This is a genomic window from Bacillus sp. D386 (assembly GCF_006346415.1).
In genome coordinates this window covers 1-57,671 of record NZ_VEMV01000005.1, presented here as the reverse complement: position 1 = coordinate 57,671, position 57,671 = coordinate 1, and the positions used below count along the sequence as shown (strand labels likewise).

Annotated in this window: 42 protein-coding genes and 1 pseudogene (1 of these 43 running past the window's edge); 30 read left to right on the top strand and 13 right to left on the bottom strand. The window is 34.1% G+C overall.

Features of this window, described 5'->3' with window-relative positions:
• Window positions 1-143 carry the end of a GNAT family N-acetyltransferase gene (locus FHY45_RS15225; RefSeq protein WP_257469132.1) on the top strand. 226 nt of this gene lie to the left of the window's left edge, so the window shows 143 of its 369 coding nt (coding positions 227-369); its start codon lies off the left edge, out of view; its stop codon occupies window positions 141-143.
• Between the two features lie 27 nt (window positions 144-170).
• Here FHY45_RS15225 and FHY45_RS20620 read toward each other — a convergent pair whose 3' ends face one another.
• Window positions 171-329: a hypothetical protein gene (locus FHY45_RS20620; protein WP_180349994.1), complete on the bottom strand. Its 159-nt coding sequence runs from the start codon at window positions 327-329 to the stop codon at window positions 171-173.
• A 258-nt stretch (window positions 330-587) separates the two neighbouring features.
• Here FHY45_RS20620 and FHY45_RS15220 point away from each other — a divergent pair, with 258 nt between their 5' ends.
• Together FHY45_RS15220 and FHY45_RS15215 are read left to right on the top strand one after the other, a co-directional pair.
• Window positions 588-986 carry a DUF5412 domain-containing protein gene (locus FHY45_RS15220; RefSeq protein ID WP_139892391.1) on the top strand — a complete coding sequence of 133 codons (399 nt, stop codon included), beginning with the start codon at window positions 588-590 and terminating at the stop codon, window positions 984-986.
• Between the two features lie 175 nt (window positions 987-1,161).
• Window positions 1,162-1,518: a DUF4181 domain-containing protein gene (locus FHY45_RS15215; RefSeq protein ID WP_180349993.1), complete on the top strand. Its 357-nt coding sequence runs from the start codon at window positions 1,162-1,164 to the stop codon at window positions 1,516-1,518.
• A gap of 90 nt (window positions 1,519-1,608) precedes the next feature.
• Here the strand turns inward: FHY45_RS15215 and FHY45_RS15210 are convergent, their stop codons facing one another.
• Window positions 1,609-1,974: a VOC family protein gene (locus FHY45_RS15210; protein WP_139892639.1), complete on the bottom strand. Its 366-nt coding sequence runs from the start codon at window positions 1,972-1,974 to the stop codon at window positions 1,609-1,611.
• A 245-nt stretch (window positions 1,975-2,219) separates the two neighbouring features.
• Here FHY45_RS15210 and FHY45_RS15205 point away from each other — a divergent pair, with 245 nt between their 5' ends.
• Window positions 2,220-2,453: a hypothetical protein gene (locus tag FHY45_RS15205; RefSeq protein ID WP_139892389.1), complete on the top strand. Its 234-nt coding sequence runs from the start codon at window positions 2,220-2,222 to the stop codon at window positions 2,451-2,453.
• A gap of 130 nt (window positions 2,454-2,583) precedes the next feature.
• On the top strand, window positions 2,584-3,045 hold the full coding sequence (locus FHY45_RS15200) for a GNAT family N-acetyltransferase (RefSeq protein ID WP_139892388.1): 462 nt from the start codon (window positions 2,584-2,586) through the stop codon (window positions 3,043-3,045).
• A gap of 283 nt (window positions 3,046-3,328) precedes the next feature.
• Here the strand turns inward: FHY45_RS15200 and FHY45_RS15195 are convergent, their stop codons facing one another.
• A complete protein-coding gene (locus FHY45_RS15195; protein ID WP_180349992.1) occupies window positions 3,329-3,568 on the bottom strand; it encodes a DUF6429 family protein in 240 nt (79 codons plus the stop codon).
• A gap of 326 nt (window positions 3,569-3,894) precedes the next feature.
• Between FHY45_RS15195 and FHY45_RS15190 the strand changes: the two genes are divergently transcribed.
• The 12 genes from FHY45_RS15190 to FHY45_RS15135 all read left to right on the top strand — a co-directional run bounded on the left by FHY45_RS15190 (window position 3,895) and on the right by FHY45_RS15135 (window position 15,547).
• Window positions 3,895-4,092, top strand: coding sequence for a helix-turn-helix transcriptional regulator (locus tag FHY45_RS15190; RefSeq protein ID WP_066104464.1), 198 nt, complete (start codon window positions 3,895-3,897; stop codon window positions 4,090-4,092).
• Window positions 4,089-4,547 (top strand): DUF3278 domain-containing protein, encoded by a 459-nt coding sequence (locus FHY45_RS15185; RefSeq protein ID WP_139892387.1) that lies wholly within the window; start codon window positions 4,089-4,091, stop codon window positions 4,545-4,547. Before FHY45_RS15190 ends, FHY45_RS15185 begins: the two co-directional genes overlap by 4 nt.
• A gap of 209 nt (window positions 4,548-4,756) precedes the next feature.
• Entirely contained in the window at window positions 4,757-5,641 is an 885-nt protein-coding gene (locus FHY45_RS15180; RefSeq protein ID WP_257469131.1) for a M23 family metallopeptidase, read from the top strand.
• Window positions 5,642-5,738: 97 nt separating this feature from the next.
• Window positions 5,739-6,929, top strand: a complete 1,191-nt coding sequence (locus tag FHY45_RS15175; RefSeq protein ID WP_139892386.1) for a leucine-rich repeat domain-containing protein — start codon at window positions 5,739-5,741, stop codon at window positions 6,927-6,929.
• 143 nt (window positions 6,930-7,072) lie between these two features.
• Entirely contained in the window at window positions 7,073-7,702 is a 630-nt protein-coding gene (locus FHY45_RS15170) for a DUF4304 domain-containing protein (protein WP_139892385.1), read from the top strand.
• A gap of 271 nt (window positions 7,703-7,973) precedes the next feature.
• Window positions 7,974-8,336, top strand: a complete 363-nt coding sequence (locus tag FHY45_RS15165; RefSeq protein ID WP_139892384.1) for a YciI family protein — start codon at window positions 7,974-7,976, stop codon at window positions 8,334-8,336.
• Window positions 8,337-8,748: 412 nt separating this feature from the next.
• Window positions 8,749-9,450 carry an MBL fold metallo-hydrolase gene (locus tag FHY45_RS15160; protein WP_139892383.1) on the top strand — a complete coding sequence of 234 codons (702 nt, stop codon included), beginning with the start codon at window positions 8,749-8,751 and terminating at the stop codon, window positions 9,448-9,450.
• Between the two features lie 582 nt (window positions 9,451-10,032).
• The gene (locus FHY45_RS15155; RefSeq protein WP_306821558.1) at window positions 10,033-11,142 is read left to right on the top strand and encodes an amidohydrolase; all 1,110 of its coding nucleotides are present in this window, start codon (window positions 10,033-10,035) and stop codon (window positions 11,140-11,142) included.
• A 39-nt stretch (window positions 11,143-11,181) separates the two neighbouring features.
• Window positions 11,182-12,615 (top strand): Na+/H+ antiporter NhaC, encoded by a 1,434-nt coding sequence (nhaC, locus tag FHY45_RS15150; protein ID WP_139892382.1) that lies wholly within the window; start codon window positions 11,182-11,184, stop codon window positions 12,613-12,615.
• A 12-nt stretch (window positions 12,616-12,627) separates the two neighbouring features.
• On the top strand, window positions 12,628-13,734 hold the full coding sequence (locus tag FHY45_RS15145; RefSeq protein ID WP_139892381.1) for a mandelate racemase/muconate lactonizing enzyme family protein: 1,107 nt from the start codon (window positions 12,628-12,630) through the stop codon (window positions 13,732-13,734).
• A gap of 15 nt (window positions 13,735-13,749) precedes the next feature.
• Window positions 13,750-14,430 carry a GNAT family N-acetyltransferase gene (locus FHY45_RS15140; protein WP_139892380.1) on the top strand — a complete coding sequence of 227 codons (681 nt, stop codon included), beginning with the start codon at window positions 13,750-13,752 and terminating at the stop codon, window positions 14,428-14,430.
• 592 nt (window positions 14,431-15,022) lie between these two features.
• Window positions 15,023-15,547, top strand: coding sequence for an FmdE family protein (locus tag FHY45_RS15135; protein ID WP_139892379.1), 525 nt, complete (start codon window positions 15,023-15,025; stop codon window positions 15,545-15,547).
• Window positions 15,548-15,723: 176 nt separating this feature from the next.
• Here the strand turns inward: FHY45_RS15135 and melA are convergent, their stop codons facing one another.
• The 5 genes from melA to FHY45_RS15110 form a co-directional block, all read right to left on the bottom strand.
• Window positions 15,724-17,049, bottom strand: a complete 1,326-nt coding sequence (melA, locus tag FHY45_RS15130; RefSeq protein WP_139892378.1) for an alpha-glucosidase/alpha-galactosidase — start codon at window positions 17,047-17,049, stop codon at window positions 15,724-15,726.
• Window positions 17,050-17,076: 27 nt separating this feature from the next.
• A complete protein-coding gene (locus FHY45_RS15125; RefSeq protein ID WP_139892377.1) occupies window positions 17,077-17,907 on the bottom strand; it encodes a carbohydrate ABC transporter permease in 831 nt (276 codons plus the stop codon).
• Entirely contained in the window at window positions 17,907-18,788 is an 882-nt protein-coding gene (locus FHY45_RS15120; RefSeq protein ID WP_139892636.1) for a carbohydrate ABC transporter permease, read from the bottom strand. The genes FHY45_RS15125 and FHY45_RS15120 overlap by 1 nt, the downstream gene beginning before the upstream one ends.
• Before the next feature lie 93 nt (window positions 18,789-18,881).
• On the bottom strand, window positions 18,882-20,138 hold the full coding sequence (locus tag FHY45_RS15115; RefSeq protein WP_139892376.1) for an ABC transporter substrate-binding protein: 1,257 nt from the start codon (window positions 20,136-20,138) through the stop codon (window positions 18,882-18,884).
• Window positions 20,139-20,227: 89 nt separating this feature from the next.
• Window positions 20,228-21,235: a LacI family DNA-binding transcriptional regulator gene (locus tag FHY45_RS15110; protein WP_139892375.1), complete on the bottom strand. Its 1,008-nt coding sequence runs from the start codon at window positions 21,233-21,235 to the stop codon at window positions 20,228-20,230.
• A gap of 456 nt (window positions 21,236-21,691) precedes the next feature.
• Between FHY45_RS15110 and FHY45_RS15105 the strand changes: the two are divergent.
• The 10 genes and pseudogenes from FHY45_RS15105 (at window position 21,692) to FHY45_RS15060 (ending at window position 46,449) form a co-directional block, all read left to right on the top strand.
• Window positions 21,692-22,014: pseudogene (locus tag FHY45_RS15105) on the top strand (pyrophosphohydrolase domain-containing protein).
• A gap of 1,142 nt (window positions 22,015-23,156) precedes the next feature.
• Complete coding sequence (locus tag FHY45_RS15100) at window positions 23,157-24,914, top strand: hypothetical protein (protein ID WP_139892374.1); 1,758 nt, start codon at window positions 23,157-23,159, stop codon at window positions 24,912-24,914.
• Between the two features lie 13 nt (window positions 24,915-24,927).
• A complete protein-coding gene (locus FHY45_RS15095) occupies window positions 24,928-26,436 on the top strand; it encodes a hypothetical protein (RefSeq protein ID WP_139892373.1) in 1,509 nt (502 codons plus the stop codon).
• A gap of 5 nt (window positions 26,437-26,441) precedes the next feature.
• On the top strand, window positions 26,442-31,664 hold the full coding sequence (locus tag FHY45_RS15090) for an ATP-binding protein (protein WP_139892372.1): 5,223 nt from the start codon (window positions 26,442-26,444) through the stop codon (window positions 31,662-31,664).
• A complete protein-coding gene (locus FHY45_RS15085; protein ID WP_139892371.1) occupies window positions 31,661-32,497 on the top strand; it encodes a DUF4007 family protein in 837 nt (278 codons plus the stop codon). Before FHY45_RS15090 ends, FHY45_RS15085 begins: the two co-directional genes overlap by 4 nt.
• Window positions 32,498-32,528: 31 nt before the next feature.
• Window positions 32,529-36,764 carry a hypothetical protein gene (locus FHY45_RS15080; RefSeq protein ID WP_139892370.1) on the top strand — a complete coding sequence of 1,412 codons (4,236 nt, stop codon included), beginning with the start codon at window positions 32,529-32,531 and terminating at the stop codon, window positions 36,762-36,764.
• 416 nt (window positions 36,765-37,180) lie between these two features.
• Complete coding sequence (locus FHY45_RS15075; protein WP_257469129.1) at window positions 37,181-38,041, top strand: DUF4007 family protein; 861 nt, start codon at window positions 37,181-37,183, stop codon at window positions 38,039-38,041.
• Between the two features lie 18 nt (window positions 38,042-38,059).
• Window positions 38,060-41,515: a DUF6079 family protein gene (locus FHY45_RS15070; RefSeq protein ID WP_139892369.1), complete on the top strand. Its 3,456-nt coding sequence runs from the start codon at window positions 38,060-38,062 to the stop codon at window positions 41,513-41,515.
• A gap of 12 nt (window positions 41,516-41,527) precedes the next feature.
• Window positions 41,528-43,003 (top strand): hypothetical protein, encoded by a 1,476-nt coding sequence (locus tag FHY45_RS21005; protein ID WP_257469128.1) that lies wholly within the window; start codon window positions 41,528-41,530, stop codon window positions 43,001-43,003.
• A 635-nt stretch (window positions 43,004-43,638) separates the two neighbouring features.
• Window positions 43,639-46,449, top strand: a complete 2,811-nt coding sequence (locus tag FHY45_RS15060; protein WP_139892368.1) for a DEAD/DEAH box helicase — start codon at window positions 43,639-43,641, stop codon at window positions 46,447-46,449.
• 41 nt (window positions 46,450-46,490) lie between these two features.
• Here the strand turns inward: FHY45_RS15060 and FHY45_RS15055 are convergent, their stop codons facing one another.
• A complete protein-coding gene (locus tag FHY45_RS15055) occupies window positions 46,491-46,880 on the bottom strand; it encodes a (deoxy)nucleoside triphosphate pyrophosphohydrolase (RefSeq protein WP_139892367.1) in 390 nt (129 codons plus the stop codon).
• 618 nt (window positions 46,881-47,498) lie between these two features.
• Here FHY45_RS15055 and FHY45_RS15050 point away from each other — a divergent pair.
• Entirely contained in the window at window positions 47,499-50,042 is a 2,544-nt protein-coding gene (locus FHY45_RS15050; RefSeq protein WP_257469168.1) for an immunoglobulin-like domain-containing protein, read from the top strand.
• A 470-nt stretch (window positions 50,043-50,512) separates the two neighbouring features.
• On the opposite strand, the gene FHY45_RS15045 is transcribed toward FHY45_RS15050, so the two are convergent.
• The 4 genes from FHY45_RS15045 to FHY45_RS15030 are packed head-to-tail and all read right to left on the bottom strand — an operon-like array spanning window position 50,513 to window position 52,571.
• Window positions 50,513-51,253 carry an STAS domain-containing protein gene (locus FHY45_RS15045; protein ID WP_139892365.1) on the bottom strand — a complete coding sequence of 247 codons (741 nt, stop codon included), beginning with the start codon at window positions 51,251-51,253 and terminating at the stop codon, window positions 50,513-50,515.
• Window positions 51,240-51,893, bottom strand: a complete 654-nt coding sequence (locus tag FHY45_RS15040; RefSeq protein WP_139892364.1) for a cobalamin B12-binding domain-containing protein — start codon at window positions 51,891-51,893, stop codon at window positions 51,240-51,242. The genes FHY45_RS15045 and FHY45_RS15040 overlap by 14 nt, the downstream gene beginning before the upstream one ends.
• 4 nt (window positions 51,894-51,897) lie before the next feature.
• Window positions 51,898-52,266: a hypothetical protein gene (locus FHY45_RS15035; RefSeq protein WP_139892363.1), complete on the bottom strand. Its 369-nt coding sequence runs from the start codon at window positions 52,264-52,266 to the stop codon at window positions 51,898-51,900.
• Window positions 52,266-52,571, bottom strand: a complete 306-nt coding sequence (locus FHY45_RS15030) for an antibiotic biosynthesis monooxygenase family protein (RefSeq protein ID WP_139892633.1) — start codon at window positions 52,569-52,571, stop codon at window positions 52,266-52,268. The genes FHY45_RS15035 and FHY45_RS15030 overlap by 1 nt, the downstream gene beginning before the upstream one ends.
• Before the next feature lie 971 nt (window positions 52,572-53,542).
• Between FHY45_RS15030 and FHY45_RS15025 the strand changes: the two genes are divergently transcribed.
• Both FHY45_RS15025 and FHY45_RS15020 read left to right on the top strand, forming a co-directional pair.
• Window positions 53,543-54,298: an aminoglycoside adenylyltransferase domain-containing protein gene (locus tag FHY45_RS15025; protein WP_139892362.1), complete on the top strand. Its 756-nt coding sequence runs from the start codon at window positions 53,543-53,545 to the stop codon at window positions 54,296-54,298.
• A 533-nt stretch (window positions 54,299-54,831) separates the two neighbouring features.
• The coding region (locus FHY45_RS15020) for a Cna B-type domain-containing protein (protein WP_180349991.1) at window positions 54,832-57,671 on the top strand (2,840 nt) is incomplete at its 3' end.

Here is a 57,671-nt window from a genome sequence, read left to right as displayed (position 1 = left end):
AAGAACTTCATAGCAGCAATATAAGTAACATTACACTTCTCACAGATAGAGGTATACCTGCCGAAGAATTTTATAAGAAAAATGGTTTTGAAGAAATAGAAAGAATCATTTTCTTGCATAAGAACATCAAACTATCATTATAGAGGTGGATGAATATCCAAACCGTTAGTTTAATTGCCACTCTCTACGTCTTTCTGAGTATCGTTTATAAGCTCATTTAAGAGTTTCTCAGCTGTCTCATAATCTTTTACCTTAAGAGCCTCTTTTACGTCTTTTAAATCTCTTAATAACAGCCTAGAATAGCTCTTAAAAATTAGTTCATCTTCCACATTGTCAGCTCCTTAATTAAAATCATAAGGTGTTAATTATATCTTATTTTCTGGCTTTTGTCTGAAAAATAAGTAAAACATAAAAGGCGATCAGTTAATGTAACAGGTTTGGTTCAGGGGCATTACTTCAATATCAAGGGCTGAGATCAGCTCTTTTTTTGTAATTCAGCTAACGGGACAGGTTAGCTGAAAAAGGATTTTTATTATACATAGGAGAATTAATATATTATTAACCGTTACTGAGAGAGGTTTAACTGTATGACAACTTACTTGAAGAAAGAGGAAAATAAAGCTCCTAAAAAAGCACTTAGAGTATTCCTTGTTATCTGTCTTTTATTTACTGGGGTTATTGCTTATGGAGTATATTGGGCTTTTTTCGATATGAACAGACTACCAAAAGGAGAATATCTTATTGAAAAAACATCACCTGGCGGCCATTACACACTAAAAGCATATCTCACTAACGGAGGTGCTACAACGTCATATGCTGTTCGTGGCGAGTTAGTCTTTAATGAAGGCAATAAGAAAGCCAAAAATATTTATTGGAATGAACGAGAAGAAACTGCCAGTATTACCTGGACAGACAATGATACAGTTGAGATCAATGGGCATACATTAGATGTACCTAGTGATAAATTTGATTTTAGACATCAATGATTCATTACTAAACATACTGTTGAATTGAATCAAGATAGATTCAAAACTTTTAATTCTTTATTGGACAAACGGGGCAGGTTAGTTGAGGAAGGATTTGCATTTGCTACCATACATACCGAATTATATGGTTATAGCTTTGAGCTGTGACTCATAAAGATAGATGGAGAGGTTAATTATGTTTACAATTCTTGTTATTTTATTTTTAGTAGTATTTTTAATAGAAAAAATGACAGAAAAATTTCTGGGGGTAAAGAGAAAAAAAATTTCCGAAACCCCTGGCAAAAGCGTTGATCGATGGGGAAGAACGATAATAGTCGTTATTTTTTTGGTCGGCTATTTCTTTGCTCTAACAAAGGAGTCATTCGACATTCTAAAATGGCATTGGGTTTTATTTTTCACAGCAATAGCAGGGTTTCAAGTTATATTGGAATGGAAGTATCTAAAAGAATCAAAACAATATATCTCAACACTTATAAGCTCGACAATAAGTTTTATTTTCTTAATATTCTTTGTTATTCGCTTTTACAACTAAAATTAGCATTAGAGAAATGAGAGTATTTATTTTTTTACTAAAGGGGCAGGTTAGCTCAATAAGAAGTTAAAATTGAACTTTTAATGTTTGTTACTTATTTTCAAATTGGAGATATTCTAAAATATTTCCGAAGGGGTCTCTAAAACTAATATATTTTCCTGGAGGACAATTAGTTGGTTCATCTACAATAAAATCTACTTCTTTTTCTTTTAAGAATTTAACCGTTTCATAAATATCTTCAGTTTGTAATCCTAATACAACTCCTGTAATTTTATTATCTTGATTATACGGCGTATTAACGTTCTCCTCTAGAATAATTGGTAACTCTCCGTGTACAAGTGATGCAATATTAGGACCATACTGCTTATTTATTTCAAAACCTAAAGTATTGGTATAAAAGTCAATTGCAGTGTTTAAATTTGGAACGTAAATGCTTATAACACAAACCTGATTCACCAATTTATTCCTCCTATTTTTAGTGTTATGGTAAAGATTCAACACACATTAATAAAAACCTTTTTTAATTCCACTCAATTTCTTATTAAAATAAACAGCTAATAATTATGAATATCAAGGCATTGATACAAGAAGGATTAATGCCTTTTTCTGTAGAACTTCTTTATTGTAGAAACGGGGCAGGTTAGCAGAAGAAGGAATACGCTCTAATCTAATCGTATAATTTTAACAAAGAGGTGATTAGAGTGGAAATCATTCCAAAGGTAATTGAAAGATTGCTTGAAAAGGAAATAGATGAACAGGAGTTTGTTGATATAATCAATGATATTTATAAGCAGGAATGTTATATTTATGCGATTATTCCTGATTGGGAAGAAGAATTGTTAAACCAACTGTCAGATGACTTTATTTTAATAAATACGATTAAATTTCCTTTATGGAGGCTATATTTAACCACTGAGCATCAGGTATTCTACTAACTGCTAAACAATTAGGGGAGATTTCTTCAAGGTAGTAGATTGATTTAGAATTCTATTTTATGTTTTCCCTATGATTTATTTCGAAACAATCTTTGAGACAACAGCCAAAATTATAAAAAAGGAGAAAGAGATGAATTTGCAGACACAGCGGCTCAAAATTATCCCTTGTACAGAACAATTATTATCACAATTTCCAAGGGAAGAATACGAATTTGGTCCTCATATCACTCAGTATTTGGAGAAACTAAAAGAAGATCCAACCATTTCTGGTTGGGGTGTATGGCTGGTTATCAATAAAGAAACAAACACAATTATTGGTGACATTGGATTTAAAGGTAAACCTAATTCAGATAACACAGTTGAAGTGGGATATGGAATTATACCTTCAGCACAAAATAAAGGATACGCAACAGAGGCAGTAAAAGAAATTATTGAATGGGCGTTTTCATTTAAGAATGTTGACAAGGTAATTGCTGAATGCTTGGTTGATAATTTCTCGTCAATTAGAGTGTTAGAGAAGTTAAAGATGAAAAAACTTGGTGTAGTAGATGATATGTTAAAATGGCAATTAGAAAAAGACATAATCGTGTAAGTAACCAAAGACGTACTAATTATAGTACGTCTTTTCAATTTATAAGCTTACTTTTAAAATTAATCTGCAAAAACTCTATAAATAAACGTTACATCCTTAGTCAATCAGTATAGCAACAATCTTTGCGAAAACAGCCTAATTTAAAGAGAAAATGGATTAAATTTAAATTATATAATAATTGAAGGAAGTGGAGTTCTTACGCTGGGCATTCGATATACAAGGTACTTTGTCATATACATAGCTATTTTCTGTGATTAAGAAATTCTCAGTTTAGAGAATTTCCTCAGTTGTCTTTTATATGATATTTCTCTATTAGTTTCTTAGCTTCCTCGATACCATCATCTGTTAGATAAACAGATTTTGAACGTTTACTATCGATAATGAAACATTTCTCCGATAATTCATTTAGAGATTCAAAGGGATATCCCTTCCAACTTCTTTGAGCTTCACCTAATCCATAGTCATCTTTAAAAGAGGTTAAATACAACAATAATAAAGTTAATTCATCGATTTGATTTTTCATATGATTGATTCCTTTCGTTTTTCTTTAGTCTATCTTCATTTATGAAATATTCCAAACCAAATCTATACCTTACGTAAATATCAATGATTCCATGTGGTCTTTGAAATATCAGCTATAGAAAGTTCTATATTTTTTGAAATTAACCAATTAATATAGTCGTGAATACTTATATTTAAACAAACAAGGGCCTTGATCCAGGATGGATTAATGCCTTTTTAAGTTAAACTCCTTATGATTAGAGTCGGTTTCTTTGTTTTATATATAAATCTAATGTAAGATATAAATTGCATATGTAAACTATATCTTACATGAGTAAGGTGGAATATATGAAAAATAATGTAAAAATAACACGAATGAAAATTTCAATGACCCAAGAACAATTAGCAAGAAAAGTAGGGGTGACTAGGCAGACTATTGGATTGATTGAGAAGGGGGAATATAATCCGACTCTTCATCTTTGTGTTGCAATAGCAAAAGAACTTAATAAAACATTAGATGAATTATTTTGGGAGGTAGAGAGTTGATGAAATCTTGGATATCTTTTTTAATACCTGATGATGAATATAAGGAAAAAAGGATGCTATATTTCTTCGCGGAAGGTGGGATACTTCTTTTCCTTTTCCTTGTTTTAATAATGTTCATAAACAAATATGCTTCTATCGACTTAGAGATAATTTTACTGTTGGCCATATCCATATTCGTTCTATATATATTTACAAGGTATATTGTAGCTGGGATTGAATATACGGAGGTTGCAACAAAAGTAGCTTATAGGAAAGAGTTAAGAGTTATTTTTACTAAAACAGTTACATTTTTTGTTATTTTTACTCTACTGTATTTACTATTGGTTGATACGCCTTCAAGTATTAGCAGTTGGAGTGAACTAATAGGATTTACATTATTCGGAGGTGTAGTGATGTTCCTCATCAATTATATTTCATTAAAACGTTCTTATAATAAAAATAAGGAACTGTTATAAAGGAACGACACGGGTGTTACTCTATTTCAAGGGCTGTAAACAGCTCTTTTTTTATGCAGCTATTGGGCAGTTTAGCGGAGGAAGGATTTTTCTAATGAATGAAGAATATTGTAAAAGTACATACTGTCAGACAGTCTAGAATTATTAAAGGAAATCTCCAGCTTAAGAATAATTTTAGATAGGTTTATAAAGAATTGGAGGAGTTTAGTTTGAAGGAGAATCAAGCAGAAATATCTAAAATTTCACCCGAGGATTTCGGAGAATCTTTTCTGAATGGAATGTATTCAACCTTATATCAACAAACAACAATTGATTTTAAAAATATTGTACCTTTACAACAATTCATTGAATATGGAACAGATTTTAATGCTGGAGTCGAAAAGTATACATTAGAAATGGTTACTAATTTAATAGAAGGTATTAAACAATATATCTGGTTAGACAATGCCAGAGAAAAAGTTATAAGTGTATCCTTCGGAGAAAATAATACAATTTACAGCCTATCTCTTGCTCCTTTTATCACTCATCCTGAAAGTGATCAGAAATATACAATGAATAAATATATTATGCCGATAAAAGATGAATGGTATGTTTTCTGGGGTGGAACTAATCAGTTTATCAATTATCACTATGTATATGAGGATCAAAGATACGCGTATGATTTACTTATTTTGAAAAACGGTAAATCTTATAGCGATGACCCAAAGAAAAATGAAAACTATTATGCTTATGACAAGGAAATATTAGCCCCGGCAGATGGTGTAGTGATAAAAGTGATAGATGGAATCGAGGATAATGTGCCAGGGGAAATGAATCCTGAACTTCCTGAAGGAAATTGCATTACAATAGAACATCAAAATAACGAGTATAGTATGCTAGCTCATTTAAAAAATCATTCTATCCTTGTTCAAGAAGGAGAAAGAGTCCAGAAAGGACAGGTTCTTGGTACTTGCGGAAATTCTGGTAACTCAAGTGAAACTCACCTGCATTTTCAAGTGATGAATTCAGCTGATTATTTAAAGGGAAAATCAATCCGTATTCAATTTGAAGACGGAAAAGAACCCATTCAAGGTGATTTTATTAATTCTCTGTGAACTTCAAAATCAGTAACTAATTTATCAATTAACAACCTTATTCAGTACAAGAGCTGTATGATTAGCTGTTTTTATGCAGCTATGTCTTGGAGGAACTATGAAAGCATATAAAATTGGTAACATCGAAATAGTTAGATATGGAGATGAGACAGAAGACACGCTTAATGTATCTTCCGAATACTTATCCGAGAGCCTGGAGCTTATTAAAGGACATAATTACAAAAGAATCTCAGTCATGGGGGATTATAATCTTCCGGATATTGATTTTTTGAAGGAATGTCCTCATATTGAAATATTAAATCTGAGTGGTGGAAATATAAAAGATTTCGAGGGTTTATCCTTCCTTGAAAACTTGAAAACTCTATCTATGAATCATTTAAATAAAAAGGTGAAAGTAGATTTAGCGAAATTGACCTCTCTTAAGGAACTGTATGGAGAACTACCGACTAGAGCAACAGGACTGTCTAATTTAAAGAATCTAAAACGGATGCAGATATGGGATTATAAACCACATTCCAAGACATTTGCTGAACTTGGTCAAATTGAAAATCTGGAAGTGTTGCATCTGATACAAGCAAAAATTGAATCATTCGAAGGTATTGGTCAATTTAGAGCATTACAAGAGTTGAATTTGTATGGATTAAATAAATTGACAGATATAACCGATATAGGGCTTTTAAGAAATACCTTAAGAGAATTAATTATGGAGAACTGCAAAAATATACAAGATTTTTCTCCTATCGGGGAGATGAAAAATTTAGAAAACCTAACTTTATCATCTTGCTTGAGGATGAAATCAATTGCTTTTGCAAAAGAATTACCTAAATTGAATTTTTTTAACTTCGAAAAGACAGATGTTGAAGATGGTGATTTGAGTTACTGCCAAATGATACCGACAGTATATTTTACACAGAAAAAGCATTTTTCGCATAAACGTAAAGATTTAATTAATACAAGAATGGAAAACATATTATATCCGACCCTATTTTGGCGAGAACGAATGGAAGAGGGGGATGATATGTTTACACTCGAAAATATTTTGGCTACAGAAAAAGCATTGAATGATTATTTAGAAACAATTAAAGATTTGAAAGAAAAAACATCTCCAAAAACCCTTTTGACCTGTGTAAAGGAAGTTGTTTTAAAAATTAACGTGCTTAATGAAAAGTATAACTATTTCATTGAGACTGCAGAAAGGGAGGAATTACTTGAATACATATTGTCTGTATCTGAGTTAGCAGGCTTAGAAACTAAGAGTGACATAACCGATGAGTGGAGAGATTGGTAACAGATAAAATTCTTATTAAACTAACTGGGCGTTGATTCAGAAGGATTAATGCCTTTTTGTGTTGAATTTCTTAATGTAGAAAAGGGGCGGATTAGCTCAAGAGAAATAGATGTAAGTTAGTGAGAATAAGGGTGTGAATAATAATGATAGGTTCTCCTGAAATCAATAAAGTAATTCGAAAATCACTGTCTCCTATATTAAAAGAAAATGACTTCAATAAAGTGAATACAAGAAATAATTGGCGTTGGATTGACCAATGCATTTGGGTATTAAAAATCAGTACTGTTGGAAACTATTTTTCTGATGTTTCAGGTTGGCCACCTATATCAATTCATGTAGATCTTGGAATATATTATGTCTTTATACCAAGTGAAGAGGAAATTAAAAAAGGTACCAACGGTGAGTTACTTCCTAAAGAGTACCAATGTCATATTCGAGAACAACTAAATTGTAATCTTGACCAATCCAATTACATTCGTCATTTAGATAACCCAGCTGAGAGAAATCGATCTGACATATGGTGGGTTGAGCCAGATGGATCTAATATTGAAGAAGTGATGGAGGATATTAGGAAATCTTTTTCTGAAAATGGACTAAACTGGTATATAAATAATTCTGATTTAGAAACTGCTTTTACTAATATCGAAAATGAACACAATGGTTATAACAAATATTACAAAGCAAAATATTTTGCAGAATATTTGAAACGCAAAGAGAAGTTAGATAAGTATAACCACCTGTTTGAACAAGAGAAAAAGCGAATAGGTTCTTAAAGAATGGTGCAGAATTTCTGTCTTAAATGAAAAATCAATGATGATTCATTTCAAACGGACTTAAACATTATGAAAAGGTCAGTTACTCGTAGTACAACTAAATACCTGACCTTTATAACAAAAGTGAAAATAAAGGAGCAGGTGAGCATGCAAGAAGGAATATCCTTTGACTTTATTGAATATTGATAGTGATTGATTTCGAAGGGCAGTTCGTTGTATGAATAATGACAAACAAGGGATTTTCCCTTAATAAATGAAGGAGGGCTATTTCATGCTGTTTATGATCATTGTTAAAGCTTCAAAGAATTCAGAAGCTGGGAATCTTCCAAGCCAAGAACTCAGGGAAGCCATGTCAATCTACAATGAGGAATTAGTAAAGGCTGGCGTGCGGGTTATGGCGAAAGGACTTCATCCAAGTTCAAATGGGGTTCGCTTTTCATATCCTAAGCCAGGAGAAAAGCCAGTGGTCACCGATGGACCATTTTCGGAAACGAATGAAGTGATTGCGGGATTTATTCTCATTGATGTGAAGTCTAGGGAAGAAGCCATCGAATGGGCTAAGCGAATGCCTGATCCACAAGGATTTGGTGAAGGTCAAATTGAGTTGCGACAAGTCATTGAGTTTCCTGAGTAAAAGTAATCAATCTAGCGAGTAAATCTATACAAATGTTCTCGACGAAATACGTATGTCCTGTTATTCGATAATCGGGCGTTAATAGACTAGATAGAATAAAAGAGACAATCACAAATGGTCTTCTGAAAAGATGTGAGCCATCCTATTACCGCCTGATTACCTCTTTCATTGGGGTAAGTTGGTCCCCAGAATTTTTACGTTCCGTGTTGCCGCGATTGTTCCCTCAGTCTTAGCGCTGATATGGGTCGAATCTTTCGTCCAAACCCCTCCTTATCCCACAAATCACGATGTTTTGCTCACATTTTGTCTCAATCGCCGGAATTATATATCACCTTCCAAAAAATTTCTTTCACCCACCTTGTTTTTCCTTAGATTCAATACATAACCCAAAATATAAGTTGGAGGAGTTTTAATGAGATTAACAAAGATAAATAATCTTTATCAGCTTTCCTTTATGCCAAATCTTTTTCCTGTTAATTGTTATCTTATCGAAGAAGAGGAGTATTTAGTAGTAATCGATGCAGGACTTCCTTTTTGTAAAAAAGCAATTTTAAAGACAGCAAAGGTTATAGGAAAGCCGATTAAGAAAATAGTGTTAACACATGCACACACTGATCATGTAGGAGCTCTTGATGGACTTACTAAGGAGCTTCAAGATGTTGAAGTATTAATTCCTAGACGAGAGTTGAAAATTCTCCAAGGAGATGCATCGTTAGAGGAAGGTGAAGGGAATATGCCTATAAAAGGCGGTATTCCCAAGAATATAAAAACAAATCCGGATACGCTATTACAGGATGGTGATCGGATTGGATCGTTAGTAGCCATTCATACACCTGGTCATACTCCAGGAATGATGTCGTATTTAGATATTAGGGATCATAGTTTAATAGTCGGAGATGCCCTTCAAACAAAGGGCGGAATAGCTGTAGCTGGTGATACGCGATGGAGTTTTCCTTTCCCGGCATTGGCAACCTGGAATAAAGAAAAAGCAATCGAGTCCGTTGAAAATTTGTTGGATTATAAACCATCTTTACTGGCAGTCGGGCATGGAAATTTAATAAGGAATCCAGTAAAAGACATGAAACGAGCAATTGAAAGAGCAAAAGGTCAATAACAGGGACATGATGATGGAGTCGGCAAAGTTAAGCAAATACATAGGGAAATGAAAAAAATACAAATTGAGATTAGAGTAGTAGATTCGAATGAAAAATTAAAAAAACTATTTAACTAATACTGGATTATTAATATAAGGAAGGATCTGCTCAAAAGTCTATGAAAAATGACCTTTGAACAGGTCCTTTTTCGTGTGGATGACAAATTGTTTATCCTATACCTCCTGTTAGCGGATTAATTAGCAAAGATGGGGACTTTGTTACTAATTTATAACGGTTTGCCAACCTAAATAAGGAACTTTATTTGTAAAGAATGGATTAAACAAGAAATTATTTGAATTTTTTGATAAAATGTTTTTTAAGCATTTCAATACATGGTATCTTATCGACAGTCAGAGGCAATCCAAGAATGTTTACCTGAATAAATGGGAGAAATGCTTGTTTATGTAGGGTTTACCTGGTTCCTTTTTCTCTGGGGATTTGCAAATGATAGGAGCAACTGTGTTCAATGAATCCTCTGACAGGTGGAGTGATATGCTGGAAAACGTTATGGCAGAATAAGGGGATTGTTAGGAGAGTGATGCATGATGAGCTATGAGGAACAAATTTTGGGGTGGTATCATCATTTTCATGAACATCCCGAAATCAGCGGAAAGGAATTCGAAACAACCAATACAATTGCCGAGATATTGGATAGTTTTGGGGTTCGTTACGAACGTTTTTCTGATTGTACCGGATTAATTGCAGAATTGGGAGAAGGTAGTGGTGCAGTGGCGCTGAGAGCAGATATTGATGCGCTATGGCAGGAAGTTGGAGGTATCATGCAAGCGAATCATTCATGTGGGCATGATGCCCATATCGCCATGGCACTCGGTGCGATTCTCTATTTGAGGGAACAGCCGCTGAATCGTAAATATCGTTTTATTTTTCAGCCGGCCGAGGAGAAGGGAAATGGCTCGTTATGGATGATTAAGCGAGGTGTAATGGAGGGCGTGTCGGTATTGTTTGGTATGCATGTGCGTCCAGAAGAAGAACTAGCATATGGTCAGTTTACTCCTTCTATCCACCACGGAGCCTGTATCTTCCTCGAAGGGAAAATCAGAGGTACTGATGCACATGGGGCAAGGCCGCATCAGGGGAAAAGTGCGATTGATGTGATGGTTGCCATCCATGGTTATCTGGCAACTTTATATGCTGATCCTGAAGAGAACTATTCTATTAAGCTGACTAAAATGATAGCTGGGGGGCAAAACACTAATATTATCCCAGGCAATGGCTCATTTGCGATTGATGTCCGTGCGCAGTGTAATGCTGTTTTAGATGCAATGATCGATTCTATCGCGACTGGTTTAGATCGGATTGCTGAGCTCTTTGGTGTACAAATTGATTATGAATGGAAGGATTATACTCCAGGAGCCACTGTTTCAAAAGAGCCAGAAAGGTCTGCGAGGGAATCAATCATAAAAGTTGCCGGAGAAGAAGCCTTAGAAGAGCCAATCATCACGTCTGGAAGCGATGATTTTCATTTTTATAGCCGGAAGCATCCAGAGGTACAAACAACTATGATCGGAATCGGTGCCCAGGTTAGCCCGGGATTGCACCATCCCAAAAAGCAGATACAAACAGACATCTTAGATCTCGGGGCAAGGGTACTTGCGGAAGCGATGCAGCTTGTCCATATAAAGAATAAATAACGTTTCATTACGGATTAAATTCAAACAGGGGGAGAACAGATGGAGAGAAAAATATCTTTTGGGCTGGCAATTATTCCGTTAGTGGTGTTAATAGCAGTTATGGCTATTACAATTATTGTTTTTGAAGAAGGACCACATATCCCGTTGATTGTTGGTACAATCACGGCCGCACTTGTGGCATGGATGGCCGGCTACAAATGGGACGAACTTGAAGAGGCCATGTACAATGGAATTCGTTTAGCATTACCGGCTGTAATCATCATTATGTTAATCGGTCTGGTAATTGGATCATGGATTGGCAGTGGTGTGGTCGCTACCATGATTTATTATGGATTGAAGATCATCAGTCCTTCTCTTTTCCTGGTGTCGATTATGCTCATTTGCTGTATTGTTTCCGTTGCCATCGGTAGTTCCTGGTCAACTATGGGAACGATTGGCGTAGCTGGGATGGGGATTGGTTTAAGTATTGGGATACCGGCCCCGATGATTGCGGGAGCGATTATATCAGGTGCCTATTTTGGAGATAAAATGTCACCATTATCGGATACAACCAATTTAGCAGCCGGATTGACCGGCACGGATTTATTTGTACATATCCGCCACATGTTTTACACAACCATTCCAGGTCTAATCATTTCGTTAGGTGTATTTTGGTTCTTGGGGCGTGACTTCGGTAAAGGCGGTGTGAGTACAACTGATATTGAACAAACACTAGCTGTCTTGCAGGATGAGTTCCTTATTTCACCTTTCTTATTATTGATTCCACTTATCGTCATTATCTTAGTGGCCAAAAAAGTGCCAGCCATACCTGGGTTGGTGATTGGGGTTCTTTTGGGCTTCCTTGCTCAGGTATTCGTACAGGGTGATACATTTGCTGATGCTATCTCAGCCCTGCAGGCAGGGTATGTGATTGAAACCGGTAATTCCATGGTGGATGATCTCTTCAATGGCGGTGGTTTGGATAATATGATGTACACGGTATCCATGGCCATCGTGGCAATGACATTCGGAGGCATGCTCGAGCATACGGGAATGCTGAACGCAATCGTTTCACAAATTCTTAAATTAGCAAAAACGGCAAAAAGTCTCATTATTTCTACGATATTATCTTGTTTTGCGACAAACGCAACCTGCTCCGAACAGTATATTTCCATTGTTATTCCAGCACGTATGTTTTCAAAAGCGTATCGTGATAAAGGGCTCTCTTCCAGAAATCTATCCAGGGCGCTTGAGGATGGAGGGACGCTAACGTCTGTTTTCATCCCATGGAATACATGTGGCGTCTTTATCTTCGGTACTCTTGGTGTAAGTGTATTTGAATATGCCCCATACGCGATTTTGAACTTTGCCGTGCCGATTATTGCGATTCTTTATGCGATAACAGGGTTTTCAATTGAAAAAATGAGTGATCAAGAAAGAGCAAAGATTGAAAAAGAACTTAAACAGCAAAAAGAGGATACAATTACAGTATAAGGGGACTTTCATATGATTAAAGCTATTTCACTATATGCCATCCGCCTGCCTCTTCATGAACCATTCGTTGTCAGCTATCATACATATCACGATATGCCCTCCATTATTGTGAAAATGGAAAGTGATGACGGTTTTATTGGTTTTGGGGAAGCGGTTGCAGATGAACATGTAACAGGAGAGACATGGGAGAGTACGTATAGTCTTCTCAAGCATACATTAGCGCCGCTTCTAATTGGTCAGGATCCATGTGAATTTGAACGTATACATGAACGAATGAATAAAATGGTATACGGAGCCCCTGCAGCAAAGGCGGCTATTGATATTGCCTGTCATGACCTAGTGGCCAAGAAACTGGGGGTACCGGTTTATCAGCTGATCGGAGGACGTTATCATGATCGTTTTCCAATCACCCATGTACTAAGTATTCAGGAACCAGCTGCAATGGCAGAAGAAGCGGTGCGGAAGGTGTCTGAGGGATACCTTTCCTTTAAAATGAAAGTTGGCAAACAGGTAGGGCAGGATATGGAACGAATCCGAGCTGTTCGCAGGGCAGTTGGGAATGAAATCGCCATTCGTGTCGATGTTAATCAAGGCTGGAGGAATAGCTCCAATGTATTGAGGGCTCTCCCATATCTTGAAGAACTGCTAATAGACTGGCTCGAGCAACCAGTGCTGGCTGATGATCTTGAGGGCATGGCTGAATTAAAAAAGAAAGCACGCCTGCCATTAATGGTTGATGAAGGTCTAAAAGGTATAAAGGATATGAGAGAGGTTATCCAAAAGAAAGCGGCTGATAAAATCAATATAAAGCTTATGAAATGTGGAGGCATCCATCCAGCTGTGAAGCTTGCCGATCAAGCGGAAATGGCTGGAATCGAGTGTCAAATCGGGTCGATGGTCGAATCGTCCATCGGCTCGGCCGCTGGCTTTCATGTTGCTTTCTCCAAGAAAATCATCACATCCGTCGAATTGACAGGACCTTTAAAATTCTCAAAGGATGTTGGGAATTTGCACTATGATGTCCCGTTCATTGAATTAAATAAAAAGAGTGGTCTCGGAATTGATGTGAATGAAGATATACTTACAGAATTGACCGTTCACAGAGATGTTCTTCAATGAAAGGGGAGACTTTAGATGATTGATAAAGGCATGTTTCACGGGCAAGCTTATGTTGTTCGCCGCTTAACAGAGACCGATATTGCAACTGTGTTACGCTTGCAGGATAAAGTGGTACAGGATCTGGATGATAAAACGAGCCTTCAGCCTCTTTCAGAAGAGGAGTTCCGTTACATAACGAGTGGTAATGGTCTATTAATCGGCGTATTTGTTAAGGCAGAATTGATTTCATTCCGCGCTTTAGTTGTGCCAGATACGATGGAGGACCATTTGGGAAACGATGCAGGCCTGCCAGAGAGCGAGTTGGATTTTGTTATTTATCAAGACATTAGCAATGTGGATCCGGACTGGCGTGGATTGAGCCTGCAACGACGTATGGCAAAATGGATCATGGATGAACTGGCACGTAGCAAACATCCCTATAAATATGTATGTTCAACAGTTGCTCCGTTTAACATCCCAAGCCTAAAGGACAAGTTTGCTCAAGGAATGGAAATCGTTGCATTGAAGCCTAAATACGGAGGGAATTTACGTTATATCTTCTTTAAGGAGCTCGAAAGCTCGAATAACAGAGAAGGAGAACCGGTATTATGCCAAATGGCTGATACGAAGGGACAGCAGAAGCTGCTCGCAGAGGGCTATCGTGGTCAAAAGCTAGTAGTGATTGATCAAGTATACTATGTGGAATTCCGGAAATGAAATCTAAATAATAGGCTCTGTCTCTGATGTTTTATTTTTATAAGAAACAACACGTATTCTGGTATGAAACTTCATTATATGAATGAAGTTTCATAACCTGCCAGCTCCACCACCATGGTGCTTAGGGAACTATACTCTTTGATAGGTCAGTATCTAATCACTGAGGTTCTATTGTTTCATTTATTTTATTAATGGTGCTCAGGTTTATTTTAGCGCTAAACGGGGCGCTTTGAGTTTTTGTTTTTTTGACTTCTAAGAAGGTTTGTAAACTCTTAAAAGAGTGAAGAACAACGGGAAGATGGGGATACGATGGATTTCAGGATTCTTGTGCTTTTATACGAAAAAATATGTAAAGGCTTACAAAATTCGAGGAAATAAGTAATTGTTAAAAGCTAATGGATGTATTCAATATCGAATAAATGTTACAAAAAACCATACTAAAATAATAAGATATCGTTCTGAATAAGCATTAGTTCAAAAAGATAGCTTTAAGATGAATGATTTGATGCCCAACATCTGCTTATAATTTGTGTGATTTTTCTAAATTACCTATAATTAGTTTGCGAGAACAACTAAGAATAGGGGACTGAATATGCGTACAATTAAAATTTATGATCGCAGTGATTTAATTGAAATTTCGTTTGATGATATTAAAAAGTATCATGGCTATGCAGCTTATATGGCGTTAGGGGTTGGGTTCCGTGTAGTGGAAGCAGCCTTTCAGGAATTGTTTGGAGATGAAATTCCGAATCGGAATGATCTTTCCGTTCAATCGGGGCATGGGGGACCTGGATTCCGTGATGTATTCGAGTTTATTACTCGCTGTAAAACGAGAGGGGTCTATACAGTGGATGTGGACTATCCGGTAGCTCAATACGATCCATACCGTGCGACCAGCTATGCCTATATTTTCACAAGACAAAATGGGGAAGCTGTGGAAGTTTCGTTAAAAGAAGACTTTTTACCTCCTATTTTCTATGACTATTTGAAAAAAGGCCGTGAAGATTCATTTACAGCGGAAGAATATGAAGCCAATGAAGCGCTAAAAAAAGAATTAGGAAACCGTGCTTACGAAATGCCGATTGAAGAATTGTTGAATGTAAAACGATTAAAATAAGTACGTTCACATAAGGAATGTATTTCTTTATCAAAGACATCATCTATGTTAATTTTGACCGAGCGGTTCGCCTTTTTGAGAGAGTTTCTAAAGAGGGCGTAGTAGATTTAGAGGAAACAACAATAACAAAAGGAAGGATACATGCGCTCATGTATCCTTTTCTAGTCAATATAAATCTATCCAATGGTAACTGATTTTTTATATTGTAAATGTCGTCCCTTGGTGAACTTAGGTAAATGCTGTTTATGTGCGTCCAGTAATTCGGACGTCATATCCCAAATTTCTTCTAATGACAGGACGGAGGAGGCGTGAGGATCCAACATAACTGCTTGATAAACATAATCAATGTCACCTGTTAGAACGGCTTCTACAATCAGCTGCTGTACATTGATATTTGTCATATTCATAGCGGCAAGCTGCGGAGGCAGATCTCCGATATGTGTTGGCTGTATTCCGCGTTTATTAACCAGGCAAGGGACCTCAACACAGGCATTGGTTGGCAGATTCGTTATTAAATTGGTATTTAACACATTTCCCCATATTTCTCGGTTAACACCCGTTTCCATGGAGTGTATAATCGGAGCCCCATATTCGTGACTTTCCTCTGTATTAAAAGGAATATTATTTTCGATTTTCTCTTTTGTTTCTTCAAAATGCTTTAAATTAGCTTCGCTTCTTCGGATATATTCATCAATCGGAATAGAGAAATTATCAATAAGTGAATCTCTTTTTATGAAATAAGGTGTGTACTCGGAGAGATGTTCACTTGATTCTGTGATGAAATAGTTCAGCCTATTCATCATTTCAAAGCGTACTTTATCCTTTTTATAAATGGCCGGATCCTTCATTGCCTCAAACAAAGCAGGGTACAAATCCTTTCCTTTGTGCTTTAATTCCAGAAACCATGCCATATGATTAATTCCTGCAACCTTATATTCCAGTTCTTCTGCTGGAAGATTCAGATATCCGGCTAATTCTCCAGCGGTGTTTTGTACGCTATGACAGAGGCCTACTGTTTTAATAGAAGTCGCTTTTTCAATGGCAAGGATAAGCGCAGCCATTGGATTGGTATAGTTTAGTAATAGAGCATCCGGACAAACCTCCTCCATATCTTTGCAGATGTCTAAAACAACCGGAATTGTCCGCAGTGCTCTAAATACTCCGCCTACCCCAAGTGTATCTGCAATGGTTTGTTTTAGGCCGTATTTTTTAGGGATTTCAAAATCTATTAAGGTGGATTCATGCATACCGACCTGTATGAGATTGATCACATAGCTGGCATCCTTTAACGCATCCCGTCGATTTTGATGAGCTTCTACTGTTGCAATGTTTCCATTTTGCTCTATTAAAGAAAGGGCCATTTTTTCTGCAGTTAGCAATCGATCTTCGTTTATGTCCATTAATGAGAAGGTTGTTCCTATTAATTCTGGATAACTAAGAATATCTGAGATAAGTCTTTTGGCAAAAACAACACTACCAGCACCGATTATTGTTACTTTCATTTTAAAAATCCCTCCAATTGTAATTGATTATCCTTTGATTGAACCAGCTGCAAGACCTTTAACAAAATGTTTTTGTAGCACCAGAAACAGAATGACCATTGGAATCACTGCCATGATTGAGGCAGCAGCAACTAAATTAAGCCTGCTGGAATTTTGCCCAAAGAAGCTGGATAAAGCGACGGTTAGCGTTTTAACCTCATCAGCCTGCAAGAAGAAAATAGCAAATTGATAATCATTCCATATGTAAACACAGGAGATGATTAAGATTGATGCTGTGACAGGCTTCAATAGCGGAAAAACAATCGTAAAGAATATTTTTATATTGCTGGCCCCATCAATTTTAGCTGCTTCTTCAAGTTCTCTAGGAATCGTAGATCGTATAAAACCAGTGTAAAGAAAAACAGCGAGCGGGGTGTAAGCAGCAACATTATTCAAAATCGCTATGGCATGGGTATTCATCATCCCTAGATCAACAACTAATTGGTATAGAGGCACTAAAGCTGTTAAAGGAGGTATGACCATTACAGCAACTAAAAGCATGTATACGAAGTTATTTAATCTGGTCTTAAATCTAGCTAAAGGGTAGGCGGCCATAGAAGAAAATAAGATTAATAGTAAAGCTGAAAAAAACGTAATAATCACCGTGTTGATAAAGGCTGTCCCTAAATTAGCCGTTTCCCATGCTTGAGTGAAATTTTCGAACGAATACGTTTCTGGTAAAACCCATTTCGAACTAAAATCTCCTCTTTCTTTAAAAGCGGTGGTTAAAAGGATATAAAAGGGGATCAAATGAAATAACCCAATGAGTAGAGCCACAATCGACAATAACCACTTTTTCTTTTTTGACGTATAATCCATCAAGCCTCAACCTCTTTTCTCTTAAAGTATAGGAGGGCTGCCAGACTTAAAATTAAGATGACAAAGGCCATTAGGATACCCTGTGTTGCCGCATATCCGGCATCCTGGCGGTCGAAGTATAAATCATACATATAGGTAGACATAGATTGAGAGGCATTACCTGGTCCACCTCCGGTTAAGGCTAGAACGACATCAAATAGCTTAAGTCCACCAATAATGTTAATAACCATATTAATGGTTATAGAAGGCATTAAAAGTGGCAGGGTAATGGTCCTGAACTTTTGTAAAGAGGATGCACCATCCATATTTGCAGCTTCATAATAGTCTTTTGAGATACTCTGCAATCCGGCTAAATAGATAATCATCGCAACACCTGTATACTGATAGGTATTAACAAATACAATTAGCCATTTATTGATATTGGGATCAGCCAGAATATTTGTTTTATCCATCCCGATAAATAAGAGTAAATCATTCAACGCACCACCCTGAAAGGAAAAGAAGAAGTACCAAATGTACCCCATTATTAGCGGACTAATAATAACCGGTAAATAGATAATCGTCCGGGTGATCGTTCGGAAACGAATGCTTTGATTCAATAATAAGGCATAGCCCAGTCCGATGATATTTTGAAACAATGTACTTCCCAGTCCATATAGCAAGGTGTTTTTCATAATTAGCCAAGTGTCTGGATCCTGCAGCATCCTAGAGTATTGGGCGAATCCAACGTTCTTAAAGGTCTGAGAAAATCCATTCCAGTCTGTAAATGAGATACGGATCCCATTTAAAAAGGGATAGATAATAAATAAAGAAACGACGAGTAAGGAAGGAATATACATCCATGCTAATGAAGGTTTTCGCTTGGATTTAGGTTTTTTCATCTTTACATTTTCGATTGTTCTAGTCTGTTTTTGACTGTCTACTTGTGCTTCCAACTAGATGTTCAACTCCTTTCGGATAAAGAGTTAGGAGGTTTACTTTTGTTCTAACAGACGTTTATATTCTTCACCCATTTTATTTGAAACGTCTTCTGGACTCATTTTCCCCGATAATAACTCTTGCCCTGTTGCACCCATTGGATCCCACATCCCACTTGGCAGGTAAACACGGTCAAAATAAGGTTCAACCTTCACATCTTGGTATTTAGCAAAGTAGTCAGAGTAATAAATATCTGCCTCAACATCTGTTAAGCCGGAGGGAAGAGAAGTTCCTTCAGCCATCGCCTTTGCATTTTCAGCCTCCGCCATAAACTCAATAAACTTTTTAGCCGCATCCTTATTTTTTGAATCCTTCCAAACAGCAAGTGTATGTCGTTCCCCGCCAATCCAGCTTTGTCCATCGCCTTCATGGATCGCAGGCATAGGAAGCACTCCGAGTTTGACATCTGGATTCATTTCCTCCACCGTTGGTCCTTGCGTGCCTCCGCCGACGACGAAACCAATTTTGTTTTGGGCCAACAATTCAGGCTGCTGATGGAGTTGAGCCGTCAAGACATCTTCATTTAAATATCCCTTATCCTGCATCTCCTTTAATTTCTCAGGCAGATACGTATAATGGTCCCAGTTGAATGTGCCATTTAACAATTCCTCTGAATGATTATTTTTACTATCTGTTATTAACAAGGGAGTTGCGAACTGATCGAAGTATTGACCGAATGAACCTTTATCTGAACCGCTAAACCATAGAGGGGTGACTTCACCTTTACCTTTTTCTTTTATCGTCTGGAGCACCTTCATGAATTCATCAAAGGTTGCAGGAGGTTCAATGCCATACCCTTCTAGTAAAGTAGCGTTGTAGGTTAAGCCATCCTTAGCTTGGTTGAGGGGAAATGCGTAAACTTTTCCGGCATCATCCGTTAAGAAGGGCTTTAAGGATGGATCCAGACGATCTACCCAATCCATAGAGCTTAAATCCTCTACATATTCGGCGTATCGATTTTTTGCCCAACCGTGAGTATCAAATAAGTCTGGCATATCATTTGCGGCCATTTTAACGCGAAGCATACTTTCATAGTCATTTGCAGGGTAGTTTTGTTTAATATCGATGTCTTTGTTTTCCTCTTCAAATTTCTCGATTAATTCATCTAATGCGATTTGGTCAGATTCATTCGTTACGGTTGAAAAAAGATTTAGTGTTGATTTCTTCTCGTCAGTAGAGCTGCTACTCGAACAACCATTCAGAGCTACTAACAATAAGGCAGGTAAAATAAAGAATCTCAATGTTTTTTTCATAGTATTCTATTCTCCTTATCCCATATTATTTTTCAGTATGTATATCTGGAAGATTGTTACGCTTTAACAAACCACCCCCTTTAGTGTACTTAACAGCTTTCTCTGATTATTAATTTTGTCGGAAGCACAGCCTTGATAGGTAACAGCCTTCCGTTTAGTCGATCTATAAGCATGTTGACGCCTGTTTCTCCCATTTCCTCCGTAAATACTTTTACAGTGGTAAGAGGAGGGCTGGAAAATTTGGCTATATCAATATCATTGAAGCTGACGATTGCCAATTCCTCGGGTACAGAAATATTGGATTCCTTTAACGCTTTTAAAGCCCCAATAGCCATAGAATCACTGGCAACGAAAAAGGCTTGAGGTAGTTTGTTCGTTAATGCCTCCTTCATTAATGCATAGCCAGATTCCATCGTATACTCGCCAATATATATATGATTTTTCTTAAGCAATCCTTTTTCTTTTAAAAATAACTCAAAGGTGGTAAGCCGTTCATCCTCAATCTTGTACGAACGATCAACCTGATGTTCTTTCTCAAGACCCCCTATATAGCCAATATGGTCGTATCCTTTGGTAATTAGATAGTCCAGTGCTTGCTTAGTGGCCTTTTGAAAGTCAATAATGACAGAGTCATAGAGGTCTTCATCTGGGGAATGATTAATATACACGACATTTTTCATATTATGAGTTAGGTTTTTTAATGTTTGATCACTGATTCTGCCAATTACGATGGCACCATCCTTATTCATAAACTGTTGTTCATGAATCGTTTCATGTATTCGCACCACTTCAAAACTATTTACACCATTCTTTACTAAAGAGCTTTCCACACCTTTTCGAATGGATAAAAAATAAGGATCGATTAATTCTTCCTCTGATGACAAACAGAGCAGTAATAAAATACTGTGCTTCTTCTGCAGCTTTCCTTTCTTCAGTTTTCTTTCCTTAACTGTCTTATATCCAAGCAGCTTAGCATTCTGTAAAATCCTCTCCCGTGTATCTTCAGTTACCATTAATGATTTATCATGATTTAACACACGAGAAACAGTGGTAGAAGAAACATTAGCTAGTTTAGCGATGTCTTTGATTGTCACCATATCCATTACCTCATCATTCAAAATAAGTGATAATTTAGTAAAACATTATCCATAGAACATATATTAACACTATATAGAAAGCGCTTACAATATATTTTTAGAATTTTAAAAATACTTTTTTGGGCTAGCAAAGATAATATTTATCTTATAAAAATGATGTTTTTATATCAGTAAAATTTCACTAAATGATTGGCTGACAATCTAATTTTAGATTTTCGAATTTTGATGTAAGGTGAGGGGATAGATGGATGGACAAAAAACAGATGAATTGTACAAGGAGTATGAATAAGATGGTGCCATATCCTTATGAGAAAGCTACTAGGATTCTATTTTGAGAACATATTAACAGAATTATTGAGAAAGATAGTACCTTTTTACAGTGGGCTATTTTGCTATATATAATCTCGCATAGATTGATTAAATGAAAAAATCATTTTTGGATTGGAATTATTGATTATGTCAGTACACAACAAATTAGTTCGTGATTTGATCCCCAATATAATAGAGGAATCAGGTAAAAAATATTTTACAAGAACACTAGATCATGATGAATAATTAAGGAATTAAAAAAAAAATGTCAGGAAGAGCTACAGGAGTATTTAGAAGCAAAAGATGATGAGAGTGCCATTGAGGAGCTGGCTGATTTAATGGAAACCATACATATATTGAGTAAATACCATGGGGCTGATATTGATAAGGTGGAAGAGGTTCGTGTGAAAAAGGTAGGTAAACGTGGTGGATTCGAAGAGAAAGTCTTTTTGATTGAGATGGAAGATTGAGTAAAGTTCAGTTAGGTAGTTTTATTAATTAACCCAATTAAGCGGCGGTGTAATAGATAGAGACACGACAACAAAATCATTTGGTTATAGTGAACATGGGTATCTCTGAAATGGAAGCGTGTAAATATCTTTATAAAATAATTATAGAACAATTGGACATATAAATTCCTATACATCAGACCTTGATTGCTAAATTCTTTTCGGGCTCTTTTTATTCTATTAGCTATAGGGATAGAATTGAATAGAAATTTATTTCAAACTATAAAATGATATTAGGTAGTGTGGAAGAGACAGTTTTCTGTAAAAGAAGCTGTCTTTTCTATATAATAAGGAAAAGGAAAATTTACCCTTATTTTCGAATGGTATAAAGTATATATTGTCAATTTAAAAGAGTTTACATTCTCATAGAATATTTATGTCAAACGAATATAATCGACCAGTTAAATTGTATTTGAAAAGGGGTAGAGGGGGTGAGTATTCTTCCCCTGTTGAAAGGAAACTTAAGTAATAAACAAAATGATATAGAGCAGCTTCGTAATTGTAAAAGAGAGTTGAAGAAAAGGTAGCAAGAATTCAGTACCGTGATGGATCGATGTATTGCTTGATTAATAACATAAAAATAGTTTAGCTGTTATTAAAATAGGGAATAAACTAAATTATATTGATATAATTTATTAATCTGAAGAGTGGTCCTTATTTATAATCTCAATATAATTTAAATATGTATATAGATGAGCGTCTTTTCGTCCTGCGTATCTTGTTGGTAAGGAATAAGTTATTTCTTCAAAGTTCACTAGTCTATTAACATTGGGTTTTACAGAAGGTCAACTTTTATTTTAGCGTTTACATATAACTAGTTGATATTGATTGTATCATCCCTGGTAGTCATTTCTAAATCAAAGATTTTTATCAACGGAGCATTTTCAGCAAATTTCTACTGAAAAGGCCTTAATTCTATATGAAATATGTGAAGCGTAATGCTTATACAATTAATAATCAATTTCTTTTGAATATATTATTAAGTATTTGTTGCGATTAAAATAGTTTAATATATAGATGGAGTATCTCAAGTAAGTAGCATATTGAATTATTAATAAAAGATAAAAAAGTATTTAAATACCAAATTAAACAGGGGAGTTAAAATGCATACTGATTATATTAATTATTTACAATCTATGAATAATGCTAATAGTTCTAATGATAATGCTATTGCTGAATCTCAATTTATAAATCCTTTTTATGAAAAAATAAGAGTAGAAAGTAATATTGGTAATTTCTTGATAGATAAAATCAAAGAAAAACCAACATTTATATTTTTAACTGGTCATGCAGGTGATGGCAAAACAAGTTTGTTATACCAAATTTTGCGACAATTTAATGCTATTTCTGCGGGGGTTCCATTAAAAGAAGAGGATTATGTAGATAACACTTATAACAATAAAAAAATTTACTATGTTAAGGATATGAGTGAGCTTGTTTCAAATAAGCAGGTAGGATGTATTAAACAAGGGGTAATAACTGTCTCAGAAGAAGGTTCTTGTATCATTGTTTCTAACACAGGTACGTTAATAGATGCACTGAAGAAATACTTTTATGGTTCAAAATTCAGTGCAAGTGAAATCGAAATGGATATCTTGAAATTAATGGATGAAAATTCCTTTGTAGAAGGGAATGTTGGTGATATTTCTGTACTTGTCGTTAATCTAGCGTTAATCGATAACACAGAAATAGTATCTAAGCTTATTGATAATTTATTGGAGGAGGAGCTTTGGCAAGGATCAGACACATGTGAGTTAAAGGAAGCCTGTCCCATTCATAATAACTATAAGACATTAAAACAGCACCAAGAGCATTTTAAGCAATTTGCAATGAATTATTATCGTTGGTTAGCTGATAATGACAAACGATTGACTATTAGACAAATTTTATCTCATTTGTCATATTCCATTACAGGAAATATCCAATGCCAAAATATTAATGTTATTAATCAGCAAAGAATTTTATTTGACTATCATATTAGTAATTTGTTTTTTGGTTATGTAGGTATTGATGTTAACAACGATGCCCAAAAGATTAAATCTATTTCTGAAATTCAAAGTTTAAATTTAGATGAAAAGAAGTTAATTTTCGATCAAGAGTTATTTGTGAAAGAAGATTTTTCAAATTTAATAGATGAAGTTCAACCAATAGCTAAGGATATATGGAACTATTACACTAAACGCCAAATTTATGATACTACTCATTTATTATATGGAGAAACACCTGTAAAAATTCGAAAGGCAATGCGAAGAATGCAAATGTTATTTGCAGATATCACGGATGAGCAAAAAGAAATATTATACGGAGATTTATACTCTCCGATTTTTGTTAGATATTTAGATTATCGTACAAATGGAATGCGAGTGCGTGCAAAACGTCAACTTAAAGAAATTATTTTTAAAGCCCTTCAAATTTTAATTATGGGTGATAATGGCGATATTTCTTCAAGTAGTATACTGTATTTACCGTTAAAACGTAGCGGTCTTAACAATCAAAATGTGTATTTATTGGTAGGGAAAATCGATTATGAAAGTTTATCAATTGAAACAATTGAAAAGGAAAGTGTTGTTTCAACGAATCCGGTTTATCAAATTGTAGTGAAATTTGATCGTCTATCTAAAGAATATATACTATCGTTACCTTTGTTAGAATACTTTTATCAGATTGCGAATGGATCATTATCGACAAAATTAAATCCTGTTTTGTCGCAAGGTATATATAAATTAAAAGCTCAACTATATAGAGAATATAAATTTACTGATGATGAAGAGGTAATAAAATTGCTGATTCAAACTTTAAGAGGACCGAAAATTATTGATATTGAGTTAGATATAGAAAATAAGAAATTATATTTCAATTAGGAGGAAAATGAACATGGTATTAGAGTTCTTTCCTAAATATAGCGGATATGAAATTGATAAACAAAATCCCCAAATACAAATTTATGGACATCGTATATATAAAGATCAAACTTTGTATGAATATCTTTTAGAGTTTTTATTAGTTTTTATCTCTCCAAAGAGTTTAGGAGAAGTGAATTATGAAACAATTAAAACTGAAGGTTTTAGTTTCATTGAAACCACGGATGAATCAAAGCAGATTTATTATTATCCATCACCTCGTATGGGATTAAAGCGTTATATATTTTTTAATCGTAGTGATTTAGAAAAACGTTTTGAGGTAGATCGTAACGCCTTAAAACACCATCGTAATAATTTGAAGAATTCTATAAGTGTAGAATGTTCAAATTATGACAAAGATTTCGCATTAGATGTAATACAGGAGTTATTTTACGGCTACAATGCAATTATTGGCAAGCGTTCTTGGTTTGCGCAGTCATTACTACCATTAGCTCCAGAAATAATTTTCACAGAATCAATAGGAAATAAGAAAACGAGAACAGATAATTTAAATGTAATTGACTCCTCTTTTTTAGATATTGACCGTAAATTCCAATTTAATCAGCATATGTTTATGGCACGCGGGGGAGAAATATATTACTTGCATGTTCTTCAAGGATTAAATCAATTAGAATCAAAGTATAGAGAGGAAATTTCAAAAAAATTAAAAGAAATGGTTACATCACTTCCTCAGTTAAGCACATTAGCAAATCTCATCCAAAATGATTGGGAATGTATAGTTGATGCTCCGGAAAACAAAAAAGATTTTCACTATATCGTTAAAACTATTGAAGTTATTCCCAAAGAGTACGAAAAAGTGGCTCCTTATACTGTGAAAGAGCTACAAAATTTGTTAAACAGTGAACTGGATTCTTTTGAAAAAGTTGAGTTACTAGGTATGTTAATTGCTCTTCAGATTATACGAATGATGACACATCGTTCAAGAATGGTATTAAATCTTGAAAAAAAACAACCTTGGGTAATTGATCTGACTATGAATCCTCAAGGTGCCATTCGTAAACAAGCAATTCAAAGCTATGACCAGCTTGAGGAAAACTTATTTAGAGCGATTTTCAGAGTTTATGATGAAGATCGTGATGTTGCTAATAAGAATACTATAACAAATGCTGCAAAAGACACCAGTCTACTAGTAAGGAAATTATCAAAAGATATTGGGTTGGTAATTCCCCCTACTGGCACACATATGCGAATGACTTTAAACGAGAACTTAGTGAAAATTTTAGTTTTAACTTTAATTAAACCAGGCGAAAGACTATTGTTTACGACGTTCTTAGAAAAATGTTATGAGCGTTATAACATTATTATTGGTCCAAGAGAAGCAGAATTACATTTTGGAGACATCTCTTATTTAAATGATTTTAACGAGAATGAACATGTTTTCCTTGAGCTACTTAGTAACTGTGGATTCTTGAAAAATTTATCTGATGCTACATCAATCGTAGAAAATCGGTTTAAAGGGTGATAATAATGAAAACCTATATTAACAAGCTAAATAAGTTAATTGAACAAAATATTAATAGTAGTACAAATGCGTCATTTATTCGATTAGATTATTTTAATCATCCTGCAATTTATTTAGGGGTAGCAGTATATTTAGTTTCAAAATTTAAAGGTATAAAAGTCCTGCTTTCGGAGGAAAAAGTTGAAGCATGGAAAGACGAATATCCCACTATAATAAAGCAATTGAAAGAATTGGGATTTGTCAGTGACAATCAACGTTTTACGAAACTAAGAAATGCGTTCGGTACAGAAAAGCAATCTATTGTATTACTTGCTTCTGAAAGTGTACAGGATACAGGTGGTCTTGAAGATTTTTATTCGATTACTCCGAAGGATGTGAATGCAAAATATAATCAAAAATTTGTAGAACTGTTTGAAACTGTTGACCAAAATGATGATTACGCTGTAAAGATTATTAATAATTTATTTTCTAGTATTTTTAAACATGTACCTTTAGATTTAATTAGGGTTAGTGATATAGCTGATATAGTCCAAGAAAAAGGTTTATATGAGGTTGATGAAATTGTCGACTTCATTTTGAATAATTTATGGGATGAATTTGGAATTCCTAATATTAAGACTGTAAGCAGTAAATTGTTAAGTGAGCTTTATAAAGGTAATTCTTTTAAGTTGCTTGATAGTGGCATAAAGTTCATTAAACGTGAAGCTTATAAAGGTGGTTTAAGTAGTAGTTCTCAAAAGAAACTCCTTGAAAAATTTGATAAGTTTAGAGAAAACGGGAAATTTGAGGAATACCTTGTATCAATACAGGCTTCATTTGGCTCTTATGAAAAATATTGTAATGATATCTTAGATTTTGCTAAAGGTGAAAACTTGGATCGTTTACGGCCCAAATTAGCACAGTTTGACCAAACAATAACTATAGAAATCCTAGGTGTTAAAACTTCTAGTACACCAGGTAAGAGAGAGAAAGCGAAAAAAATTAAAGGTGATCCAATTCAAGCTTATTCACAAATGTTAATTGAAGTAATAGCGAGTTTACCTATTGAATTAAATAGTTCAGACAAGCTTACTATGAATGTAACAAATGTAAAACTGGCTGACAATGGTCAAAAAAACAGTTGGAGTGAGTTATGTATTGCAATAGGTGGTTTACTTGATTACCTAAATGTTGAAATACAAGACATTGTAGAATTACAATATCGCGATAATGAAGATCCTTTTGCTATAAAAGATAGTGCATCTGTAAATTTGGACTTTAGTAAATCATCAAGTATGGTTTCGAAAATTAATTTTGAAATAACTATTTCTGGTATTAGTGATAGGTGGCTATTCGAATGGTTATTTAAACCTTATGACTATTGGCTACAATCGTTTAATTTAATACCTTATTTTAAAGCGGAACTTTCAGATAATAACATAATGAAATTGCCTGTTTTCACATGCAAAAATATTGGTAATCTATTAACTAGTACAGATTCTTCATCATTCCATTCTCAGCTTAACAACTCAGAGATTCTTTTACGTGATACTTTAAAAATATTTAAGAAAACAAGTAATAATGGTTCAGAAGAAAATAACGTTGTATATAAGTTGTATCGATTAGTAAAGCCATTTATGAAGTTTATTAATACGGTGAGTGAAAAAGGTATTTATAGTGCAATGAACATTAATAAATCAATGGATACTGTTGATTTAATTGGTACGTATACAGCGGTCTATAATGAATTATGGCAATCTTATAATTCATATCCACAATATGAAAAAGAGCATTTCTATTTAATATCTAATTTATTCGCTATTCTTGAAGAGGAAGACTTTGAATCTTTAAATAGGGAAATTCAAGGAGCTATTATCCCTCCTTACCATCCTGCAATGCTTGAAAAATATGAAGCACAGCAATCATTTATTCGTCGAGGACTTTACTTGGTTTTAGAAGAAATTATAAATACTAATACAAATGATGTTAAGATGTTTGTTGATAAATTTAATCGTTATAGAAATAAATCAGAAATTTTATCAGGTGTAGATACACTTATTACTGTGAAAAATATACATCATGCACCTTCTCATGTGCTAGGTTACTATGCCCTGCATGGTGAATCTACGAGAGCTCAAATTATCGATAGTTCATACCTCATAGAAAAGGGTGTAATGGATGAATTGGATATTACAGAAGAGAGGGAATCTAATTATTCTAAGACTATTATTATTGATGCACATATTAAAGAATATATAAGAACATTCCCTTCAAGTATAGATTCATTATCCTTATGTTTTGTTAACTTTGAACATTTATATCCAGTTATTGAAGGGATAAGACACTATATTAAAGAACAACAAAAATATAGTCGGAAAATCACATTAAATATTGATATTTTAACACCCAAAGTAAATTATAAAGCTCAAAACTATGTGAAAATGTGGTTAGATGATACGTTTAGTGTAGATGATAACATTATATTAAATTTACGTTTTAATACGTATAATCCGTTAGAAGTAGATAAGCTAAAAGAACAATTACAATATAATTCTTATGATTTAGCTTTTGTTGATGGATTACTATATACAAGCGATATTAAATATCAAATTAATAGAGGAAAAAAGATTGCACCTTCAGAAATGAAATTTCCAATGGTATTTAATCCTATTCCAGCTCCGAATGACTTATATGAAAGAAGAGTTTCAATTAGTCAATTGCAATTTGAAGCGTCATTTGCACACTCTCAACTTGTGTTTTGGTCTGAAAATGATTTTGCAAAAGAAAATGAGTTTTATCGTGTTGAGAAAGTGCTAACAGTACAAAAAGGTATGGATCATATACTAGAAATGCTACATGAAAAGTCGAGATGGGTTGTTAGTATAGACACTGGTTTAGATAAACAACTCTTTAATAAAGAAAATATTATTAGTTTTTCAACTGGCGAAGGTGTTTATGGTGAATTAAACGTTGCTATCTCTGCTTCAAAAGATATGAAAGAAGATATCAAAAATCGTTTAGAATCAAGACTTCGTAAATTATTCCCTTCTTGGAATCCAAATATGTATTCAAGAGGATCTGAATATTGTTTAGATAATTCAGTTATACTTGATGGAATAAAAATATTAAAAGCGTTAAATCCATATGATTATGAGATTCATAGTTATTTAGCTACCTTATTCGCAGTACAGTCCTTAAATGTTGAGCATATTGGAGATGAGACTTTATTAAAAAGTTTTATATCTTTAGATTCTTATAACCATTGGTTTATAGATCAACCGAATCGACCAGATTTATTAGAGTTAGAAATCGTTAGAAATGAAGGAGAGCAGTTGCATATTAAAGCAAATTTAGTAGAGTGCAAAATGGGTAAAGAGAACCCAGCTCATATAGAAAAGGGAGTTCGACAGTTAGAAAACGGTTTTGAATTTTTGTCAAAAAAATTCTCAAAAGACTCAAATGATCATGATCGTCGTTATTGGTTTGCTCAATTATATAGACTCCTTGCCTTTTCACCAATGTACCTTACAAATGATGACCAAAGTCGTGAAAAGTTAAATAGTGACTTAATGAAAATATTGAACGGTGAGTTTATTATTGAGTGGAAAACAACCTTATTGACCTATTGGCTTGACTATAATGCAGAAGAAATAAATGTACAGGAATCATTATTAAAAGGTACTGATATTACACTACAACACCGTGCATACGGTCAGTTATATATTCAAAAATGTTTATTACCAGAAGAACAACGTGAAACTGTTACATTCGAAAATGCACTAAATGAAGAGTTTGAAATCTTTGTAGACGATGAGAACTCATTTAAAGAGTACTTGAAAGAACTGTCAACTAAGGAAAAAGTAGATTACGAAGATGAACCTTATGAAGTACAACCAACAAATCCCGGTAAAACTATTAAAGAGATAAAAAATAATTCAATAGGTCAATCTATAAATGATGATGAGAACAAAAAAAATGATGGCCAATCGGAAATTGATTCAAAAGGACAGGAGAATCATCTGGATAATAAAGATGATAAAGATGATAAAAAGTTTGGAAAAGAGTTAGATCCATCAAATGATAATACAGATAACGATTATGTAAAACCATTGAATGAAATTCGCATCTTATTAGGGAAAGAACAAAGAACTAATAGAGAAATTTACTGGGAGTATGGTCATCCGAAATTAGAAAACAGACATTTATTAATCACTGGTACTTCTGGAGTTGGGAAAACATACTTCATGCAATGTTTATTATTAGAGTTAGCAAATAACGGTGTGTCAACCTTGATATTTGACTATACAGACGGTTTTAAGAAAAGCCAACTAAATGATGACTTTAAGGAAGCTATGGGTGATGGAGTTATTCAATTTAATGTTCAACGTTCAGGTTTTCCTGTTAATCCATTTAAGCGTAACTATAAAGAGTATGACGAAGATGAATTTGATTTGGAATCAGAAATTGACGTAGCTGAAAGGGTTGCAGGTATTTTTTATTCAGTTTATAAAAAGAATGGTATAGGAGATCAACAAAAAAATGCTATCTATAAAGCTACTTTAAACGGATTACAAAAATATGGAGAAAAAATGAATCTAGATTATTTAAGAAGTGAACTAGAGTTATTAGATAAAGGAAGCGCAAAAACAGTACTTTCAAAAATTGATCCATTAATTGATCGTAAACCTTTCGCAACAGAAAATTTATTCGATTGGGAAGATATACCTAAATCTAATGGTAAAGTATTTATTGTGCAGTTAACAGGTTTTGACCGTTTCACACAAGTATTATTAACAGAGTTCATTTTATGGGATATATGGAGTTATAATATATCGCATGGTAACGTTGAAACGCCATTTCCAGTTATCTTAGATGAAGCACAAAACTTAGATCAGTCTGAAAATTCACCGAGTGCACGTATTTTAACGGAAGGACGAAAATTTGGCTGGTCAGGTTTATTTGCTACACAATCGTTACAACATCCGATAACAAAAGATGCTATTACTAGATTCCAAAATGCTAGCCAAAAAGTTCACTTTTTACCTCCAGAAGGTGACAATAGGAATATCGCCAGTTTTTTAAGTCCTGACAGTACGGAGCAGAAAATATGGGCTACTAAACTTGCTAAATTAGCTAAAGGTCAATGTATAGTTGTAGGAGGAAATAGATTAGCTGATGGGAGTCTTGGTCATAAATCTAAACACATAATTGACGTGACGCCTTTATATGAAAGGAAAAATAAAAAATGAGTAATCATGAGGTAGATGTATTTCATCTGAACTTTCATCAAACATTTGCACCTGAAACGGAATCAATTATTCGCATTTTGTCATTAGCTTCTTCTAGTAAAGATTTTTTAACAAAGGAAGAAATTTCTGAGGTGACTTCTATTCCTACTGGTAAATCATCAGGAAAAGTGGAGCCGCATATTTATTATGCGGCTGCCATGAAGTTAATTACTTATGAAAAAGTATCTGGTAAATATAAGGTTGAGTTAACAGCTGTTGGAAAAACAATTTTGTGTGAAGACCCATACCTAGTAGAAAATATAACAAAATTGTTATTGCATGTATTTCTAGTAGATAGATATTCTCCGGCAGTTTTATGGTCATACTTATATAACGATTTTTTTCCGAAAGTTATGGGTAATTTTAATAATGATCAAATTCAAATGTCTGTTGAACGTAAATTCGAGTCAAGTGTGAATCTAACACCTTTTAGAACTTGTTATACGAGTGATTTATCGTTTGGTAGTTTAAATTTAATTAAAATTGACGATAAAATATATACACTAACATCGCATCGATTAAGAAAAGAATTTTTGTATGTTTATTCCTACTTATTATTTTACAAATGGGAAGAATTATTGGGAGATAGAACCGAAATCACAATTGATGAAATTATTGATACTTTATATTTTGGAAGAGCATTTTTATGGGATGAAAAGCAGATTAGAGATGTCTTAGATTTAATGGGAGATGAAGGGTTAGTGAAGCTAAACGCTCAATTATCACCTATTACTATTATAAAGAACCAAAGTGCTGAGCATTGTTTGAAAAATATATATTCATTACTTATTTAATTATAATATAGAATAAGTGAGAGGAGTTCTAATGTTTAAATTCCAAGATATAATACGTTTTAAAAAAGAACTGTATTTCAATGGTGCGATTCAAGTTGATTGGTTTTATAATGAACAAAAACAATATGATGTTGCTAGTAGTTTTGTGTTTCATGGACCAGAATATTTTGGTGTTTCATCAGACGAAATTGCAATCAAAAGTCATAGATTACTAGATACAGCTTCTTTTATGAACGTTTTAGTTGATAAAATTTATGGCGATAGTCAACTTTCTAATTTTTTCCTGACGATTGCTCCGTATGGAACAGGCAAATCACATTTATCTGTCGCAATGGCTAGTTTTTTAAGTGGTAATACTAAAGCTCAAAATGTCATTTTGAATAATTTACAATCAGTCGATAGCAATATAGCAAAACAAGTTGCAAAACATGAGTTAAAGCCAAACTTAGTTTTAATGCTAAATGGTATGCGTGATTTTAACTTGAACTATGAAATACTTAATGCAACACAAAAAACTTTAAATGAGCAAAATATTGATACAGAGTTTTTGAAAGAGTTAACAAAATCTTATGATATTGCAAGAGTATTTGTAGAAAATACATTTGATAATTTTAAAACGCAATATGAAACGGCTGCAACAGCTTTAAGTAATTCAGGCGCAAAGTTAAATTTAAAAGAATACTTAATTGAGAATATACTTTCTGATTCTGAAGTTTTTGAAGTAATTAACAAAGTTTATAAAGAAATTAACGGTACATATATTAGATGGGATGAAGGAGTATCAGCTGGAGATGTACTTGAAAAAATTGCAGATAAAATGTGTGGAGAGCGTGAACCATTCAACAAAGTGATTGTTTTCTTTGATGAGTTTGGTCGTTATATTGAATTTGCCTCAAGTAATCCAACAAAGGCATCTGATGCAGCACTACAACAGATTTATGAAGCAGTACAAAATGCAGATGATAAGATTGTGTTTTTAGGTTTCATTCAATCTGATTTGAAATCTTATTTAACTCGTGTAGATCGTACAGCCAATATTAATCGTTATGTTGGTAGGTATGAATCGAGTGAAAAAATACATTTATCATCAAATTTAGAAACGATTTTCGCAAATCTAATTGAACGTAAAAATGTAAATGCGTTTCAAGAATTGGTTACAAATAAAATTAAAAAGAATGATGATGAGTGGAAACTTTTTCATAAAAAGCTTATGAAATGGTTACCTGATGCTGGAAGCTCCAGTGTTTGGAGTAATTATTCGCATTTTAAAAAGGTAGTCTTAGAGGGGATTTATCCGTTACATCCGTTAACTACTTGGGTGTTATCAAATTTATCATCATGGTTACAGCAACGTTCGACTTTAACTTTCTTAGAGAGTATGATTAATGATTTAACAGATCGGCAAGTGAATGAGTTTGGAGATTTAATTTTAATTCCATCAACTCGTATAATTCGTTCAGAATTTTTTAACGAATTATTGGCTGCTGAGCAAGAAGGTCGAAAACAAAGTGAATACTGTATTTTATATAATCAGATCTTAACTAAATATGGAGATAAATTTGATGAGCGTGTAAAGGAAACTTTAGCAGCAATTTTGATCAGCCGAATCGGACGTTTTAAAACACACAGTCGGTCGGAAACATTGGAATTAATTGCTTATATTTCTGACACTTCTATTCGTGAAATTGAATCATCAGTTATGTTATTAGAAGAACAATTTGGTGTTCTAGCATACGACGAAGTTGCAAATGTATTTGATTTTATTGCTGACGCAATAGGTGTGAATGATTTCAAGTTGTTATTACGTAAAAAGAAACGTAATTTTGAAATTGATATGTCTTCTGTATTTGATGTTGGTCTAAATGACGAACTTCAACTTGGTGAAATTGAACCAGCTTTTGGTAAACAACATTTCATTAGGACACGTGAATGGAAGTTTACACAAACAATAATGCATGTAAATGATTTAACTTATCGTGGCTTATCAAAGATAAAAATGACACATCTAGAAGCTTTGGAACCTGATAAGGCTAAGGGCCAGATTATTTGGGTTTATGTACCTAATAATATTAATTCCGAAAAACTATCCGTAATCCAGAAAATTTTAAAAGAAGAGAAGTTTGATACTTTACCCATTGCATTTTTTATTCTAGATGATAAAGAAAATAGATTTTATGAAGCTGTAGCAGAATATAGACTTTCTAAAAGTTTTACTCAGCAAGAGAACGATAAATACCTTCGCTTTATTAATGACTACCAAGTGAAAACTCAATCGGTTTTGGAAGATGTGTATCGTGAGTTAGCTAGTGAACGAATACTTTTAACATCAGAAAAAATGGAGAAAGTGCCAACTCGTTTATTGAATTTTACAAATGAATTATTTGAGAAGTTATATACAAGAGTAATTCCGTTCTCATATACAGAGTTTGCTCATCCATCATTAAGTAAAGCAAAAAAAGGTTTATCTCGTATATCTCGAATTATTCTTTCGAATGTTATTTACCAAGCTATCCATGCAGAAAGCGCAGATATTAAAGGTCGTATTGAATCAGTGCTATATCAAAAGTCATTAGAATCTTGGGCTGTTCTTAATGATGATTATAATTTAATTGCCCCGCGAAATCCAAAGGTTCAATCCATATTTAGTGAGTGGGATCAACTGTTAGAGACTGAAGGTGGATTTGAAATACAATCTATTTTCGAAAAATATCAAAAAGTGCCATATGGTATTAATGATTATGCTGTTTCACTTCTTATAGCCGTATTCTTAGCGTCTCGGCGTGAAGAAACAAAGACTCAAATAGGAAATAGCCGTATACGTTTAGATGAATGGTCCATAAAAGTATTTACAGATAAATCTGTTAATTTAAATGTGATGTTTGATACAAGGGTTGTTCAGGTCAAGCCAGAGGAGTCTGCTAATAAGTTTTTAAGCTTATATAAAAAAGCAGTACAAAATACTGATGTAATAGTAGCAAAAGATTTATTTGAAAAGTTTAATGAATTAAAAGTTGAAGAAGATATTCCGATGGAATTAGAAGATAAAGTTACTAATATGGAGATGATTCTAAAAGAAGGTAATAATTTGTATAACCAAACTTTAAATAAGTTTGGTCAACTGAAGTATAAATTATCAAATTTAAAAAATAAACAAGATGATATCCGAGCTGTTTTTGAAATCCTAGACACTACAGAAGAAATTCAAAGTTATATTGGAGAATCAGAAAAATATATCTATAATTCTTTACAATTAGATGATGCAAGGAAAATAGAAGAAGAAGCTCATAAACATTTAGAAGAGGTTTTCCCGTACTTTTTGAAACATCTGAAGTGTCAATCTCGAAGCCAAGCTACTATGTTCGAAAAGTGGGTAAAAAAATTAATAGAATCATTAAATAAATATAATTATCGAACTGAAGCAAAAGCGTTGATTACAAAGCTTGAACAAATTTTAGATAATTTAGATCCTATTCAAGATAAGGTCAATGATTACATTTCTAAATATACGCCTAAACCGTTTCATGGGTATTCTAAATTGACTGAAATACAACATATAGGTGAAAAGTTACTTCCGTTAATCGATTCGAGTAAGTTACAACAACAAGATAAACAAAAATGCGTATTGGAAGTAAAAAAAGTTATTGAACAGGCTAAAGAAGCGGTAAAAGCTTTAAATGATGAGGTTGGGGAAATTTACGAAACAATGTATGATATACAGACATTGAGTCAATGCCAAAACTTTTTCCAAAAAGTCAAAACAATTTTAAATAAAGATATTAATGAGATGGATCGTGAAGGAATTGAGGAAGCTGCCAATAATATTCAAAACTTCCTGAATGATTTACAAGCGGTAAACTTAAAACAAGATAATCGTTTCGAAGTGCAACAAGAATTCGAGATTTTAAAACGTAAATGGAGTGAAATCGAATCTGAGGTTGATTTTGTCCAAATTTTAGATAATTATAAAGCAGAGATTGATGAACGATTATCTTTAAAAGAAATAGAATGGTTGAAACAATATTTGGTAGATAGGTCAGAAATTAATCTATGGTCAGCTCAAGAATGTACAAATTGGATAAATAATATAAAAAATACACCAAGCTATTTAACCGAAAAATCTATTAGAAAATTAGAAGAAATAACATATGTTGTGGAATTAAGAATGCATGAGTTAAATGTAGAAGCCGTTATTAGTATGTTTAACAATCTAACACAAGTAGAAAAAAAAGAAGCATTAGAAAAGATGCAGCAGTTAATTTTAATTTAAAGCAAGAAGGCAGGGGTTTCCTGCCTTCTTGCTTTAAATCTTATTAGGTTATCGGCAATTCGGGTTTATAGATGCTTTCATCGTGTACCTACATGTACCGTTTTTATATTAGCAATAATTTTACATACTAAAGCTGTTGATTATTATGTCTGTATAATGAAATTTTTGATATAATCACTACTTATTAATGCTCACTTTAATGGTTTGGCTTTAATTATCATAATTAAGTTAGGGTTTTGATTAGGAATTTCATTAATAATTAGAACAATCTTTTTTTAAGATTTACGAATGTATATTCGCAATTTCAGCTGAAGATTGTTATAATGAACACTGGAGGCACTCTCCAGAAGATAAAAACTATACATTTTTAATTCATATTACTTCTGGGTAATAAGACCAGAATATAAGAGAGGGAAATGATGGCTTACGGAAGACATGAAAGTTTCTATTTAAGAAATAAATGGATTAGTAAAGGTTTAAAACATGTAGAAAATTCTCCTACATTTTTTTACGAAAAAGATAATTTTGAGAAAATAGGACTCGGGAAAAATATGGTCCGTTCTTTAAGATTTTGGTTGACAGCTCTGAATTTGGTTTATGAGGATAATAAAACTCATCATTTAACTCAGCTAGGAGAAATCATTTTTAATAAGGATCGCTTATTAGAAAAACAATCAACAATTGCAATTTTACATTCAGAACTGTTATTAAATATTGGAAATACAGCCACAGTATTTAATTGGTTCTTTACTAAATATAAAGAAACGGTCACTTCAAGAGCAAATCTAAAAGCCGCTTTCAAATTTTGGGTTGATGAAAAAGAAGCAAAGCCTGTTTCGGAGAAATCATTAGAACGTGATATTGATGTTTTAATTCAGTTATATACGAAAGAGGCAGATGAAAATGACCCTGAAGATTCAATCTTTAGTCCTTTTACATCATTAAATTTGATTAAAGAAGAACGTTCGGGGGAGAGAAGCGAGTTAATTCGGAAAAGTAAAGTTCAATATAATTCCAATGATTTAACAGCATTTTACTATTTATTAATTCGATATGCTCAAAATGAAAAAGTAGAATTTATTCAATTGGAAGAGATTATGAACCATGAAACGTTATGGGGAAAAGTATTTAACATTTCAAAATCTCAAGCCATTGATATATTAAACTCTTTAACTTCAGATCAAGAATATCCTTTAGAATATGTACGTACAAATAATTTAGATAATGTTAAAGTTCCTCCTATTTCAGCATTAGAATTTTTGGAAGCTAAGCTATAAAAAGATCAGGTGAAAAAAATGACATTTAAAACCAGCGTAAATATTAGATTTGATATCGGTAAAGAAGAATTTGTAAATCGTTATATCCCAACTCCATCACATACTGAAGCTTTAATTGGATTATTAGATGGCTTTTTAGGAACTGGAAACCGTTCACATATCATTGTAGGAGCTTATGGTACGGGTAAGTCCCTTTTAGCGACAGTTGTTAGTACGTTAATGTCAAAACAAACAAATAGCGTTGAGAAGTTGACGAACAAATTTAAGCACTTTAATGATGAAATTGCTGATAAGATTCAACAAGCTAATAATACTGAAGTAAAATACATTCCAATAGCTTTAAGCGGTAATGAGGGGCGTTTTAGAAAGTCCATTATTCAAGGAATTGTGCAATCAATTCACAATGAAGGAATTGAGGTAGTTTTACCAGGTGTTTCTTCTAGAATTATTCAATCAATTAATGTGTGGAAAGACAACTTTCCATTAACATATGAACAATTTGAAAAATCAGCAATAAATAGCGGTTATAAAATAGAAGACTTATATAAAAAAATTGTTGAGGAAGATGAAGCAACAATTCAATGGTTCTGTGAAATTTATCCGAAATTGACTTCTGGAGCTGAATTTGAAGTAGATTATGGAGACGGATTTCTTCAAAAATTAGAATATTTATTAACTGTAGCAAATAAAAACAATTTAGGGTTCATTGTAATTTACGATGAATTTGGGCGATTTTTGCAAGGCCTACCGAATGAATTAATGAATGAAACAATGCAAGATATTCAAGATTTAGCTGAAATAGCAGATCGTGAAAAAGCTTTGCATGTTTTATTGATAACGCACAAAAATTTAAGACAATACTTCACAGGATTCAATGATGAAATCGCTAGAGAATTCCAACGTGTAGAAAAACGTTTAAGACAATACACCATCTCTAGTGACCAAGCAACATTTTTGAAAATTGCAGAAGTTATTTTAAGTGAAAATCTAGAAAAAAAGCCAAATATCAATACTAAACTCATCCCACAAATGACAAAAGGAATACAAACATTTTCATTATTTCCAATTCTAAATGTAGAGGATCGTCAAAGAGTAGTTATAGAATCACTATATCCAGTTCATCCAGTCACTGTATATTTACTACCCAAACTTTCAAGTGTATTCGGTCAAAATGAGCGTACGTTATTTACATTTTTAGAAAGTAAAGAAACTGGTGGACTTCAAAATCACATTTCGAAGAGTTCAGATTATTATTCGCCATACAAGTTGTTTGATTATTTTTTTACTACCATAGATGACGGTGATATAAGTAGTGTAGCAACTGAACAATTTATTTTATATCGTAAAGCATTATCTAGGATAGATAGCACACAAATTGATATTTCTTTAGCCGAGGCAATTTTAAAATTCATCTCTCTCTGGCAAGTATGTAATTTAACTGTGCACCAAAAGTTAACAACTGAATTTATCCAATTTGCATTGTTAATAGAAGAAGATGAGTTATCTTATGCACTAAAATACTTATCAGAAGTTAAGGCTATTCGATTCAACCCACTTATTACTGCTTGGGAAATTCATACTGGTAGTATTGTTGACTTACAGAAAAAAATTGCTGATAAGAAGAATACGTTTGTATTAAATCAAGAACTAGTTAGAAAAGAGTTGCTTGCAAACAGCAAAGCAAAATATTTTTTCCCGAATTATTATAATGATGAAATTGAAATGACTCGATTTGCAAAAGTAACTCTAATTTTAAATTCTGAAATGCATAAGTTAAATCAGTATCGAAAAATAAATAATCATCATGATATAAATATTTATTACATTATTCCTGATAATACAGGTCCGAAAAAGATATTAGAATATATTCGTAATATGCAATGCTTCAAAAAAGAAATCTTTGTAATTCATCCAGATTCAGTTAAAACAATAAAAACAGAATTAATAAATGCTACTATTTTAGAAATGTTTATGTTGGATAAAAATTTATTGGCAGAGGATAAAGGAATTTTAGAAGAAATTAAAATTCTTCAAAGAGAAGCGACTTTTGGAATTTCAAAATATATCAATAAACTTCAAAGATTAGATAAGGATTTACTATGGCATCATGTGAATAAAACGATAAATCCAAAAACGGATAAAGAAATGTCTGAATGGTTATCTGAGTTGTGTTTTAATTTATATCCTTTAACGCCGAAGATTGTTAATGATCTTTTCAATAGAATGAAACTATCATCACAACAAAAAGCCGGCGCAAAACAATTAATTAATGGTATTTTAGAACAACCTAAAGAACCCCAATTTGGAATTTCAGGTACCGGACCCGCTTATGCAATTTATGCAGCTATATTTAAAAATAATGGACATTTTGAAACCAATATCCATACGACAGACTATGAAAACATTAATTACGAGCCATATGCTAAACTACGCAACGATATTTTGGAACAATTAGAACGAAAACCGATTGGAAACTTTGCTGATTTAATTAAAATATTCACAACATCACCATACGGAATTCGTCAACCAGTAGTACCTTTACTATTAGTAGCGTTACTACGAGATCGTTGGAGCGAATTTATGCTATATAGAAATGACATTTTCGTACCCGGATTGAATGGTGATAAACTATATGAAATTTTAGAGGAAGAAGGAGCAGAAAACTATAGATATTCATATGAGAAAATTGCTAATGAACACTTGAAATTCTATAATCAAATTAATGAAATTTTTGCTGAATTCAACGAAAATCGTCTTGAGGGACAAAATGTTTCTCGATTGATTCAGACTTGTGGTACCCTAGTAAAATGGTTACGTTCATTGCCACGTTATGTTCAAATTTCTCATGATGTATCAGATGAATTTGATAAGCTACGTAGATTAATTAAACAAACTGAGGTTAAACCTCAACAAAGTTTGAATGAATTATTTGAAATATTTGGGTGTGGTATAGAATCATTACGTGCAGTAAAGCAATATGCTGAACAATTAATTTATAGTAAACGGTCAATAGTAATAGAAACTTTTGGGGATATTACCTCGATTAATTCCCGTGAAGGGTTGTTTGAATGGTTAAAGCAGTATGAAGACTATAAAAAAACTAACGATCTAGTTAAATCTTTAAATTATGCTCAATCTAGTCCTAAATGGATTGATGAGTTTATCGAATTATTCACTGGTGTACGTTTAGAAGACTGGTCAGATAAAACGTTTGAAAAGTTTGTAGGAGAGTTAACGGAAAGCTTTAAAGAATTAACAATCGATTCTTCGAAGAATGGTTTAGAAAGTAAATCGAATTCCGTTGTATTAATGATTGGTGAGGATAAAAAAGTTATTACTAAGACTGAGTTTTCGGTAAAGGCAAAAACAGTTTATTCTAATATCGATCGTATTTTAAAAAATGCTGGTAGAAGCATTCCTAATAATGAAATTGAATATATGATCTATTTGTTAACAAAAGATTATATTGAATAAAGAGGTGAAATAATGGAACAGCATGTTGTAGTTGGTTTTGGCGGAATTTATAGTGCATACACAATAAAAATGCTTCAAAAAAAACATGAGTCAAATTCAATTAAATTATTTTTTATAGATTTATTTAGTGATGTTTCTGATGAGCCACTTTATTTAAATAATGCGTTATTTATGAGTAATGTAGCCGAAAAATTAGGGGTAGATTTAATTACATCAGATTTATCTTTGCAAACTGATAACTTAATAGAAACAAATGTTGACGAAAATATTACTTTTAAATTGAGTATAGTTGCTGAGCAAATAAAGGCTACGTATGAAAATTTATCTAATGTAATAATACATTTACCAATTACACCGAAAATTTTAAAAGGACAAAATAAAATTTGTATTGAGAGTGTAGAAAATGACTGGAATGATAGTTTTGAAGTGTTAAGCTTGTTTGAACAATTATTACCTGGAGTACAAGTAAGATTCACTATTGAACATTTAGCTGATAAAGTTAATATTAAGGATGAAATTTTAAATGTATGGGGTATTGATTTACCTCGATCTGAGAGAAGACGTGTTCATATTGCAATGTTCTCAGGTGGTGCTGGAAGTGCTTACGTATCCTATTATATGGTTCAAGCATATAGAAGAGAGAATTGTAAATTGTTTTTCACTAACACTTTATGGGAAGATGAAGATAATTTACGTTTTATGGATGAAGTTGCTGAATATGTCGGTTTAGAGATTACGGAAGTTCTAGATGGTCGTACACCAGAAGAAGTGTTTTTTGATATGAGATATTTAGGTAATTCACGATTAGCTAAATGCTCTGAAGAGTTAAAAGTACGTCAGACTTTGATATATTTAGAAGAGCTTCGTGATAATGAAAAAGTTGAGCCTATTTTATACTTTGGTATTGCACCACATGAAAAACATCGTCGAGATGACAGTCATGTAAAACGTCGAGAAAATATCGTAGAAGAGAATAGCGGTGATATGAATATCCGTAAGGCTGCAGGAATTCGCTCTTTTTATGCTCACTTCCCTTTAGAACCTATTGAGACAAGGTTCCCATTAATAGAAACCTTACGAGAAGATATTGATGCAAAGGGAATAATACAGTATGAATGGGGTATTAAGTTACCTCGAATGTATACAGCTGCAATAGAGGCTGCAAAGCTGGAAGATAATATTCTTGCGCGAAAATTGGTAAAAAAAGGTATAAATGGATTCTCCCATGCCAATTGTGGTGGACGTTGTGTTCGTGGCGGTTTTCAACACTATGCGACATTATATGCCATTTGGCCAGAACAATATAAAGAGCAGGAGGATATGGAGAACCGCTTTCGTGAACATTTCAAGAAAGATGTTTCCATATTAAAGAAAAATGGGCGACCGTATACCTTAAAACAATATCGTGAAGATATGGATTTTCAAGGTGTAGAGAAATTTTTGTTCCAGCCGGATGATACGATTCCTTGTGTTTGTTCGTTCTCTTAATCGCAACTTAAATAATTTAAGAAGCTTTTCATAGGTAAAAAGAACTTATGAAAAGCTTCTTTTTTCATTATTTTTATATGGAGGTTCAAGAATTATTCTAGAATTTACACAACAAATTTAGGAAATCGTATGTCCAAAATATAAAAAATAGGGCATTTTTATGGTGGCATGATGGATAGCTGTAAATGATATGCTAAACTAAACATTAAAAAAAGGATGTTTCTTCATTTTGTAGAAGAGTAACGTAATTCAATAGTATTAAATTGACTCATTTCATCTATGTTCCTAAAGAATTACGGTCATTTCACCACATAGAGAAAATTATGGAGCATCTTAAACATAGCTTGAGACCCCATTTTAAGTATTTTCTAGTATGTTATTCTTAAAAAAGAATGTACATAAACTGACTTAAGAACTTAACAGTAATTAAAAGTAACTGCTACTATATAAGGATTCTTTTGATTCCATGTTCCTAGAGTTTTTAAGGTACAAAAAATATAGTCCATCTATTATTATGTCTAGTAAGGACTTTGCATGGTAGACTAGCTACTAATGTATAAGATGATTATTTACTTATATGGTACTATGTTTATGAGTGTTACACTTTTACTACATTCAACAGTCAGGAGACATCCATGAAAATCGAAAAAAAACTTATTGTCAATTCGGATAAAGGGAATTTGTTAAATGAACTAATTTCTTCTATAAATCAATGCAAACGGTTTTATTTTAGCGTGGCGTTTATTAATTTTAGTGGGTTGCAGCTTTTGTTGGATGCTTTTAAAGAGGCGGAAGATCGAGGTGTTCGTGGCCAGATTATTACGTCCACTTATTTGAATTTCACTGAGGCTAAGGCGCTTAAGAGAATTAATGAATTTGAGAATATACACTTGAAGGTTTTTGAAACAGATAAGACAGTTGGGTTTCATACGAAGGCTTATATCTTTGAGTACGAGGACTATTATAAGATTATTATTGGCTCCTCGAATATTACTCAGAGCGCATTGAAGAGTAATATTGAATGGAATGTGGAAATGATTGTGAAGGAAGACACACATTTTCTTCAGGATGTACTAAATGAATATGAGATATTATGGAATAGTAGTACTCAAGCAGATGATGCTTTTATTGCTAAGTATGAGGACTTTTTGAGTAAGTTGAGTGATTTTACGAATAATCAATCATTCATCTATGAAAAAGCAGAGTATATCACACCTAATAAAATGCAAAGACGGGCTATGGAAAATTTAGAGCGAATTCGCTCTTATGGAGAGAAAAAGGCATTGGTGATTGCGGCGACTGGAACGGGAAAAACGTATATGTCTGCTTTTGATGTCAAATCCTTCAAGCCTAAGAGATTACTCTTTATTGTCCATCGTGAAGAAATTTTAAAGAAGGCAAAGGAGACATTTGAAAAGCTTCTGCCTAATGAGAAATTATCCTTCGGCTTATTAACAGGGAATACAAAGCAAAAGGATGCTGATTATATTTTTGCGACGATCAATACGATCTCAAAGTACCACCAGGATTATCGACCAGATGAGTTTGATTATATTATTTTTGACGAGGCACACCATGCGACTAGCCCTAGCTATCAAGTGATTTTTGATTATTTCACTCCACAATTCACGTTAGGAATGACGGCTACTCCAGAACGTAGCGATCAGCAAAATGTATTTGATCTGTTTGATAATAATGTGGCGTTAGAGGTTCGTTTACATGAAGCACTTGATGATGATTTAGTTATTCCTTTCCACTACTTTGGGATAACAGATATCGCTGAAGTAGATTTAAGTGACGTGGATATTGATGATGTGGCTGAAATTACGAAGCGATTAAAGGTCAATCAACGTGTTGATTTTATCATTGACAAAATGAATTTCTATGGCTTTGACGGTCTAACGAGAAAGGGCCTTGGATTTTGTATAACGGTCGAACATGCTAAGTTTATGGCGGAGGAATTTAATAAGAGGGGCTACCCAAGTGTTTGTTTGTCTGGCGATGATAAATCAGATAAACGTACAGCACTTATTAATAGACTAGAAGATGATAATGATGAATTAGAGTTTATCTTTACGGTTGATATCTTTAATGAAGGTGTTGATATTCCTTCTGTTAACACAGTCCTTATGCTGCGACCTACGAATTCACCTATCGTATTTATTCAGCAGCTTGGTCGAGGACTACGTAAATATAAGGATAAGAATTTCTTAACGGTGCTTGATTTCATCGGTAATCATAGTAAAACGTTCTTGATTGCGATCGCATTAAATGGAAGCCGCTATTATGATAAAGAAAGCTTGAAAGTGGCGATTGCTACTGGCTTTGCTAATATTCCAGGTTGTACGCATATCCAGATGGATAAAATATCTAAGGAACGAATCTTAGCGCAAATTGATAAGGAAAACTTCAATTCCTTACAGTATTTGAAGGAAGAGTATTTCGAATTTAAGAAAATGAATAATGGTCATATTCCTTACTATTTAATGGATTATATGAAGTACGATGGTTCTCCTAATCCTATTAAATTTATTGATCGAGAGAAGACATACTTACAGTTTGTAGCCAAGGTAGAAAAGAATGAGCAGTTAAAGAATTTGCTATTAAATGATTCATTTGAAGGGGCCTTAAAAGAACTATCTAGTAAGCTGCCACTTAAACGTGTATATGAATTTGTGATTGCCAAATTTTTATTAGATCATGATCAGCTTTCTTTAGACCAAGCTAAACAAGAAATATTAAAGTATGTGAAAGATGTGGATGAGGATAGTGTCTTGCATGCGCTTGAATGCTGGAATCAAGATTATTACGATCCAGCTCAGAAAAAACGTAATTTCAAATTGTTTTTACTTGTGAATGGTCAGTTAACGAAAACACCAGCCTATCAACGTCTTTTAGACAATGAGATATATAGACCATTTATAGAAGATACCATTCATTATGGGATATTTCGATACGAAAAGGAATTTAAAGAAGACTATTATGGCGTTCCTCATTTTAAGCTGTATGAACAATATCAGATGGCTGATGCGGCTTTACTTTCTAACTATCGGAAGAGTCATAGTGCCTTTAGGGGATCGGGTTTACTAGCTAACGGGAATGATTACTTCCTGTTTATTGATTTGCATAAGGAAGCGGATATTAAGGAAAGTATTAATTATCACGATGAATTTATTAATGAACGCTATTTTCAATGGCAAACACCTAATAAAACTGCTCCAACATCGGAACAAGGTAAAAATATCGTCTATAATAAAGATAGAGGAATTACGCTTCATTTATTTGTAAGGAAGTATAAAATGATCGATAAGAAAACGGAGCCTTATATTTACATCGGTAAAGGAAATACGGTTGAGTTTGAGGGAGAAAAGCCTATCACAGTGAAAATGGAACTTGAACATGAAGTTCCAGCTAGTTTGTATACGGAGTTTACGAAAAAAGTATAAATAACAAGGGAAGTGGGTATCCACTTCCCTTGTTTTGTTTACTAGGCTAATAATGCATCAATGGTTGGCAAATCAGCTGGTGCCCATTCCAATGTTCTTAAATCCTTAAGTGGTACCCATTTAAGTTCAGCATGTTCTGTAGCGATCGGTGTACCATTTGTAATTTTCGCTTTATATGTAATGAGGTTAATAATGAAGGTAGGATATTCATGAACGATATCTGCCACTAATTCTCCCACTTCAATCTGGCATTCAAGCTCTTCTTCAATTTCTCTAACTAGTGTTTCTTCAGGTTTTTCACCTTCTTCAATTTTACCTCCTGGAAATTCCCATAGGTTTGGTAATGCCATTTCAGGAGAGCGTAGAGCACATAACACCTCGCCCTTTTCATTTTCCATAACAGCGCCAACTACTTTTACTTTTTTCTTCATTCTTCATACATCCTTTATCGTTGATCTTTTTATATAATATCATATCTGAAAACTATATCTTACTGTCAGAAGAAGATGGAGAGGAAATTTATTAATCCTTCGAAACTCTATCCTGATATACTCTCTTAAAATATGCAAGAGATACTTTCCTACGAAATACTTCTATACTGGGTAAACCTGTATTATCTGTAGCTACTTCATCCTCGATTTGGACGTATTTATGATTCATTTTTCGTATATCATATTGCTTGCCTTCAAAGTAAAACTGAATTCAAAAATAAGAGGTAGAGTAGAAACAGATCCGCTCGATTTCTTAATGAATTATTAATTTTATGACTAGGATATTTTCGCTTGCTTTCAAAGCACTCAATGAATGACGGATAAGATGGATGATTTGAAGTGATTTAAATAAGACAGCAAGTAAAAAGTGGAATGGGATAACCTATCTCACTTTTTGTTTGTATTCTAGTATACAGAGTAATCTAAATAGTGGTTGTATTTATAACATTGTATCTATAATTAATTATAATGATATAATTAAAGCAAGTCAGGTATGTACTTTATCAGATGCACGGATAATTTTAATTACTTGCCAAACGAAGAAAGGAAGTGTTTAAGATGCACAAGAAAAAAAGGTTGTTAATGGTTGTAGTAAGCTTAGCTCTATTTTTCAGTTGTTTTTCTCCGAATTTTGTCAGTGCAGCAACCGACAAGACTAAACCGACCATTACTGGGGCAAAGAATACAACCGCTTACTTAAACCACTCGTTTAATCCGAAAAAAGGGGTTGTAGCGAAAGATAATGTTGATGGAAACATCACAAGCCGTATCAAAATATCGGGAAAGGTGAATACAAAAAAGACGGGTAAATACACGCTAACATATAAGGCAACTGATAAGGCGAAGAACACTCGTACAGTAAAGCGTGTTGTGACAGTTAAGAAAGATACGACTAAACCAATAATCACTGGAGTATCAAATAAGACCGTATACAAAGGGTATTCTTTTAATCCCAAAACAGGTGTCAAAGCTACTGATAATGCCGATGGGAACCTCACTTCCAAAATCAAAGTAAGTGGAAAAGTAAACACCAAAAAAGTCGGAAAATACAAAATTAAATATACTGTTATAGACAAGACGAATAACAAAAGAATAGTCACTCGAACTATTACAGTAAAGAAAGATACAACCAAACCTACCATTTCCGGCGTTTCCAATAAGGCGATCTACGCTGGCTCAACATTTAAGCCTCTTACCGGTGTTACTGCCAAAGATAATGCAGATGGTAATATCACTAAAAAAATCAAAGTCACTGGAAAAGTTAATACTAACAAAATAGGAACATACAAACTAACCTATACTGTATCAGATAAGACAAAAAATAAGAGAACTGTTACACGCAAGATTACTGTTAAAAAGGACACTATTAAACCAACTATATCTGGTGCAAAGAATAAATCTATTAACATAGATACTTCTTTTAATCCACGTGCTGGTGTAACTGCGAAGGATAATGTTGATGGCAATATTACTAAAAATATTAAAATATCTGGAACGGTAAATACGAAAAAAGCAGGATCTTATAAGCTTACCTACGATATTACAGATAAAGCTAAAAATAAAACAACGGTTTATCGTACCATTAAGGTTGTAGATAATGTTAAGCCAGTAATTAAAGGGATTAATAACACCCAAGTTGCTCTTGGAGAAATGTTCGATATTTTAAAAGGTGTGTCTGCTTCTGATAAAAACGATGGGGATTTAACTTCCAAGATTAAAGTTGAGGGCACAGTTGATGTTAATAAAATTGGTACCTATAAGCTGACTTATTCTGTTTCTGATAAAGCAGGTAACAAAGTATCTAAACAACGTAATGTAACTGTTGTTGACAAGGTTTCCCCCGTTATTAACGGTGTTGAAAATTACGAGATTCCTTTTGGCCAAGAGTTTGATTCTTTGAAAGGTGTTGCGGCAACTGATAATTATGATGGGGATTTAACTTCTGAAATTAAGGTTGAAGGCGAAGTTAATGTAGAAAAAGCAGGTATCTATTCTCTTACGTATTCAGTTTCTGATCAATCTGGAAACAACGTCTCTGTAAAACGTACTGTAACAGTTATTGATAGTACTGCACCTGTTCTTTCCGGTGTGGAAGATATTCAAATTAATTTTGGAGAAGATTTTAATCCATTAAAAGGCATAACCGCTTCAGATAACAGTGATGGAGATATAACTTCTAAAATTAAAGTGGATGGCACGGTCGATATCAACAAGGCTGGAAGCTATAAGCTAACATATTCAGTGTCAGATGTGTCTGGAAATACTGTAACTGCAGATAGGACTGTAACTGTAATTGATAATGTTAAACCAGTTTTCTCGGGAGTATCGGATGTAACCATCGGTCTATATACCGAATTTAACGTATTAAATGGCGTTTCCGCTTCCGATAATAACGATGGTGACATCACTTCGAAAATATTGACAGCTGGTTCAGTTGATACACAAAAAGAAGGTGAATACACTGTTACGTATACGGTTTCCGATGCTGCAGGAAACACTGGAAAAGTCACAAGAATTATCACAGTTCAAAAAATCCCTGTCTCTAATATCACTATTAATGCTCCATCTAAAATGAGAACAGGTAAAACGCAGCAGTTGACAGCTGAAATTACACCAACAGATGCTACAGATCAACAAGTTACTTGGAAGAGCAGTGATGAATCTATTGCCGCTATCAGTGCAGATGGCATACTAAGTACCATTTCGGAGGGTACAGTAACCATTACAGCAACTGCCGATGGAAAAAGCGGGTCCAAAACTATCGTCATTTCAGATACTAAACCAACTATGTATTTTTCATCAGTTGGGTCATCGAGTGTTAATGGTGTAATCAAGAGCCTCTCATTTACATTGATGAACCTAGATTCTTACGATAGTGTATATGTCGAGAAAGTCCAATTTTATAATAATAACTCATTATATAGAACCTTTACTGCTGAAGAGATACAAAACAATGGTTTACCTACTGAGATTAAACCATATGGCAGTTGGGACTTTGGCGTTCGATTTAATATAGGAGGAATTCAGGAGTCCAAAGGCAAAGCGGTTGTCACAGTTAAGATGGATAATGGGAAGATATATGAATACACTTTATCTTTTTAGAAGAAAATAAATTTTAATCGTTATATGTTTGTTTGAAAAGGTAGATTAGCAACTATGCTAATCTACCTTTTTTAAGTAATATCTTTGGTTACTTCTTTTGCTTTTTCATTATGAAATTCTTGATTCTCTCTGTCATCTTGGTATTAATACCTTTTTAACACAGTAACGAATTAAACGTTGGAAAATCCTCTTTATCAAGAAATGAAATCAAAATAGATACCGCGCTATACTTACTGAACGGATCCTGACCTTGAATAAGGTTAAGATTAGACTTAAATATAGGAACGATCCATTTCAATGTAGATAATCAGTTTGGATGAAGCAGGAAGGGAAATGTTGATCCATCATACTGAAAGGACAAAAATCTGACCTATCAGTATGATTACAACTTGATGAATAGTAATTTTTCGCAGATTGGTATTAGATACCGATTGTAATAAATGTGATTAAAATCAATCAATCATGCATATTCATTCTGTAAGATATATTGCAGGGATGATTTGAATTTCAAGTTCATAGTTAGAGAGAATCTTTGACAGTCTTGGTTGAATGCCGATTAGTTGGATCTTGCTTCCTGCCATAAATCGAAGCGTACGGATGAGGTCGATTAATTTTTTGATACCATCATCTTGTACTTCACCAACAGCGGTTAAATCGATTAGGATATTTTGATACTCTCCATTAAAGACTGAGTGAAGGACATGTTCGGATATCAAGTTGATTTTTTCAGAGGTTATATCCCCGAATAAAGGGATATAGCACATTTTATTGGACAGAGGGATAAAGGGTCCGGAAAGTTTGTTTAATCGCATAAGTACATCTTCCAGTTTTTCCTTTTGCTCGAGTAATTCAAAATCTGTGTGTGCCAGTCTTTCTTGCAATTCTATAATTTTATTAAGATATAATTGATTGCTCTTTTCCTTGGAGACAAAAAGAATATGCATTCTTCCGGTTGAGTCATCTGATAGATATACATCAAATAAGGCCAGCGAGGACTCCTTCGTATGAACATTCAATTCTATTTGTTGCGTACTTTCATTCGACAAACTTGCTTTGACAAGCTTGTTCATACTTTCATCATCTATAACCCCTGAAATATCTGAGGTGTTTAAATTAAATAGATTAGATGACAGGGAATTGTATTGTAGAATTTTTCCGTTATAGTCTACTACTATATAGGGAAGTGGTAGTGGTGTGTCAATACATTGCATTTTTTGTCTCTCCTATAGAATAATCTTTTAGCCACGTCTCTATATCCGATAAATCCGTTACGATGATGGGATCTCCGCTCGAGTACGTTTTTAAATCATATTTATTGCCCAATCTGCTGCCAATAAGGATTTTTGGAGGCACAGGTAATGCCTTGAAGCTGTCTGTATATGATTTCAACTTTGGTAAATGGGTTACAATGGTCAAGGAAAGTCCGATGACATCAGGTTCCCATTCGATGGCAGTATGTAAGGCATATTCAAGGGGAAGATTCGGTCCAAAATACTTGGTTTCCCAGCCATATTCCGCGAATAATTGAGCTGCCATTTTTAGACCAATATAATGTTGTTCTCCTTCTAAACAAAGGAACATTGCTTTTTTCGTTTTAGTAGGTGTTGCGTTGAGATTGTGCTCAAACGCCAATCTAGATAAAACAAAATCGCAAGTAGCTGTCGCTATATGTTCATCGGCCACTGTAATTTCATTGTTTTCCCATAAGTCCCCAATACGATGCATGGCAGGAGTTAGGAGTTGATCATAGATATCTAAAGTTGAAAGATGTTTAAGAGATTTAATATAATCCCAGGCTTTATTGTAATTGCCAGAAAGTAAGATGCTAGTGAAATCGATAATCGATTGCATATATTTATGCCTCCTCTTTGGCTTTTTCGCACTCAAGAATGTCTATGGCATCTGTTAAAAATGAAAGGTATATTTTCTTTTTTATAACTGGGATATCAGAAATTTGCCCCAACTCTTCTTTTATGATCACGAAATTATCCAGCAGTGTTTGTGTCTTCATTCCGTATTTTTGCAGGATTCCATTTAACCAAAGTGTATAATCCGTAAATACTTTTGCATTATCTAATTCAAAGGCCGTTTGCAGATGATCAAGATGGTGTTTATTATCTGTCCGGCATTTGTCTTTTCCTTTATCACCATGGCGTTCCTGTAAGGATGGATCGAGTGCATAGATTCGTTCTGTCACTTGCTCAATGAATACAGTTGTATTCATTACTTGCAGACCACCTTATATTTTGTCACTGTAGGTATAACACCGGCTAATTCTTGATCAGGATACTTTTTCTCTAAGTCGTGAATCTCTTTGAATTGGCTGCTCCTTACCCAGTTAAGATAATCCTCTTTCTCTTCAAATAGTAATTGAACGGTCAATTCATCAGGATGTTTCTCATTCTGCAAGAGGAAAAAATTAATAAATCCGTGAGCCTGATCGACTTTCCGGGAACGGTTTCTATAAATATCTATAACTTCCTCGCTTTTTTCTCCTGGTATTTTAAATGTAGAAAATACGCTAAAGATAGTAACACTCCCTTTTAATTCACAGATTTTATATGATAAATATAAAAAATTAAGAAAAAAAGAGTCCATGTTATGATGAACTCTTGACAGAATTTGTTAATTCGTTGATTTACCCTGTTAATCTGTTACAGGTGGTTTGTTCTGTTTCATATTCACCTTATCAAGAGTTGAACCTTCCTGTCTATTGACAGGGGGGAGGGTTGAAAAGGAACAAAAAAGAAAAAGCTAGTAAAATAAGCGAGTGTAGTCGGGATTCATTGTGTGAATGGGCGCAGAATGGCATCATCCGACCATTGAGTTAAAAGAAGAAGCTGTGCCGGAGCGGCATACTATTTTTCGAGTTTAACTATAAGAGCATTAGAGTAACTGAATGAAGCTGAATGCTAGATGATGATCTAGATGACCTGTGTCGTACTAGCAGGGTCGTTTTTTTATTATTTACAGATTAAATAAGAGTTTTCCAATAAAGACATGGCAATATTAGTAGAATCATTTGCATCTTCTAAGCTAATTCGATCGTCCATTTTTTATAAATATAATGTCTTCTATATCTTATGTTAGAATCCAATCTAGCATTTTATTATTATCCGAAATATTCCTCCTTTAAATATAAGTTTGCTCAGACAATCCATTTAATAAAATTAAATTTTATTTAAAGTTGATTCCATTTATGTTTACTAGAATGATACCTAAATGAACGCAACAACACCTCTTCCTATCGATTTTTCAATTTAAATCATAAATAGTTTGGCACTTTTGTGTCCGAAATAGAATATTTGTGTTTTTTGGTAGCCTTATTATCCATTTTTAATGGATATTTATTTGTTTTTATACTATTGTGTAAGTATGAGAAGGGAAAATTTTCATGTAAATGCGGTCTAACTCGCTTTTTGATCACGGATGATGTGATAGTGTGAGCAAGATTACGTAAAAATAGATTGAGAGCAAATAATTCATTTAGGGGTGTAAGTATGATTTATTCATGGGAAACTAGCACAACCGAAATAAAAGATTATGTCTATAAGGTTTTGGAGCAAATAAAAGAAAGTCTTCAAGATAATTTTAAAGGGTTCTATGTTCATGGTTCATTAGCTATGGATGGATTTAATCCGCAGTCCAGTGAGATCGACCTTATCGTAGTGACTGAAAATCCACTTACCTTTGAGGCTAAAAAAGAGTTAGTTAATTATTTTCTATCCAATTCCGGAAAACCATTTCCGATTGAAGTCAGTTTTTTAAACACAGATCAACTAAGGAATTGGCAGCATCCTTGTCCGTATGATTTCCATTACAGTGAATATTGGAGAGAAAAGTATGAAGAGAAGGCAGACTACTATCTTAATAAAGCAGACTTAAAAGATTCAGATTTAGCTGCCCATATTACGATTCTTCATAGACGTGGGATTTGCCTTGAGGGTCCTCCAATTGAAGAAGTTTTCCCGCTAGTTCCCCAAAGTGATTATCTATCATCCGTAATGGAAGATTACCGGGAGTGTCTTGCTAACTTAGAGAAGGATCCGAAGTATTGTGTGTTAAATATGGTTAGGGTGTATTGGTATGTAAAAGCAGGAATCATTACTTCTAAGCAAGAAGCAGGTCAGTGGGCAATTAATACACTGCCTAAAATGGTAGCTGAAACGGTACAGAAGGTTATGGATGGCAACAGGCCCGAAGAAAAGGAACTGCAGGAATTTAAAGAATACATTGATACTAAGTTGACACAGTAAGTCAATTAATGCTGTTTTATAAATATCTGTCAGAATAGAAAGTATAACCGTGTATATTAAATGATGCGTATAAAAGGATAGATAGTTCTTTTTGAAAAGCCTTTAATTTAGGCTTTTTTTATTTGTCTGCATGTTTAATGGAGTCCGTAATGAATCAAAATTGCAATCTATCTATAAGAGATTGAAATGCCAAGTTTATTTGTCATTAATTTGTAAATATTTCATCAATCCTTTAAAAAAACATAACCTCCTAACTACCCCTTCAGATCCATTCACTAGCTTAATCCCATATCTTTAATTGTATATTAATATAACTATTGTCAATAATTACATTAGTTTAAATTGTTTAAAAATTGATAATATAGTGATGTAAATAGTTTATTAGAATAGTTATTATTTTCACTATTATTCTAGTAAATAATATAAATGAAGGGAGATGTTCTGCGAAATTATTTCAATAGGGCTTTAAAAGCTGCTCCAAAAAACTTCATAAGGGTGTGTGAATCATGAGATCGACTCGGAGTAGGTACTACATGAAAAAACGCACGAGAAAAAGAGCATTCTCAATTCTGACATTGCTTTTTCTTCTTGTGCAAACGATTTTAACTCCGGTAACTCAGTATGTTAATGCTGACAGTACAACGAGTAATTTTTCATCTTCACTTGAAGAAGCTACAATGACAGCCGCTTCAACTGACATCGATGAAAAGGCTGCAGAAGAAACAATTGAGGAGCAAGGAGAAGGTTTCGAAGATGGGACTGTAGCGTCTGAAGAGGAAAAAGATGCACTGGAAAAGAGCGATGAAGAATCCGAAGCAGAGCAACCTACTGATCAAGCTACTGACCAAAGTAAAGAAGAAAAAGATACTCCAGAAGAAAGCAATGGAGAATCCGAAGCAGAGCAACCTACTGATCAAGCTACTGACCAAAGTAAAGAAGAAAAAGATACTCCAGAAGAAAGCAATGGAGTATCCGAAGCAGAACAAGCTTCTGGTCAAGCTGACGAAGATCAAAGTAAAGAAGAAAAGGTTACGGCCGAAAAAGCTTCAACAGAGGAAAATGAATCAGAGATTGCGACTCTTGCGGAAGAAAGAGCCTCTTATAACGTTGATCATATAGATATCGCCTGCAAAGATCTGAAGGCGACTGTCTATGTCAATGGTACAGAACAGGATGTCACTTTTTCATTTGATAAGTCGGATTTTGGTAATACCGTAGATGTGGAGATTATTGACAGCAACGGTAAAAAATATGCCTATACGGTCAATGAAAAAAGTAGTACTGACAATCAAGGTAATACTCAGGTTCGTCTCGACGGCAATTTTCCAATAGGAACCTATACAAATCCCATTACCTACACTGTGAATTTAACCAAGACTGTTACTGTCCCTGTTGGTGACCAACAAGTTGAGGTTAACATTACCTTAAGTGTCAACGATATGGGATATTGGTCCTCCCTTAACGTTTGTCCGCCACTTAAGGACAATAAAGATTGGGCTGATGGTGATTTCGTTAAAGGTAGCGGTATTGACTTGATTTTGTCTAGCGGTAGCACTTCCGTTGGCTCTTTAAATCTGGCGAAGTCTGTCGATGGAGTGAATACTAACAAAGACTATACCTTTACCTTGTATAAGAAGGTTAGTGATACTGAGAATGAGGTCATCGGTACGTACAAGTTGGGAAATGGCGATAGCATTTTAGTTTGCCCTCTGGACTTTGGTACCTACTATGTGGTCGAGAGTTTGGAGAATGTGGAAATTGAAGGTTATGAATGGGAAGTTACCGGCGATGGAGTGGACAAAGCCGTTACCCTAACTTCATCCCATTCTAGTGACTATATTCATGTCAAAAATATCTATACACCTGAGACAACCGAGGTATCCGGTAAGAAAACATGGAATGATAAGGATAATCAGGATGGCGTGCGACCGAAGTCTATTACAGTGAACCTGCTGGCCAACGGAACAGAGGTTGCTGAGAAGACAGTCACGGCTGAGGATAACTGGGCCTACAGTTTCACTGACTTGGATAAGTATAAGGATGGACAGCTAATTACTTATACCGTGACAGAGGATGCAGTGGCAGATTATTCAACAACAATCGCTGGCTATGACATCACGAACACCCATACTCCTGGTCAAACTTCCGTGACCGTAACGAAGGTGTGGAAAGATGCGGAAAATCAGGATGGCATACGACCAAATTCCATCAAGGTTCAGCTTAAAGCGGATGGCCAAGCTGAAGGAGAAGCCATCGTGCTAAATGAGGCAAACAGCTGGACGTACACTTGGACAGATCTTGATCAAAAGGCAAGTGGTAAAGATATCGTATACACAGTCGAGGAAGATGGTGTTCCAAAAGGATATACAACAGAAGTTGAAGGAAATGCCACTACTGGTTACACCATTACGAACTCCTATACACCAGAAACAGTTGATATCTCTGGTACAAAAACGTGGGATGATAAGGATAACCAGGATGGCGTACGACCAAAGTCTATTACAGTGAACCTGCTGGCCAACGGAACAGAGGTTGCTGAGAAGACAGTCACGGCTGAGGATAACTGGGCTTACAGTTTCACTGAGTTGGATATGTATAAGAATGGACAGCAAATTACTTATACCGTGACAGAGGATGCAGTGGCAGATTATTCAACAATAATCGATGGCTATGACATCACGAACACTCATACTCCTGGTCAAACCTCCGTGACCGTGACGAAGGCATGGGATGACAAGGATAACCAGGATGGCATACGACCAGAGTCCATCAAGGTTCAGCTTAAAGCGGATGGCCAAGCTGAAGGAGAAGCCATCGTGCTAAATGAGGCAAACAGCTGGACGTACACTTGGACAGACCTTGATCAAAAGGCAAGTGGTAAAGATATCGTATACACAGTCGAGGAAGATGGTGTTCCAAAAGGATATACAACAGAAGTTGAAGGAAATGCCACTACTGGTTACACCATTACGAACTCCTATACACCAGAAACAGTTGATATCTCTGGTACAAAAACGTGGGATGATAAGGATAACCAGGATGGCGTACGACCAAAGTCTATTACAGTGAACCTGCTGGCCAACGGAACAGAGGTTGCTGAGAAGACAGTCACGGCTGAGGATAACTGGGCTTACAGTTTCACTGAGTTGGATATGTATAAGAATGGACAGCAAATTACTTATACCGTGACAGAGGATGCAGTGGCAGATTATTCAACAATAATCGATGGCTATGACATCACGAACACTCATACTCCTGGTCAAACCTCCGTGACCGTGACGAAGGCATGGGATGACAAGGATAACCAGGATGGCATACGACCAGAGTCCATCAAGGTTCAGCTTAAAGCGGATGGCCAAGCTGAAGGAGAAGC

Bases quoted from the DNA above. Each gene is read 5' to 3' on its own strand.
- FHY45_RS15220 (WP_139892391.1), top strand. From the start codon at position 588: ATGACAACTTACTTGAAGAAAGAGGAAAATAAAGCTCCTAAAAAAGCA.
- FHY45_RS15215 (WP_180349993.1), top strand. From the start codon at position 1,162: ATGTTTACAATTCTTGTTATTTTATTTTTAGTAGTATTTTTAATAGAA.
- FHY45_RS15200 (WP_139892388.1), top strand. From the start codon at position 2,584: ATGAATTTGCAGACACAGCGGCTCAAAATTATCCCTTGTACAGAACAA.
- FHY45_RS15195 (WP_180349992.1), bottom strand. From the start codon at position 3,568: ATGAAAAATCAAATCGATGAATTAACTTTATTATTGTTGTATTTAACC.
- FHY45_RS15190 (WP_066104464.1), top strand. From the start codon at position 3,895: ATGAAAAATAATGTAAAAATAACACGAATGAAAATTTCAATGACCCAA.
- FHY45_RS15175 (WP_139892386.1), top strand. From the start codon at position 5,739: ATGAAAGCATATAAAATTGGTAACATCGAAATAGTTAGATATGGAGAT.
- FHY45_RS15170 (WP_139892385.1), top strand. From the start codon at position 7,073: ATGATAGGTTCTCCTGAAATCAATAAAGTAATTCGAAAATCACTGTCT.
- FHY45_RS15165 (WP_139892384.1), top strand. From the start codon at position 7,974: ATGCTGTTTATGATCATTGTTAAAGCTTCAAAGAATTCAGAAGCTGGG.
- FHY45_RS15160 (WP_139892383.1), top strand. From the start codon at position 8,749: ATGAGATTAACAAAGATAAATAATCTTTATCAGCTTTCCTTTATGCCA.
- FHY45_RS15155 (WP_306821558.1), top strand. From the start codon at position 10,033: ATGATGAGCTATGAGGAACAAATTTTGGGGTGGTATCATCATTTTCAT.
- nhaC (WP_139892382.1), top strand. From the start codon at position 11,182: ATGGAGAGAAAAATATCTTTTGGGCTGGCAATTATTCCGTTAGTGGTG.
- FHY45_RS15145 (WP_139892381.1), top strand. From the start codon at position 12,628: ATGATTAAAGCTATTTCACTATATGCCATCCGCCTGCCTCTTCATGAA.
- FHY45_RS15140 (WP_139892380.1), top strand. From the start codon at position 13,750: ATGATTGATAAAGGCATGTTTCACGGGCAAGCTTATGTTGTTCGCCGC.
- FHY45_RS15135 (WP_139892379.1), top strand. From the start codon at position 15,023: ATGCGTACAATTAAAATTTATGATCGCAGTGATTTAATTGAAATTTCG.
- melA (WP_139892378.1), bottom strand. From the start codon at position 17,049: ATGAAAGTAACAATAATCGGTGCTGGTAGTGTTGTTTTTGCCAAAAGA.
- FHY45_RS15125 (WP_139892377.1), bottom strand. From the start codon at position 17,907: ATGGATTATACGTCAAAAAAGAAAAAGTGGTTATTGTCGATTGTGGCT.
- FHY45_RS15120 (WP_139892636.1), bottom strand. From the start codon at position 18,788: ATGAAAAAACCTAAATCCAAGCGAAAACCTTCATTAGCATGGATGTAT.
- FHY45_RS15115 (WP_139892376.1), bottom strand. From the start codon at position 20,138: ATGAAAAAAACATTGAGATTCTTTATTTTACCTGCCTTATTGTTAGTA.
- FHY45_RS15110 (WP_139892375.1), bottom strand. From the start codon at position 21,235: ATGGTGACAATCAAAGACATCGCTAAACTAGCTAATGTTTCTTCTACC.
- FHY45_RS15100 (WP_139892374.1), top strand. From the start codon at position 23,157: ATGCATACTGATTATATTAATTATTTACAATCTATGAATAATGCTAAT.
- FHY45_RS15095 (WP_139892373.1), top strand. From the start codon at position 24,928: ATGGTATTAGAGTTCTTTCCTAAATATAGCGGATATGAAATTGATAAA.
- FHY45_RS15090 (WP_139892372.1), top strand. From the start codon at position 26,442: ATGAAAACCTATATTAACAAGCTAAATAAGTTAATTGAACAAAATATT.
- FHY45_RS15085 (WP_139892371.1), top strand. From the start codon at position 31,661: ATGAGTAATCATGAGGTAGATGTATTTCATCTGAACTTTCATCAAACA.
- FHY45_RS15080 (WP_139892370.1), top strand. From the start codon at position 32,529: ATGTTTAAATTCCAAGATATAATACGTTTTAAAAAAGAACTGTATTTC.
- FHY45_RS15075 (WP_257469129.1), top strand. From the start codon at position 37,181: ATGATGGCTTACGGAAGACATGAAAGTTTCTATTTAAGAAATAAATGG.
- FHY45_RS15070 (WP_139892369.1), top strand. From the start codon at position 38,060: ATGACATTTAAAACCAGCGTAAATATTAGATTTGATATCGGTAAAGAA.
- FHY45_RS21005 (WP_257469128.1), top strand. From the start codon at position 41,528: ATGGAACAGCATGTTGTAGTTGGTTTTGGCGGAATTTATAGTGCATAC.
- FHY45_RS15060 (WP_139892368.1), top strand. From the start codon at position 43,639: ATGAAAATCGAAAAAAAACTTATTGTCAATTCGGATAAAGGGAATTTG.
- FHY45_RS15055 (WP_139892367.1), bottom strand. From the start codon at position 46,880: ATGAAGAAAAAAGTAAAAGTAGTTGGCGCTGTTATGGAAAATGAAAAG.
- FHY45_RS15050 (WP_257469168.1), top strand. From the start codon at position 47,499: ATGCACAAGAAAAAAAGGTTGTTAATGGTTGTAGTAAGCTTAGCTCTA.
- FHY45_RS15045 (WP_139892365.1), bottom strand. From the start codon at position 51,253: ATGCAATGTATTGACACACCACTACCACTTCCCTATATAGTAGTAGAC.
- FHY45_RS15040 (WP_139892364.1), bottom strand. From the start codon at position 51,893: ATGCAATCGATTATCGATTTCACTAGCATCTTACTTTCTGGCAATTAC.
- FHY45_RS15035 (WP_139892363.1), bottom strand. From the start codon at position 52,266: ATGAATACAACTGTATTCATTGAGCAAGTGACAGAACGAATCTATGCA.
- FHY45_RS15025 (WP_139892362.1), top strand. From the start codon at position 53,543: ATGATTTATTCATGGGAAACTAGCACAACCGAAATAAAAGATTATGTC.